This is a genomic window from Dysosmobacter sp. HCP28S3_G4 (assembly GCF_052065175.1).
Taxonomy (GTDB): domain Bacteria; phylum Bacillota; class Clostridia; order Oscillospirales; family Oscillospiraceae; genus Oscillibacter.
The window spans coordinates 1-57671 of record NZ_JBQHUP010000008.1 but is presented as its reverse complement, the minus strand read 5'-3'; the positions used below and the strand labels follow the sequence as shown (position 1 = coordinate 57671).

Here is a 57671-nt window from a genome sequence, read left to right as displayed (position 1 = left end):
CCGGAAGAACGGGCCGGAGAGGGGCTGCATCCCCTCCTCCGCCGGATCCAGACGGAGAATGTCGTATTCCGCCGGCAGCGCCTTTAAAAAGGCGTCCCCCAGGCGGGCGGTCCGGGATTCATCGCCCCGGATGCAGCAGTCGATATACAGCACTTGCTTCTTCATGTCAGATCCTCCCGGCTGAGACGGTACAGGGCCTCCAGAGCCACGGCGATCTCCCGCCGCTCCCCCTCCGCCGTCCGGTCCGCGCCGCCGGCGTAGTCGCCGATGGCGCCGGCGGTATCCTGGCCCCACAGGACCACGTTGTTCAGAATGGAGGCGGTGCGGACGCCCCGGAGACGTCCGATGGTGAACAGGGCCGCCGTCTCCATGTCGGCGCCCAGGGCGCCGCAGCGGGACCAGTGGGCGGACTCCGCCTCGTTGGTGTCGATATAAAAGCTCTCATGGCTGTGGACGATGCCCACATGGTGGGGCCAGCCGTTGTCCCTGGCGGCGGCGATACAGTGGGACAGCAGCGCCGTGTCCGGCACCGCCGGATAGCGCACGTCCACGTAGGCCTTGGAGGCGCCGTCGTCCCGGATGGCGCCGCAGGCGAAGATCAGGTCCCCCAGGCCGATGCCCGTTTGCAGGGCGCCGCAGGAGCCGATGCGGATCATGGCGGTAACGCCGATGGCCCGCAGCTCCTCAATGGCGATGCCGGCGGAGCTGCCACCGATGCCCGTGGACAGCGCGGCCACCGGCAGGCCCCGGTAGGTGCCCCGGAGACTGCGGAACTCCCGGTTATAGGCCAGCTCCTCTACGTTTTCCAGCTGCTCCGCGATGCGGTCCAGACGGGCGGGGTCGCCGGGGAGGATGGCACAGCGGGCGTTCAGGGATTCATCCAGCTGAATGTGCGGCTGAAGCATACGCGCTCCCTCCTTTGTTATTTGCGGTTCAGGACTTCGGCCTGAAGGCCGGCCAGAACGTCCAGCGTCTTTTCATGGAGGTCCGGGTCAAAGCTGGCGGTGAGGTTGGCGTCCACCACGATCTGGGCATTGGGATAGTGGCTCTGGAGCACCACGGCGTTGCTGACCACGCAGATGTTGCTGACAAGGCCGCACAGTTCGATGCGGTCCGCCTCTTTCGGCAGCAGGGCCAGGATGGCGGGGTCCGCCACGTCCATGCCGAAGGTCAGCTTGTCGATGCCCACGGCTTCCACTTCCTCCAGGGCCTTGGCGGTCTCACCGTAGTTCTGCCAGCCGCCGCTGCCCTTGACGCAGTGGATGGCGGGAAGATGACGGCCCTCCCGGGTGTTCAGATAGTCGGGGAAATGGGTGTCCCGGGTGAACCAGACCCGGCCCTTGCCGTATTCCCGGACCCGGGCGGCGATGGCGGCGTCCAGCTTTTCGGCGCCGGGGAAGCCCAGGGCGCCGTCCACAAAGTCCTTCTGATAATCAATGACAAACAGACAGTCCATAGCAGCGATCTCCTTATTTCTATAGTGTAACAGCAATGGCGGGGTACAAAGAGAATTGACAAGAGTATACCATCCGGCGGGGAAAAGCACAAGGAAGGTCCGCCGGATTCAGCGGCAGGCCTCCAGACGGGCCAGCAGGTCCGCCTTGTCTGCCTCCGGCAGGAAGGCCGCCCGGACGGCGTTCTCATTCATGCGGATCAGGTCGTCCCGGACAAAGCCCATGTCCCGGAGACAGTGGTCGTACTCGTCGTCCAGGGAGACGCCGGCCAGCACCATGTTGTCGGTGTTGATGGTGACGCTGATGCCCATGTCCAGCAGCTTTTTGGCGGGGTGCGCCCCGTAGGAGGGTTGGGTCCGGCACTGAATGTTGCTGGTGGGGCAGATCTCCAGGGTGACGCCCTCCTGAACGGCCCGGCGGCAAAGGTCCGGATCGTCGAAGATGTGGTGGCCGTGGCCGATGCGCCGGGCGCCGAAGTCCATGGCGTCCCGCACGGTGTCAGGCCCCTGACTGTCTCCGGCGTGGCAGGTGAAGGGCACGCCCAGCTCCGCGGCCCGATGGAATAGCGGGGCGAAGTTTTTCAGGGGCACCACGCCCTCGCCGCCCGCCAGATCCAGGCCCACGACGCCCTTTCCCAGACATTCCCGGCAGACCTCCACGGTCTCGGCGTTGGCGTCCCAGTTGGCGGTCTCCGGTCCCACGCACATCATGCAGGTGAGGATGCCCACGCGGATGCCGGGGCACCGCTCCAGACCCTGACGGCGGCCCTCCAGCACGGCCTCCACGGCCTGACGCTGGGTCAGGCCCTGCCGGGTGTGGAGCTGGGGGGCGAAGCGGATCTCCGCATAGGCCAGGCCCTGTCCGGAGAGCGTCTCAATGAGCTCCCGGGTGATGCGGATGATGCTGTCCCGGCCCTGCATGATCTGAAGGGGCAGATCAAAGAGCTTCAGGTATTCGTTGACGCTGCCGCAGTTCGCGGCGGTGCGGATGAAGTTCCGGTAGCCCTCCACGGAGCCGCCGGGCACCGGGACGCCCCGGGCGGAGGCCAGTTCCCAGGCGGTTTCCGGCAGGATGGAGCCGTCCAGGTGGAGGTGCAGATCAACTTTCGGGAAGGGATAGCGTTCCATGAAAAATCCTCCTGAATGTATAGAATCAATGGGATAAATGGCCAAAACACCGGTTTGTTCTCTTTCAGAATATTCCTGAAACCGGAGGGAGTCAAGAGCGAAAACCGGCGCGGAGGGTCCCGGTGAGAGGGAGGGCTGTCAGAGTCCTAGCATCTTTGTAGAGAAAACCTGAATAATTTTGTGAAAAACAGATAAACATTTTGCGGCAAATTGACAAGACAATGGAAAAAGGATACAATAATTACAGTCTGGGGGTCTGTCTTCCTGCGTCTCTGCAATGAATCAGGGCTCCGGACGATATCATTTCGGGAGGTTTTACCTGTGAAGAAGTTAATTGCACTTGCCCTTGCAGTGGTAATGACAATGTCCCTGGCGGCCTGCGGTTCCAGCGGCGGTTCCTCCGCGCCCGCGGCTTCCGGCGGCTCCGGCTCCTCTGCCCCCGCCGCCAGCTCCGGTGAGGCCGGAAAGGTCTACAATGTCTGCAATCTGGTCAACGGCAACCTGGGCGACAAGTCCTTCTTTGACTCCGCCGAGGCCGGTCTGGAGCAGCTGAAGGCCGATGGCCGCATCGAGCTGACCACCATCGAGATGGGCGGCACCGATGAGGATCAGCCCAAGTGGCTGGAGACGCTGTACGAGGTCTCCGAGTCCGGTGAGTACGACCTGATCGTCTGCGGTACATATCAGATGCCCGACTACCTGAAGGAAGTCGCCACTCAGTACCCCGACCAGAAGTATCTGATCTATGATGACAACACCTACGTGGGCAACAACGACAACGTGGTCAACATGACCTTCAAGCAGAACGACCTGGGCTATATCATGGGCGTTTATGCCGCCTGCATGACCACCGACACCAGCATCGAGAACATGAACGCGGACGCCGTTCTGGGCTTCGTCGGCGGCGTTGACAGCCCCGTTATCAACGACTTCCTGTACGGCTTCATCCTGGGCGCCCAGAGCATCAATCCCGATGTGAAGATCGACACCCGCTACACCAATGACTATGTGGATACCGCCATCGCCAAGGAGTACGGCCTGTCCATGATCAACGACAACAAGTGCGACATCATCTGGGGCGTGGCGGGCAACGCCGGCAACGGCGCCGCCGAGGCCGCTCTGGAGACCGGCAAGGGCTGGTTCCTGGGCGTTGACTCCGACCAGGAGCTGACCTTCTCCGCCGATCTGGCTGCCATCACCCTGACCTCCGGCCTGAAGAACATCGGCAACGCTCTGATCTGGTTCTTCGACCAGTGGGACGAGGGCAATGAGTTCTGGGGCCAGGAGATCAACCTGGGCATCGCCGAGGGCGGCGTCGGCATCGTCACCGACAAGAACTATGACAAGTACGCCTCCGATGACACCAAGGCCGCCGTGGAGACTGCCCAGCAGGCCATCCTGGATGGTACCGTCACCGTCCCCTCTGCCATCGGTGATACCTCCGGCACCGTGGAGGCTCTGCGGGAGTCTGTCCGTCCGTAAAACTGGATCTGAAACTGAACTCATTACGAGTTTCCTGTAAAGAGGGGGCTGTATTCAGCCCCCTCTTTACTCCATGTGAAAACAAGGAGCTGTCCGGCAGCTCCGGTTCCATAAATCATGAGACGGGAGGGAGCCCCATATGGCAGAGGAATATGTGGTCCAGATGAAGGGGATCACAAAAGTCTACCCCAACGGCATCGCCGCCAACCAGGACGTGGACCTGTCCGTCCGCAAGGGCGAGATCCACGCGCTGATGGGCGAGAACGGCGCCGGAAAATCCACCCTGATGAAAATGCTGTTCGGCCTGGAGCAGCCCACCTCCGGCGAGATCTGGGTCAACGGCGAGAAGGTGAATCTGACCTCACCCACCGTGGCCATCTCCAAGGGGATCGGCATGGTGCATCAGCACTTCATGCTGGTGCCCAGCCTCACCGTGGCGGAGAACATGGTGCTGGGCATGGTGCCCAGAAAGTCGGGCGTGTTCATCGACCGGAAGAAGGCCGTGGAGCTGACGGAGGAGTACTCCAAGCGGTTCAACCTCCACGTGGACCCCAACGCCAAGGTCATGGATATCCCTGTGGGCATGAAGCAGAAGGTGGAGATCCTGAAGGCCCTGGTCCGGGGCGCCAGAATTCTGATCCTGGACGAGCCCACCGCCGTGCTGACCACCCAGGAGACCAGCGAGCTGTTCAAGGAGCTGCTGCACCTGAAGGAGGACGGCTACACCATCATCTTCATCTCCCACAAGCTCAACGAGATCATGGAGATCACGGACCGCATGACCATCCTCCGGGGCGGTAAGTCCATGGGCGTCTACGAGACCAAGGACGAGAACCCGGAGAAGATCTCCCGCCTGATGGTGGGCCGTGACGTGGTGCTGAAGGTGGAGAAGGAGAAGGCCCGGCCCGGCGGCGAGGTGCTGCGGATCCGGGATCTGGAGTTCGTCAACGAGTGGGGCAAGAAAATGCTGGACAAGGTGTCCCTCTCCGTCCGCAAGGGCGAGATCCTGGGCATCGCCGGCGTGGAGGGCAACGGCCAGAAGGAACTGGTGGACATGCTGTTCCATCTGAACACCCCCAACGCCGGCACCGTGGAGGTCAACGGCGAGAGCATCCTGGGCCTCAGCCAGCGGAAGATCCGGGAGAAGGGCGTGTCCCTGGTGCCGGAGGACCGGATGCTGTACGGCATCGCCGGCGCGGCCTCCATCGAGGAGAACCTGATCTCCGACCGCTGCGGCGCGAAGCGGCTGAACAAGGGTCCCTTGTTTGATATGAAGGCCATCCACGCCGAGGCAGACCAGCTCATTGAAGACTACACCGTCCTCTGCAAATCCGGCGCCCAGAAGGTGGAGAACCTCTCCGGCGGCAACATCCAGAAGGTGGTGGTGGCCCGGGAATTCTCCAACAGCCCCTGCCTCATCATTGCCGACCAGCCCACCCGCGGCATCGACGTGGGAGCTACGGAGTTCATCCGCCGGAAGCTGGTGGAGCTGTCCCGCTCCGGTATTGCAGTGCTGCTGGTTTCTGCCGACCTCAACGAGGTCATGGAGCTGTCCGACAGCCTGATCGTGATGTACGCCGGACGGATCGCCGCCTACTTCGAGGACACCTCGGACCTGAATGACGAGATCATGGGTGAGTACATGCTGGGTCTGAAACAGCAGACGCCCGAACAGATCAGGAGGGTTTGCCATGAGTAAAAAGAGAAGTCTGATCTTCAGCATCGTCCGGGGTCTGGCGGCCATCTTCATCGCGCTGGCCGTGGCCACCCTGCTGATCTTCATCTGTTCCGACGGCAGTCTGGCGGAAAAGGGCAGCCAGACCCTGGGCGCCCTGCGGCAGCTGCTGATCGGCCCCGCCATCAAGAACAAGGGCGGCATCAGCACCAAGAACCTGTGCGATGTGCTGGCGGCCATGATCCCCATCATCTTCACGGGCCTGGCCACCTGCGTCATGTTCTCCGCCAATCAGTTCAACCTGGGCGCTGAGGGCGGCATCATGCTGGGCGCCTTCATCACCGCCCTGGTGGCCATCTACGCCCCCCTTCCCGCCGGTGTGCTGCCCATCGCGGCGGTGCTGATCGGCGCGGCGGCGGTAGGCGTCATGATGCTGATCCCCGGCCTGCTGAAGGTGAAACTGGGCGTCAGCGAGATGGTGTGCTCCCTGATGATGAACTACGTGGTGATGTACCTGATCAAGTACACGCTGAACAGCTTCCTGGCGGACAAGAGCAAGGGCCAGATCATGACCCACGACTTCCAGCCCCAGTCCGCCATTCCCCAGCTGATCAACAACGGCTCCAAGCTGTCCTGGGGCTTCATCGTGGCCATTGTGCTGGTGGTGCTGGTGGCTCTGTTCATGTACCGCACCCGCTGGGGCTACGCCATCCGGATGATCGGCATCAATCAGGACTTCGCCATGTACTCCGGCATGAAGGTGGGCACGGTCATCGTCCTGTCCCAGGTGCTGGGAGGCATTCTGGCCGGTATGGGCGGCGGCATCGAGATGCTGGGCCGCTACACCAACTACTCCTGGATGGCCCTTCCCGGCTACGGTTGGACCGGCATTACCGTGGCCATCCTGGCGGGCAACAACCCCGCGTTCGTCCCCTTCGCTGCGTTCTTCATGGCCTATCTCAACAAGGGCTGCAGCCTGATGTCCACCTATTCCGGCGTTCCCTCCCAGCTCATCGACATCCTCCAGGCGGTGATCTTCCTGTTCTTCGCGGCGGAGCAGTTCCTGTCCGGCTACCGCCAGAAGCTGGTGGTCAAGAGTACCCAGGAGGAACTGAAGCTGAAAGAGGCAGCCGCCGGTTCGGAAGGGAGCGTGAAGTAATATGTTCTTCAACACGGATTTCTTCTTCTCCATCCTCCGGATCACCGCGCCCATCCTGTTTGCCACCCTGGGCGCCGTGGTGGGCGAGAAAGCGGGCGTGTCCAACATCGGCCTGGAGGGCATTATGATGATCTCCGCCCTGTTCGGCTCCCTGTGCGCCTACTGGACCGGCTCCTGGGCGGCGGGATTGCTGCTGGCCCTGCTGGTGGGCATCATCATGGGCCTGCTGATGGGCTTCTTCGCCTTCAACCTGAAGACGGATATCATCCTCACCGGCGTGGCCGTCAACATGATCGGCTCCGGCGGCACGCTGTTCCTGGTGAAGGTCATCACCCAGATGACCGAGGGCAAGGCCCTGGCTTCCACCACCTCCCTCATCACCAAGGACCTGCAGATCCCCTCCTGGAACATCCCCATCATCAAGGACATCCCCGTCATCGGCGACGTCCTGTCGGGGCACTGCATCCTGACATATCTGGCCTTCCTCCTGGTGTTCCTCACCTGGGTCCTGCTGTACAAGACACCCCTGGGCCTGAACATCCGCTCTGTAGGTGAGAATCCCAACGCCGCGTCCTCCGTGGGCGTCAGCGTCATGAAGATCAAGTATATCGCCATCGGCTTCTCCGGAGCCATGGCCGGCTTCGGCGGCGCGTTCATGTCCATGTACTACGCCATGGGCTGGTCCCAGGACATGGTGTCCGGCCGCGGCTTCATCGCCCTGGCGGCACAGGCCATGGGCGCCGGAGAGCCGCTGGGCTCCATGCTGGCGGCCCTGGTGTTCGGCTTCGCCCAGGCGCTGGGCATCAAGATCTCCTCTAGGGGCATTGACTCCAACCTGGTGTCCCCCATCCCCTACGTGGTGACCATCCTGGGTCTGGTGGTCTTCGCCGTGGCGGCACGGATGAAGGTCAAGCGCCAGCACTCCGCGGCCGCCCTGCGGGAGGCCTCCAAGTAAGTGTCTCCTACCCATTTGCCGCCCGCTCCGGGCGGCAAATGTTTTGCCAGTGTTCCTGCCCTGACTCTCTTTGAAAGGAAGATCGCGTGTGAGCGAAGAAAAGAAGATCCCCATTCTGCTGGACGGCGACCCCGGTCATGACGACGCCATCGCCTGGATGCTGGCCAAGGCCAGCCCGGCGCTGGACATCCGGTGCGTCACCTCCTGCGCGGGGAATCAGACCATTGAAAAGACCACGTACAACGCCCAACGGGTGTGCACCCTGCTGGGCATCACCGCCCCCATTGCCATGGGACGGCCCCGTCCCCTGCTGGCAGACCCCATCACCGCCGGAAACGTCCACGGCCAGACGGGCCTGGACGGTCCCAGGCTGCCGGAGCCGGGCATGGAGCTGTCTCCCCTGGGCGCCGTGGAGCTAATGGCCCGGACGGTGCGGGAGAGCGAGTCGCCGGTGACCATCGTGTCCACCGGCCCCCAGACCAACGTGGCGGCGCTGCTGCTGGCCCATCCGGAGCTGAAGAGCAAAATCGGCCGCATCTCCCTCATGGGCGGCGGCATCGCCTACGGCAACTGGACGCCGGCGGCGGAGTTCAACATTCTGGTGGACCCGGAGGCGGCCCGGACGGTCTTCTCCTCCGGCATCCCCGTGCAGATGGCGGGCCTGGACGTGACGGAGCGGGCCCTGATCTTCCCGGAGGACTTCCAGCGCATCCGGGCGGTGGGCAATCAGGTGGCCCGGGTGGTGGCGGACTGGCTGGAGTTCTTCTACCAGTTCCACCGCTCCATCGGCTACGCCGGAGCGCCGCTCCACGATCCCTGCGCCGTGGCGTCCCTGCTGCATCCGGAGCTGTTCACCATGCAGGACCTGTATGTGGAGGTGGAGACCGAGGGCGAATACTGCCGGGGCGCCACCGTGGGCGACCTGCGGGGCAAGACCGGCCATGCCCCCAACGCCCGGTGCCTGATGGATGTGGACCGGCAGGGGTTCGTGGATCTGCTGGTGGAGGCGGTCCGGACCTATGACGGATGGGAGGTGCGTGTATGAACAGGATCCCCGTATGGTTTGACACGGACATGGGCGTGGATGACGCCGCGGCTCTGCTGGTGCTGAATCGTCTGGAGACGGTGGAGGTGGTGGGGATCTCCGCCGTGGCGGGAAACGTGGAGCTGTTCCACACCTACGACAACGTCCGGAAGGTCTGCCGTCTTATCGGAAGCGCCGCGCCGGTTTTCAGGGGCGCGGACAGACCGCTGTTCAAGGAACTGGAGATCGCGGCCTATGTCCACGGCGCGGACGGCCTGGGCGGCGCGGTGCTGCCGCCCTCTGACGCACCGGAGCAGCCGCTGGCCGCGTGGGACGCCCTGTATCAGGCCGCCCGGGCGGCGGAGGGCAGGCTGGAGATCGTGGCCGTGGGGCCGCTGACCAATCTGGCCATCGCTTTTGGAAAATATCCGAAGCTGAAGGACCTGGTGAAGCGCATCCTCATCATGGGCGGCGCTGCCCAGGGGGGAAATGTGACGCCGTCGGCGGAGTTCAACATCTATGTGGATCCCCACGCAGCCCAGATGGTGTTCAAGTCCGGCGTCCCCGTGGTGATGTGCGGCCTGGACGTGACGGAAAAAGCGTATCTCACCCGGGCGGAAGTGGAGGAGACCGGCGGACGCGACACGCCGGTGTGCCGCTTCTTCCGGGACAGCACCCGGGAGCTGGTGAAATACCATGAGGACTGGGGCAATCCTGGACTGGTGCTCCACGACGTGTGTCCGGTGCTGTTTCTGGAGCATCCGGAGATATTCCGGGGACAGGAGGCTGGGGTTTATGTGGAGACCCGGGGCACCATCACCACCGGCAAGACGGTGACGGATCTGTGGAGCGACAAGGAGTTCCCGGAGAAGAACGCCTTCGTGGTGCTGGACGTGGACCGTCCGGCCTTCGTCCGGCTGGTGCGGGACGCCATTCTGGCGTATTGAGCAAAATTGAGCGAGCAGGCCCGGAAGAGGATTTCTCCCGGGCCTGCTGCTGTTTCGGACAGAAAAAACTTTTCGGAAGAGAAAAAGTATGATATACTTTTTACGACAAATTCCGCAGGATTCAACCGCTGAATGAGGGAGTGGATATATGCCGATGGAACAGCGCCTGGAACAGGCTCAGAAATTGATTTTGACCCAGACCGTGCAGCAGTCTCTGCATTGTTTGCAGATGTCCTCCCAGGAACTGAGCGGCTATCTGCAGGAGGAAGCCCTTTCCAATCCCCTGCTGGAGGTAGAGGATATGCCCCTGGGGGTGCCCTATCCGGCGGACCGGGATCAGGGACAGGAGAATCTGCCCATCGAGGTACGGGAGCGCATTGCCTGGGAGGGCGGAAAAAATCGGGAGGACGACGGAGATTTCACCAGACTGTACAGCCGGGGCCAGTCCTTCCAGGAGTATCTGGAGGAGCAGCTGGGCCAGATGAAGGGCCTCAGCGGCGATCAGCTGGCCCTGTGCCGCTATCTGGTGGGCTGCCTGAACTCTGCGGGATATCTGGACTGCTCCCTTTCCGAGCTGGCGGAAGAGCTGGGACGTCCGCTGTTCGACCTGGAGCAGGCCCTGTTTGCCGTTCAGCTGCTGGACCCGCCCGGCGTGGGGGCCCGGAGCCTGTCGGAGTGCCTGCTGCTGCAGCTGGCCCAGGGACCGGCCTTCAACGAGGTGAACATCCGTCTGGTGCAGTCGGGCCTGCCGCTGCTGGCGGATCAGAACTACACCGCTCTGGCGGAACTGCTGGAGGTGAAGCCGTCGGAGGCGAAGCGCGCGGCGGAGGTGATCCGGGAGCTGAATCCCATTCCTTCCCGGGGATTCGATACGGGGACCCAATCCGCCTACATCGTTCCGGAGGCGTCCATCCGCTGCGAGGACGGCAGAGTGGTGGTGGAGATGAACGAGCATGCCATTCCCCATGTGGCGCTGAACGAGGAGTACTGCGCCATGATGAACCGGCGGGACTGCCCGGACGCCCAACCCTATCTGAAGGAAAAGCTCACAGAGGCCAAGGGGCTGATGGGCATGGTCAGGGACCGGGCGGAGACCATCTCCCGGCTGCTGACCGCGGTGGTGCAGTACCAGCGGGACTATTTCCTGGAGGGCGCGGCGCTGCGGCCCATGACCATGAGCCAGATGGCGGAGGAGCTGGACCTCAGTACCTCCACGGTCAGCCGGGCGGTACGGGATAAGTACATCCAGTTCCAGGGAAAACCCCTGGCCCTGCGGAGCCTGTTCACCACGGCGCTGCGCACCGCCCAGGGCGAGAACGTCTCCGTGGAGACGGCCCGGCAGCAGTTGCGGCGGTTCGTGGAGGTGGAGGACCCGGCCCATCCCCTGTCGGATGAGGCGCTGCGGACAGCCCTCTCCGGCGTTGGCATTGAGATCTCCCGGCGGACCGTGGCCAAGTACCGGGGTGAGCTGAATATCCCAGCGGCCTCCGCCAGAAAAAAGAGAGCTTGAGAGATGAACAGCGGTCCCCTGTCACAGACAGGGGGCCGCTCAGCTTGTCGAAAATCCTCTGTTTGAAGGAAAGAAGTTCTTTTTTGCAGGGGGAGTACGAGGGGGCGGGAGCCCCTTCGTATTGAATCAAATGTCTGCAAAAAGCCTGCGTTAGCAGGCGTTTGCGCCGCACAGCGGCAGATTTTCGGACCGCATAGCGGTCCGAAAATCGAGACATTAGTCAGGCTGTCGGAAAAGTCTATGGACTTTTTCGACAGCCTGAGCGGTCCCCTGTCACAGACAGGGGACCGCTGATTTTATCCCAGAAATTCCCGGATGACCTCTAGAAAGGCGCCACCGTATTTGTCCGCCTTGTAGTCGCCGATGCCGCTGACGTTCATCAGCTCCTGACGGCTCCGGGGCAGAAGCGCCGCCATCTCCCGCAATGTCTTGTCGCTGAAGATGACGAAGGCCGGAACGCCCTGCTGGCGGGCCAGCGCCGCCCGGACGGCTTTCAGCCGCTCCAGCAGGCCCATCTGGTCCGCGTCCAGCTTCACGAAGGCGGCCTTTGGCTTCTCCGGCGTCCGGGCCGGGGCCTTCTGGGCCACCTTCATCCGCACCGTCCCCTCCCCCTCCAGGAGATCCTTTGCTTTGGCGGTGAGCTTCAGAATGGGATACTGCCCCTCCGTTACCGCTAGAATATCCTCGTCGATGAGAAAGCGGATGCGCTCCTGAAGCTCCCGCTGGGTCAGTCCCGACAGGACGCCGTAGGTGGGCTCCCGGTCCAGGCGGTAGCGCTGCACACGCTGGTCCTCGCTGCCGCTGAGAACGGCGGCGATGAGACTGATGCCGAAGTGCTGTCCGGTGTCCGCGACGCAGCGCAGGATGGTCCGGGCCTGGGGGCTGATGTCCTGCTCCTCGAAGTTGTGGAGACAGTTGTAGCAGTTGCCGCAGTAGCCCGGGGCGTGTTCGCCGAAGTATTGGAGGATGAACTGCCGCAGGCAGTTTCGGGTGCGGGAGTAAAAGGTCATCTGCTTCAGCCGCTCCATATCCCGTTCCCGCAGCGCCGCCGCGGTCTCCGGGTCCACGCCCTCCGCCGGTTCGCTGTGCTCAATGAGGAACTGGTTTGTGTGGACGTCCTGGCGGCTGTACAGCAGGATGCAGGACGCGGGAGCGCCGTCCCGGCCCGCCCGGCCGGCCTCCTGATAATAGCTCTCCAGGTCCTTGGGCATGTTGTAGTGGATGACGTACCGCACGTCGGACTTGTCGATGCCCATGCCGAAGGCGTTGGTGGCCACCATCACCTGGGCGCGGCCGAAGAGGAAGTCCTCCTGGTTCCGCCGCCGCTCCTCCGCCTCCAGTCCGGCGTGGTAGCGGGTGACGGCCAGGCCCTCCTCCCGGAGGAAATCGCAGACCTCCTCCACGTTCTTCCGGGTGGAGCAGTAGACGATGCCGCACTCCCCCCGATGCTCCCGCACCGCCTGGAGCAGGGCGGGACGCTTCATCTCCGGCTGGCGGACCTCGAAGTACAGATTCTCCCGGTCGAAGCCCGTCACCTGGACGAAGGGGTCCCGGAGCTTCAGCAGGCGCTGGATGTCCTCCCGGACCCTGGGGGTGGCGGTGGCGGTAAAGGCCCCCACCACGGGGCGCCGGGGCAGACTGTCCAGAAAGGCGGGAATGTCCAGATAGGCGGGGCGGAAGTCCTGGCCCCACTGGGAGATGCAGTGGGCCTCGTCCACCGCCACCATGGAGATGGTCAGGGAACGGGCCAGCTCCTGAAAGGCCGGGGAGGCCAGCCGCTCCGGCGCGATGTAGATGATCCGGTACCACCCGTCCCTGGCCCGGCTCAGGGCCAGCTGATACTGGCGGTAGGTCAGGGAGCTGTTGAGAAAGGCGGCGGGGACGCCGGACTGCACCAACGCTGTCACCTGATCCCGCATCAGGGACACCAGCGGGGACACCACCAGCGTGATCCCCGGCAGCAGCAGCGCCGGGACCTGATAGCAGATGGACTTCCCGCCGCCGGTGGGCATGATGTTCAGCACGTCCCGGCCCTCCAGCAGGGTGTTCACCACGGCCTCCTGGCCGGGGCGGAAGGCGTCGTAGCCGAAATAGGTTTTCAGACACTCGGATTTTGTCATGGCGGACCTCGGAAAAAGAAAGCCGTGGGAGACACGGCTTTCCGGATCACCGCTCCAGCAGGAAGCGGGCAATGCTCTGCATGGCGGCGCTGGATTTTTTGGTGGGGAACATCTGGAACACGTGCCACATCCCCTCACTGACCTCCAGACGGCAGGGGACCTCCTGCCGCGTCATGGCCTTGTAGAGGGACTCGGCGTCGGAGTACAGGATCTCATGGTCGCCCGCCTGAATGAGGGTGGGCGGGAAGTGGCTGAGATCGGCGAACAGGGGCGACAGGTCCGGCGAGCGCAGATCATGGGCGCCGGCGTAGGCCGCCCGCACCGCCGCGATATACTCCGGCGTCAGCATGGGGTCCAGCTCCGCCCGCTCCCGGTAGGACGCACCGGACATGGTCATGTCCGTCCAGGGGGACATCAGCACCAGAGCGGAGGGCAGGCGGCGTCCGGCGGTCTTCAGCCGGTGGCACAGCACCAGCGCCAGATTGCCTCCGGCGGAATCTCCCGCCAGAACGATATCCCGGGCGCCGTAGCCATGGAGCATCAGGTGGTCCCAGGCCTGCAGGGCGTCCTCTACCGCCGCCGGATAGGGAAATTCCGGGGCCAGACGGTACTCAAAGCTCAGCACGTCGTAGCCGGTGACGTGGGCCAGCTTGGAGGACAGCACCCGGGAGTAGCCCAGATTGCCGCTGGTATAGCCGCCGCCGTGACAGTATAAGATGGCATGGCGGCCGCCGTGGGGCGTCTTCAACCGGGTCCAGGCGGCGGGTATCCCGGAGAGGGAGAACTCCTCCCAGTCCATGCCGGCCATGGGCGCGGTGAGACGGCCCAGAAGCTCCTGGTTCCGCCGCTGGCGCTCCAGCTCCTCCGGGTCCATGGTATCCGGCGAACCGGCGCTGTGGAGGGCCTTCAGCGCCCGCATCAGCGGGTCCAGCCGGGGACTCTCCGACTCCAGCTTCTTTTTTCGTGTTATCCGCAGCTTGTCCATGGGACCTCCTGTCAGCATCGGTGTGAGATGGTGGGTATTATGATAACACAGATCCGGGAAAAAGAAAAGAAATGCCTGCGTTCCGTCCGGCATGCCTTGCGGCGGACGGGCCGGTATCCTATAATGGGTACAGAATATAGACATAGGGGGTAGCATATGAAGAAATGCATCGCACTGGCCGCGGCCCTGCTCTGTCTCCTGACGCTGGCGGGGTGCGGCAACGCCCCCGTTCCGGAGAAGAGCGGGACCGGCGCCATCCCCTTCCGCGGCGATCAGCTGTACGCCGCGGCGTATCTGGGGTATGAAGAGATGGACGATCTCTCCTTTTACGTGGAGACCTATCTGGACGGAGAAGATCCGCCCATCCACTATCTCTCCCAGGGCGACTACTATCTCATTATCCCCAGATATGAGAATATGACCCTGCGCCTGTACCAGAGCGACATGGAGACCATGGACACCGTGCTGCGCTATGAGGACGCGGCCTGCCGCCCCTTCATCGTCCAGTGCAACGTCAGCGACATTTTCGCGGACGCGGTGATCTGCCTGACCTACGAGACGGAGACGGCGGAGTTTTCGCCTTACATCTCTTTGCAGGACGGCAGCGTCCAGATGGGTGACCGGGGACTGGACATTACAAAATAGACGCGGCGGATCCCGTTTCCTTTACGACGGCTTTCCTTGTCATCCCCCATTCGCCTGTGGTAAAATGATACCATGGCCAGGATGTCCCGCTTTCGCGGCGGGACTTTAAAGACGGGAAGCGAGGGGGGACGGACATGGCAAAAGCGGGAAGCCGCTGGTACAGACTGGATAACGCGGGGATCCTCTACTCCGCCTTGCAGAGGGAGGAGTACTCGGCCATCTACCGTTTTTCCGCCCTGATGGCGGAGCCTGTCCGCCCGGCGGCGCTGCAAAGTGCCATTGAACGGGTGATGCCCCGGTTCCCCGGCTTTGCGGTCCGCATCCGGCGTGGGGCGTTCTGGTACTATCTGGAGCCCAACACCGCGCCGGGGCCGTTTCTGAAAGAGGATGTCTCCGACCCCTGCCAGCCCATCCGGTTTCGGGAGGACAACGGCTGGCTGGTGCGGTTTTACTACTATCGCAGCCGCATCTCCATCGAAGTGTTCCACGCCCTGTCCGACGGCGCGGGGGCCATGGTGTTCTTCCGGACGCTGCTGGCGGAATACCTCCGGCAGCTGGGGGTGGATGTCCCGCCGGGAGAGGGTGTGCTGGATGTGACGGAGCCGCCCCGCCCGCAGGAACTGGAGGACGCCTATGCCCGGTACGCCGGGAAACACGCCCTGGGTCTGCGGCGGCTGCCCAAAGCCTATCAGAACACCGGCACACCGGAGCCGTTTTACACTTTTCACGTCACCATGGGCTTCGTGCCCCTGGACAGGCTGAAGGAGCAGGCCCGGCGGTACGGCGCATCCATCACGGAATATCTGGCCGCCGTGCTGATCCAGGTGATCCTGGAGCGGCAGCACCGGGAGCGGCCCCACCGGGAAAAGCCGGTGGCGCTGGCGGTGCCCATCAATCTCCGGGCCTATTTCCCCTCGGAGACGCTGCGGAACTTCATCACCACGGTGCGGCCCTATGTGGACCCGGCCATGGGGGACTACACCTTTCCGGAGATTGTCTCCCAGGTCCGGCACTTCATGAAACTGCACGTCAACCGCCAGGAATTGCAGGCCGCCTTCACCGGAAACGTCCGGTTCACCCGGAAGCTGGCGCTCCAGCTCATTCCGGTGTTCCTGAAGAATCCGGTGATGGCGCTGAACTACCGCCTGCTGGGTGTGCGGCCCTATTCCTGTACCTACACGAATCCCGGCGTGTTCACCGTGCCCGCCGCCATGGAGCCTCACATCGAAGGCATGGAGGTGATCCTGGGCCAGGCCACGGTACCCCGGTGCCACTGCGCCTCCATCAGCTATGGGGACACCATGGAGATCACCTTCGCCGGGACCCAGGCGGAGACCGACACGGAGCGGGAGTTCTTCCGCTTTCTGGTACGGGAGGGAATCCCCGTGCGGGTGGAGAGCAACCGCTGATCATCAGCGAGCAAAGGAGCGTTTTATGTCCTACTGTGTGAACTGCGGCGTGGAGCTGGACCCCGGCACGGCGGTCTGTCCCCTGTGCGGGACGCCGGCGTGGAAGCCGGACCCGGCATCGCCGTCCTACTTCCCCACCAAGCCGGCGGAGGTCCGTCCGGCGTCCAAGCGGGAGGCCGTGATCCTGCTGACCGCCATGCTGGCCTCGGTGTCCGTGTGCTGCGGGCTGCTGAATCTGCTGCTGCCCACCCGGCGGCCCTGGTCGCTGTACGTCATCGGCGCGGCGGTGATGCTGTGGATCTGGTTCGTACTGCCCATGCTGGCCCGGCGGCTGCCCATCTTTTTCAAGCTGACCTTCGACGTGGCGGCCATCGGCGTCTACGTCTGGCTCATCTCCATCGACCTGAACGGCGGCGTCTGGTTCCGGGGGCTGGCTCTGCCTATCCTGGGCTGGGCCTGCGGAGTGGTGTTTGTGCTGAGCTTTCTCCTCCGGGGCGGACGGCGGTCCATTTTGTCGTCCATGGCGCTGTGCATCGGCGCGGCGGGCCTGCTGACATTGGGCGTGGAATTCGCCGTGGACCGCTATCTCCGGGGCGTGTGGGAGCCGGGATGGTCGCTGGCGGTGCTGGTGGTCTGCGTGGGCCTCATCATCCCCCTGCGGATCGTCCGGCGGGTGCCCGCCCTCCGGGAGGAGGCCCGGCGGCGGTTCAATCTGTGAGCATATGATACTAGAATCCATTAAAAATAAGACATTTGTCTTATTTTTATAGCGCCAACGGCGCGTTGGATTCTTATGAGACGGTGCCGTCAACAGGTCCCTTATTGTACCTTATCTATGAGACGCGCCGACGCGCGGAGCGCGGCGGCTCCCATTAAAATATCCTATTTTAATGGGAGAATAGTATGAGAAGACGCACCGGCTGCTTCGTGCAGCCGGTGCGTTTTTGCAGAGATCATGCGGTGTTCACGGCTCCAGCCCGTACTCCCGGCGGAATTCCTCCAGCTCCTCCGCGTCCCGGTCGTCCAGAGCGTGGGTGCCGCCCCGGTTCTCCATGTGATGGGTCAGCTCATGGGCCAGAGTGGTGCGCAGCTCCTCCAGCCAGGTGTCCCGGTCCCAGTCCTCCTTCTCCGCCAGGGCGGCAAAGGAGCCGTAGTAGAGATTGACGTAGTTCCCCAGCAGGTCGTCGCAGTACTCCCCCAGAAAATACATCTCCCCCTCGGGAAATTCCGGGTCCGGCACCGCCTCCTCCAGCAGATTGATCCCTCCGTTGAGCCCGTTGAACAGCACTTCCGGAAAGCCCTCCGCCATTTCGTCCAGGATGTCGTTGACCTCGTCGATAGAAAGGATCATATGAAAGCCTCCTGTTCTGTCCCTGATCGGGATCTCCTCACTTTGCCTGCCGCATGGACAGGCTGATGCGCTTTTTCTTCTCGTCCACGTCCAGCACCACGACCTTCACGATGTCTCCCACGGACACCACCTCGGAGGGATGTCGGATGAACCTGTCCGCCACCTGGGAGATGTGGACCAGACCGTCCTGATGGACGCCGATGTCCACGAACACGCCGAAGTCGATGACATTCCGCACGGTGCCCGTCAGCACCATGCCGGGCTTTAGGTCCTTCATCTCCAGCACGTCCGTCCGGAGGATGGGCTTGGGCAGGTCGTCCCGGACGTCCCGTCCCGGCTTCAGCAGCTCCGCCGCGATGTCCCGCAGGGTGGGCTCACCCACGCCGCAGGCCTCCGCGGCCCGGTCCCAGCCCATGGCCTTTACCTTCTGCGGCAGGTCGGCAATGGCGCCCGCCGCCACGTCCGCCAGAGAGTGGCCGGTGAGGGCCAGCAGCTTTTCCGCCGCGGCATAGCTCTCGGGATGGACGGCGGTGTTGTCCAGCACAGACTTGCTCTCCGGAACCCGCAGGAAGCCGGCGCACTGCTCAAAGGCCTTGGGACCCAGCTTGGGTACTTTTAAAATCTGCTTCCGGCTGGTGAAGGCGCCGTTTTCCTCCCGGTATTTCACCACGTTTTTGGCCGTGGTGCCGTTCAAGCCCGCCACGTAGGTCAGCAGAGACGGCGACGCCGTGTTCACATCCACGCCCACGGCGTTGACACAGTCCTCCACCACGCCGCCGAGGGCCTCGTCCAGCCGCTTGGGGGGCATGTCGTGCTGATACTGGCCCACGCCGATGGCCTTTGGCTCGATCTTCACCAGCTCCGCCAGCGGATCCTGGAGCCGCCGGGCGATGGACACGGCAGAGCGCAGGTTCACGTCGTACTGGGGAAATTCCTCCGCCGCCAGCTTCGATGCGGAGTACACCGACGCCCCGGCCTCGGAGACGATCATATAGCTGACGGCGATGCCCTGGGCGCCCAGCTGATGGATCAGCTCCACGGCCATTTGTTCCGTCTCCCGGCTGGCAGTGCCGTTGCCGATGGCAATGTGTTCCACGCCGTGCTTTTTGATGAGCTTCGCCAGGGCGGCGATGGCCTCGTTTTTCTGCCGCTCGCCGTAGGTGGGATAGACCACGGCGGTATCCAGCACCTTGCCGGTGCCGTCCACTACCGCCACCTTGCAGCCCATGCGGTAGCCGGGGTCCAGGCCCATGGTGACCTTTCCCTTCACCGGCGGCTGCATCAGCAGGGGACGGAGGTTCAGGGCGAACTGGCCGATGGCACCCTCGTTGGCGGTATCCGTCAGGGTGTTCCGCACCTCCCGCTCCAGAGAGGGGAACAGCAGGCGGTCGTAGGCGTCCTCCGCCGCGGCCTTGACGAACTCCATGGCCCGGCTGCCGGGCAGCACCACCGCCCGCCGGACGGTCCGCAGGGCCAGCTCCCGGTCGATGACGACGGAGACCTTCAGCTTCTCCTCCTTCTCACCCCGGTTGATGGCCAGAACCTGATGGCCCTGGAGCTTCCGCACGGGCTGGGTGAAGTCGTAGTACAGCCGGTACACGGTGTCCTCGTCGGTGGCGGCCTCGGAGCGGAGGTCCGCGTGGTCCATCAGCAGCTCCCGGAGCTTTTTCCGCAGCTCCGCGTCGTCGCTGATCCGCTCGGCGATGATGTCCGACGCCCCAGCCAGGGCGTCCTCCGCCGTCTCCATGCCCTTCTCCGGATCAATATACTTCCCTGCCTCCTCCAGGGGCTCCGGGCAGTCGGGCCCTTGGGCAAACAGAATGTCCGCCAGCGGCTCCAGGCCCTTCTCCTTTGCGATGGTGGCCCGGGTCCGGCGCTTTTGTTTGTAGGGGCGGTACAGGTCCTCCACCTCCGCCAGGGTCTGGGCACCGTCGATGGCGGCGGACAGCTCCGGCGTCAACTTGCCCTGTTCCTCGATGGATTTTTTCACAGCCTCCCGCCGGTCACAGAGGCCCCGGAGGTGCTGGAGCCGCTCCTCCAGCGTCCGGAGGGCGGTGTCGTCCATGGCACCGTGCAGCTCCTTGCGGTAGCGGGCGATAAAGGGGATGGTGTTTCCCTCGTCCAGCAGCCGCACCACGTTCTCCACGTGCTGGGGCTGCTTGTTCAGTTCCTGTGCCAGTTGTGCAATGATCGGGTCCATAGGAGTTCCTTTCTCCGGAAGCGGGGATGATTGACTGGGATAAAAGCAGCTCCCGGTGTCAGTATTGTGACATCGGGAGCGCGGAAATGTCAAGCTGAAACTGAACGAATATCTCTTTTCGCAAAACAGAAGACGGAGCGGTCGGAGAGGACGCTCTGATCCGAAAGATAAAGAGGAGGGGGCAGCGCCCCCTCCTCTCAGCTTGTCGAAAAACCCTGCCTGAAGGAAAAGAGTCTTTTTTTGCAGGGGGAGTACGAGGGGGCGGGAGCCCCCTCGTATTGGATCGAATGCCTGCAAAAAGCCTGTGCCAGCAGGCGTTTGCGCCGCGCAGCGGCAGCTTTTCGGCCCGATGCGCGGGCAGAAAAGCGAGGCATTATGAAGGCTGTTGAAAAAGTCCAATGGACTTTTTCGACAGCCTGAGAGGAGGGGGCAGCGCCCCCTCCTCTGCTGATGCTGTCAGCGGTTCTCCGTCAGTCCGCGGATCACTTGCCGGAGGATTCCCACTCCGCCTCTTTCTGGGCCCGCAGTTCCGCCATGTGGGCGGCGGCCTCCTCGGCGGCGTAGTCGTCGCGGCCCTTGGGGATCAGGACGTTCAGCACGATGGCCAGCAGGGCGGCGGGCACGATGCCGCTGCCGCCGAACACCAGATTCACATTGGCGCCCAGGCCGGCGATGGCCCCGGGGGTGGCGCCCAGGCCGTAGCCCACGCCCAGGGCCACGGAGACGATGGTGATGACCCGGCTGGTGACGCCGTGCTTGGTGATGAGCTGGATGCCGGAGATGGCGATGGAGGAGAACATCATCACGGCGGCACCGCCCAGGACGGGCTGGGGCATAATGGACACCACAGCGGCCAGCTTGGGGCTGAGGCCGCACAGCACCAGGAAGATGGCGCCCATGGCCAGGGCGAAGCGGTTGACCACCTTGGTCATGGCCACCAGGCCCACGTTCTGGGAGAAGGAGGTGTTGGGCAGGACGCCGAACAGGGCCGCGAAGGAGGAGCCCAGGCCGTCGCAGGTGACGGCGCCGGACAGCTCCTTGTCCGTGGCCTCACGGCCCATGCCGCCCTCGATGCAGCCGGCGGTGTCGCCCACCGTCTCCACAGCGGTGACGATGAACATGATGCAGATGGGGATGATGGCCGCCATGTCAAACACTGGCTTCACCGGCAGCAGGGCCGGAATGGAGAACCAGGCGGAGTCAGCGATCTTGGACCAGTTCAGCACCCAGGCCTTGGTGTACTCCACGCCCTCGGCGTTGATGGCGGTGTGGGGCAGGGCGGCGCCCAGAATGGCGCACAGGATGTAGCCGAAGATGATGCCGAACAGAATGGAGGACGTGGAGGTGATGCCCTTGGTGAAGTGCTTCAGCACCACGATGACCACCAGCACGGCGGCGGCAATGGCCAGGTTTTCCAGAGAGCCGAAGTCCTTGGCGCCGGAGCCGCCGGCGAAGGAGTTGACGCCCACGGAGATCAGGCTCAGGCCGATGGCCAGCACCACGGTGCCGGTGACCACCGGGGGGAAGAGCTTCCGCAGGGGCTTGATGAAGAAGCCCAGCACCGTCTCAAACAGGCCGCCAACGATGGATGCGCCCAGCACGGCACCGTAGGCGATGACGCCGCCGCCCATGGTGGTGGCCACGCTCTTCATAACGCCCAGGAAGCCGGAACTGGTGCCCATGATGATGGGGACCTTGCCGCCGATGGGGCCGATGGCGTACAACTGCACCAGGGTCACCAGACCCGCCACCAGCATGGCGTTCTGGAGCAGCGTCACATACAGTGCCGGTTCATCGGCGATGATGCCGCAGGCACCGCAAATGATGATCAGCGGCGTCAGATTGCCCACAAACATGGCCAGCACGTGCTGGATGCCCAGGGGGATGGCGTACTTCAGGGGAATGCGGCCCTCAAACTCGTAAGGGCTGGAATAGGTGCGCGTTTCCTTGGATTTCATAAGTCTCCCTCTTTCCTCTGCGTATTACAGCACCGGGCACACCACCCGGAACGGTCACTTGTGATACAGTGCCTTGGTCTCATACCTGGGTTCACAGGTGACGTTGACGCCCAGCCGCTTCAGCAGCTTGCGGTCCACCTCGGAGAGCATGACGGTGAAGTGGGCGTCCGCGCCCCGGAGATGGGGCAGCTGCTCCTGGGCCCGTTCCGCCAGGGGATTGGTCAGGGCGGAGACTGCCAGGGCCATCAGCACCTCGTCGGTGTGGAGCCGGGGGTTCTTGTGGCCCAGGTACTGGGTCTTCAGCCGGCACACCGGCTCCAGCGCCTGGGCGGAGATCAGCTCAAACTGGTCGCCGATGCCGCCCAGGGCCTTCAGGGCGTTCAGCAGCAGGGCGGACGCCGCGCCCAGCGTGTCGGAGGTCTTGCCGGTGATGAGACGGCCGTCCGGCAGGACCATGGCGCCGGCGGGGCCGCCGGTGGCCTCCGCCTTTTGGAGGGACGCCGCCACCGCCGGGCAGATGTCCGGCGTGACGCCGGCCTGACGCATCACCAGCTCCAGCTTCCGCACCGTCTCGTCGGTGCACTTGCCGGTGAGCCGGTCGCCGCAGGCGGTGTAGTACCGCCGCAGGATCTCCTGCCGGGAGGCGGCGCGGCAGACCTCGTCGTCCACGATGCAGTTGCCGGCCATGTTGACGCCCATGTCCGTGGGGGAGCGGTAGGGGGACTTCCCCTGGATCTTCTCAAAGATGGCGTTGAGCACCGGGAAGATCTCCACGTCCCGGTTGTAGTTCACGGCGGTCTTGCCGTAGGCCTCCAGGTGGAAGGGGTCGATCATGTTCACGTCGTTCAGATCCGCCGTGGCGGCCTCGTAGGCCAGATTCACCGGGTGCTTCAGGGGCAGGTTCCAGATGGGGAAGGTCTCGAACTTGGCGTATCCGGCGGTGACGCCCCGCTTGTGCTCATGGTAGAGCTGGGACAGGCAGGTGGCCATCTTGCCGCTGCCGGGGCCGGGGGCTGTCACCACCACCAGGGAGTGGGAGGTCTCGATATAGTCGTTTTTCCCCAGGCCGTCGTCGCTGACGATATGGGCCACGTTGGAGGGATATCCCGCGATGGGATAGTGGTGATAGCAGCGGATGCCTAGGGACGTCAGCCGCTGATGGAAGGCGTCCGCGGCGGCCTGTCCGGTGTACCGGGTCAGCACCACGCTGCCCACATACAGCCCCAGGCTCCGGAACACATCAATGAGTCGCAGCACGTCCTCGTCGTAGGGGATGCCCAGGTCGCCCCGGACCTTGTTCTTCTCGATGTCCCCGGCGTTGATGGCGATGACGATCTCCACGTCCTCCTTCAGCTTCAGCAGCATCCGCATCTTGCTGTCCGGCTCGAAGCCCGGCAGCACCCGGGAGGCGTGATAGTCGTCAAACAGCTTGCCGCCGAACTCCAGATACAGCTTGCCGCCGAACTGGCCGATGCGCTGCCGGATCTGCTCCGACTGCATGGTGAGATATTTCTGATTGTCAAATCCAATACTGCCCATATATTTTGCCCCTCTGTCTATTTTATCAGTTCTCTCGGTTTTACCGTTCCGGGAAAAGTATACCATGCCCCGCCGATTTTGGAAAGCCGTTCCCGGTATTTTCAAAAGAGACAATTTGCAGAAGACTATTAGAAAAAATTATCATGAATATTATAATTTTGTGCTTTACTTATGGAAAAAGCCCCGATATAATATTTAAGGTTTGGTGCCTGACGGCATCGGGCCCTGAAACTGGAATCATATAAAACCGGGAGGTTTTTCATTATGTCTAACTGCGCGATCGTTGGTATCAACTGGGGCGACGAGGGAAAGGGCCGCATGGTGGACCTGCTGACCCAGGACTACGATGTGGTCATCCGCTATCAGGGCGGCGGCAACGCCGGCCATACGGTGGTGAATGAATTCGGCAAGTTCGCCCTGCATCTGCTGCCCTCCGGCATCTTCCGTCCGGGTGTGGTGAACATCCTGGGCAACGGCGTGGCGCTGGACCCGGAAAATCTGTGGGTCGAAGTGGAGGACATCCGCTCCAAGGGCGTGGCCATCACGCCGGACAACCTGAAGATCAGCGACCGGGCCTCTCTGCTGCTGCCCTGGCACCGGGAACTGGACGGCCTGGAGGAGGCCCGTCTGGCGGACAAGAAGTACGGCTCCACCAAGCAGGGCATCGCGCCCTTCTATTCCGACAAGTTCCAGAAGAAGACCATCCAGGCCGGTGAGCTGCTGTATCCCGAGCATCTGAAGGAGCATCTGGCGGACATTCTGGAGTGGAAGAACCTGACCCTCCAGAAGGTCTACGGCGCCAAGGGCTACACCATGGACGAGATGCTGGCCTGGTTCGAGAACTACGGCGAGAAGATCAAACCCTTCGTGTGCAACACCACCGCCTATCTGCGGGACGCTCAGCGCGAGGGAAAGCGCCTGCTGTTCGAGGCCCAGCTGGGCTCCCTGCGGGACCTGGACTACGGCATCTATCCCTACACCACCTCCTCCAATCCCATCGCCTCCTACGCGCCTGTGGGCTCCGGTCTGCCCGCCGCGAAGCTGGACAAGATCGTGGGCGTGGTGAAGGCCTACTCCTCCTGCGTGGGCGAGGGCCCCTTCACCTGCGAGTGGTTCGGCGAGGAGGCGGAGAAGCTCCGGGAGGCCGGCGGCGAGTACGGCGCCAAGACCGGACGTCCCCGCCGCGTGGGTCCCATCGACCTGGTGGCCACCCGCTACGGCGTGGAGTGCCAGGGCGCCACGGACATCGCCCTCACCAAGCTGGACGTGCTGAGCTACATGGACGAGATCCCCATCTGCGCCCACTACGAGCTGAACGGCCAGCGTACCGACGAGTTCCCCTTCCCCGCCGTGCTGGCCGACGCCAAGCCGGTGGTGGAGACCGTCCCCGGCTGGAAGTGCGACATCTCCGGCGTCCGGAAGTGGGAGGACCTGCCCAAGGAGGCCCAGGACTATGTGCTGCTGGTGGAGAAGGCCATCGGCTGCCCCATCACCTACGTGTCCGTGGGTCCCGAGCGGGATTCCATCATTCTGCGCTGACCTGAATTTTTCGGCTCTCCCGCGTCATCACGGGAGAGCCGCTTTCCCGTTCGACCCTGTTGACTGCTGCTGACGAGCTGCTTTTTGTCGTTATGGAATATTTGACCGGTCTCACCATGGGCCTTGCGTATGTGGCCCCCATCGGGCTGCAGAACCTGTTTGTCATCAACACCGCCCTGACCGCACCCCGGCGGCGGGCTGTCACCACGGCACTGGCGGTGATCTTCTTTGATGTCTCCCTGGCCCTTGCATGCTTTTTCGGCGCGGGCTTTCTGATGGACCGCCTGCCCTGGCTGCGGCTGCTGCTTCTGGGCGCGGGCAGTCTGGTGGTGCTGCACATCGGCATCGGCCTGCTGCGGTCCAGGGAGGAGGCGCTGGCCGCCGGAAAGACGGAGGGTTCCTTCCTGCGGGCGGTGGGCACCGCTTGCGTGGTCACATGGTTCAATCCCCAGGCCGTTCTGGACGGAACGCTGATGCTGGGGGCCTTCCACGCCTCCCTCAGCGCCGCCGGAGGGCTCCGCTTCATCTGCGGCGTGGCGTCCGCCTCCTGCCTGTGGTTTTTGGGCGTCACGCTGGGCATCTCCCTGTTCTCCGCACGGTTTACCCCCAGGATCCTGCTGTGGATCAACCGGATCTGCGGCTGTGTGGTGATCTTTTACGGATTGAAGCTGCTGGGGAGTTTTTTCACCACCGTTTTCTGAACGTCATTTCCGGACCTCTCCGCGGCGGTCCCGCCGGGGGAGACCCTTAATTTTCTCTTTTGGAGGTTTTCCTATGTCCAAAGACCGTTACGAATCCCCCCTGGCGTCCCGATACGCCTCTGATTTCATGCTGCACCTGTTCTCCGCCGACATGCGCATCCAGACCTGGCGGCGGCTGTGGGTGGCCCTGGCCCGGGCGGAGCACAATCTGGGCCTCCCCGTCTCCCAGGAGCAGGTGGACGAGCTGGCCGCCCATATCACCGACATCGACTATGACATGGCCGCCGCCCGGGAAAAGGAGGTCCGCCACGACGTCATGGCCCACGTCTACACCTACGGCAAGGCCGCTCCCTCCGCCGCCGGCATCATCCACTTGGGCGCCACTTCCTGCTACGTCACCGACAACGCGGACCTGGTGATCTACCGGGAGGGCCTGCGGTATCTCCGGGGCGAGCTGCTGGCGGTGCTGGCCAACCTCTCCAAGTTCGCGGAGCAGTACAAGGCCATGCCCACCCTGGGCTACACCCACTATCAGCCCGCCCAGCTGGTGACGGTGGGCAAGCGGGCCACCCTCTGGATGCAGGACTTCCTGTCCGATCTGGAGGAGCTGGACTTCGTGCTGGAGAACATGAAGTTCCTGGGCTGCCGGGGCACCACCGGCACCGAGGCCAGCTTCGTGGACCTGTTCGAGGGCGACGGTGAGAAGATCGACGAGATGAACCGCCAGATCGCCGCCGAGTTCGGCTTCGACAAGTGCTTCCCCGTCTGCGGCCAGACCTATCCCCGGAAGGCGGACAGCCGCATCCTGAACGTTCTCAGCTCCATCGCCCAGAGCTGCTACCGCATGGCCAACGACATCCGTCTGCTGCAGCATGACCGGCAGGTGGAGGAGCCCTTCGAGAAGAACCAGATCGGCTCCAGCGCCATGGCCTACAAGCGGAACCCCATGCGGTCCGAGCGTATCTGCTCTCTCAGCCGCTATCTCATGGCCGACGCCATGAACGCCCCCATGACCGCCTCCGTCCAGTGGATGGAGCGGACCCTGGACGACTCCGCCAACCGCCGCATCTCCATGCCGGAGGGCTTCCTCTGCGCCGACGCCATCCTGCGGCTGGCCCAGAACGTCACCGACGGCCTCCATGTGAACGAGAAAGTGGTGGAGGCCACTTGCCGGGAGTACCTGCCCTTCATCGCCACCGAGAACCTGATGATGGAGGGCGTCAAACGGGGCGGCAACCGCCAGGAGCTGCATGAGATCATCCGCACCTGCTCCATGGCTGCCACGGCCAAAATGAAGGAGGGCGAGAAGTGCGACCTGCTCCACCGTCTGGCGGCGGAGTCTGCCTTCGGCATGACCGAGGCGGAGATGGAGGCCGTGCTGGACCCGAAGCTGTACATCGGCCGGTGCCCCGCCCAGGTGGACGCGTTCCTGGCTCAGGTGCGGCCCCTGCTGGAGGGCGCCTCCGACGAAAAGCCGGAGATCAACCTGTAACTTGCAGAAAAGCCACGGAACGGCGACAGTTGTCGCTGTTCCGTGGCTTTCTTTCGTGGATTTGCCCATGACATACGGAAAAATTGCAAGGTAATTCCTCTGGATTTTGGCGAATTTGACGTTGACAGGGACGCCCCTTCGGTGATAAACTGCTAACATCAATCAAGAATTGATGCCAAAACCCAACATCGACAACGGCGTTGATGGAGAAAAGTACCGCAGAAGTTCCGTTTCAGTGAGCGGGAGACAGTGGAAACCCCGTACCAGAGTCTGCGCGAAGAACACTCCGTAGCTGCAATCCGAAAGCGGGAGACCGCCAGTAGGTGCGACGAGTTGTGATCGTTACATCACACGGGCTTGTTGGAGCCTTGAAGGTGACCGGTCCCCATTGGGGAAGGTAAATTAGGTGGCACCGCGGATAGCAGCTATTCGTCCTAAAATTCAGGATGTAGCTGCGTTTTTTATACCCATTCCGGCAGACCGAGCCGGGAGGGGAAAAAATCCGGAGGTGCTTTATTTATGTGCGCGATCATGGGATTTTCCACGAAGGACCTGAGCAAAGAAGAGATCCAGAAGTATTTCGACCGTACCGTATCCCGGGGACCTGACATGTCCCGGATCATCGAGACCAAGTCCGGCTACCTGTGCTTCCACCGGCTGGCCATTATGGGCCTTACCGAGGCCGGCATGCAGCCCTTTGAGTTGGACGGCGACTATGTGGTCTGCAACGGCGAGATCTACGGCTTCCGCCCCATCAAGCGCCAGCTGGCGGAAAAAGGCTACCAGTTCAAGAGTGGCAGCGACTGCGAGATCCTGCTCCCCATGTTCCATGAGTACGGCCTGAGCATGTTCTCCCGTCTGGACGCCGAGTTCGCCCTGGTGATCTACGACTCCATGACCGACTCCCTCATCGCCGCCCGGGACCCCATCGGCATCCGTCCCCTGTTCTACGGCTACGACAAAAACGGGAACATCATCTTCGCTAGCGAGGCCAAGAACCTGGTCGGCCTCTGCGCCGAGGTCTGCCCCTTCCCGCCGGGCCACTATTACGCCTACGGCAAGTTCGTCCGCTATGCGGACCTGACCACCGTCAAGTCCTACAGCAAGGACGATCTGGAGACCGCCTGCAAGAAGATCCGCGACAAGCTTATCGCCGGTGTGGATAAGCGTCTGGACGCCGACGCCCCTCTGGGCTTCCTGCTGTCCGGCGGCCTGGACTCCTCCCTGGTGTGCGCCATCTCCTCCCTGATCCTGGGGAAGAAGATCCGCACCTTCGCCATCGGCATGGATAAGGACGCCATCGACCTGAAGTACGCCAAGGAGGTGGCCGACTACATCGGCGCCGACCACACCGAGGTCTTCATGACCCGGGAGGACGTGATCCGCTCCCTGCCGGAGGTCATCGCCATGCTGGGCACCTGGGACATCACCACCATCCGCGCCAGCATGGGCATGTACCTGTGCTGCAAGGCCATCCACGAGCAGACAGATGTCCGGGTTCTGATGACCGGCGAGATCTCTGATGAGCTGTTCGGCTATAAATACACCGACTTCGCTCCCTCCCCCGAGGCCTTCCAGCAGGAGGCCAAGAAGCGGGTGGATGAGCTTCACATGTACGACGTACTCCGGGCGGACCGCTGCATCTCCGTCAACTCCATCGAGGGCCGGGTGCCCTTCGGCGATCTGGACTTCGTGAAGTACGTCATGAGCATCGATCCCAAGCTGAAGGTCAACACCTACGACATGGGCAAGTACCTGCTGCGCCATGCCTTTGAAAAGGACCACCTGCTGCCGGAGGATATCCTGTGGCGCCAGAAGGCCGCCTTCTCCGACGCCGTGGGCCACTCCATGGTGGACGATCTGAAGGCCTACGCCGAGGAGAAGTACACCGACGAGGAGTTTGAGACCCTTCGCCGCAAGTACGATTACTGCCAGCCCTTCACCAAGGAAAGCCTGCTGTACCGGGAGATCTTCGAGCAGTACTACCCCGGCCAGGCCCGCATGATCAAGGATTTCTGGATGCCAAACAAGGAGTGGGAGGGCTGCAATGTCAACGATCCCTCCGCCCGGGTGCTGTCCAACTACGGTGCCAGCGGCAAGTGATGCCGGATTTTTGGCGGTTTTTAGGATATCTGCCGATTTTGCCTGGAAAAACATTCTGCGTTTAGAAGTATTACCAATTGCTTTTTCTGTGTGTTTTCCATTAAGATATCACCAACCAGAACGATAACAGGAGGATGAAAGCTATGAGCACGACTGAAAAGAAACTTCCCGAGCTGTTCGGCAGCATGGTCTTTAATGAGGATACTATGCAGCAGCGGCTGTCTCCCGCGTCCTATAAGGCGTGGAAGAAGTGCATTACGGACGGCACCTCTCTGGACCTGTCCATCGCCAATGAGATCGCGGAAGCCATGAAGCAGTGGGCCTGCGAGAAGGGTGCGACGCACTTCACCCACTGGTTCCAGCCCATGACCGGCGTCACCGCCGAGAAGCACGACAGCTTCATCACTCCCGTGGGCGGCGGCAAGGTGATCCTGGAGTTCTCCGGCAAGGAGCTGGTCCGCGGCGAGCCCGACGCCTCCTCCTTCCCCTCCGGCGGCCTGCGCGCCACCTTCGAGGCCCGCGGCTACACCGCCTGGGACCCCACCGCCTTCGCCTTCATCAAGGACGACACCCTGTGCATTCCCACCATTTTCTGCTCTTACTCCGGCGAGGCGCTGGATAAGAAGACCCCCCTGCTGCGCTCCATGGACGAGGTCAGCCGTCAGGCCATCCGCATTCTGCGGCTGTTCGGCGACACGGAGTCCAAGCGGGTCGTGGCCCAGGTGGGTCCCGAGCAGGAGTACTTCCTGATCGATAAGGCCGACTATGTGAAGCGCAAGGACCTGCGCTTCACCGGCCGCACCCTGTTCGGTGCCAAGCCCCCCAAGGGCCAGGAGCTGGAGGATCACTACTTCGGCGCCATCCGTCCCCGTGTCACGGCCTACATGAAGGATCTGGACACGGAGCTGTGGAAGGTGGGCGTTCTCTCCAAGACCAAGCACAACGAGGTTGCCCCCTGCCAGCATGAGATGGCCCCCATCTACTCCGACGCCAACAGCGCCTGCGATCAGAACCAGCTGGCCATGGAGCTGATGAAGAAGGTGGCCGAGAAGCACGGCCTGGTCTGCCTGCTCCATGAGAAGCCCTTCGCCGGCGTCAACGGCTCCGGCAAGCACGATAACTGGTCCCTGTCCACCGATACCGGCAAGAACCTGTTTAAGCCCGGCTCCACTCCCAGCCAGAACGCCCAGTTCCTGCTGTTCCTGGCCGCCTTCATCAAGGGCGTGGATGAGTATCAGGACTTCCTGCGGGCCACCGTGGCCTTCGCGGGCAACGATCACCGCCTGGGCGCTCAGGAGGCACCTCCCGCCATTATCTCCATCTTCCTGGGCGATGACCTGAACGCCGTGGTGGAGTCCATCATCAAGGGCACCGAGTACAAGGATGCCGGTAAGCGCACCCTGGAGATCGGCGTGGACGTTCTGCCTGCCATTCCCCAGGACAACACCGACCGGAACCGCACCTCCCCCATGGCCTTCACCGGCAACAAGTTTGAGTTCCGCGCTCTGGGCTCCTCCCAGTCCATTTCCGGTCCCAATATCGCCCTGAACACCATCATGGCCGAGGAACTGGAGCAGTTCGCGGACATTCTGGAGAAGTCCTCCGACTTCCAGGGCGATCTGGCCAAGCTCATCAAGAAGACCTTCACCGAGCATCAGCGCATCATCTTCAACGGCAACGGCTATGATGACGCGTGGGTGGTGGAGGCCGAGAAGCGCGGCCTGTGCAACCTGAAGTCCACCGCCGACGCCCTGCCCGCCTACATCGCCTCCAAGAATGTGGATCTGTTCGTCAAGCACGGCATCTACACCAAGGGCGAAGTCCAGGCCCGCTATGAGATCCATGTGGAGAACTACACCTCTGTGATCCGCATCGAGGCCAACACCATGGTGGATATGATCAAGCACGACATTCTGCCCGCCGTCTCCGGCTACGCCACCGATCTGTGCGAGCGTGCCGACTGCAAGGAGGCCGCCGGTGTTGCCTGCCGCTATGAGAAGAGCGTGGCCGCCGAGGTCGCCAAGCTCACCGATGAGCTGATGGACGCCTGCATGCAGCTGGAGGCTGATGTGGCCAAGATCCCCGCCGCTGCCGAGGAGGCCATGCAGTACAGCCATTCTGTGGTGGTGCCTGACATGAACGCCGCCCGCGCCATTGCCGATTCCCTGGAGACCATGACCGCCAAGGAGTATTGGCCTTTCCCCGTGTACAGCGACATTCTGTTCTACAACTGAGTTTACAAGTTTATTCTCCTCCTTTTTCCATTGCCAAGCCATTGTCAGAGGCCGTGTATCGTAGGATACACGGCCTTTGGCATTTGAAAGACCGGCCCTGAGAGCCGCAAAGAGGGCTTGCGTTTGGGCGGGATCGCCGTATACTGTTGACAGGAGCATCGGAAGACGGCACAGGGGGTGACGGAGTGGACAGGAACTGGCGGTTATCCTTTTCCCAGGTCATTCTGGAGCGGGGCGTGCGCTACTGCCGGCACGGGCTGGTGGAGCCGCTGAGACAGGAGGGCGGCCGGGTGCTGACATCAGTCCATGGCAGCCGGGTGTATCCGGTGGAGCTGGTGGTGAAGGACGGCGCCGTTACGGGGATGCAGTGCGGCTGCCCCCATGCGGCTGCCGGCCATGCCTGCAAGCACATGGCGGCGGCACTGTTCGCGCTGGAGGAGCGCGGCTGGCCGGCTCAAAGCGCAGAGGAACCGCCCCTGCCGGAGGACGGCGCCAAAGGAACCGCGACGGGAGACGGCAATCCTGATCAATGGCGGCGGTTTCTGGATCTGCGGGTCCTTCCCTTGGTAGAACAGGGGCTGCTGGATAAGGCGTTTCTGCTGACGGGGACTATCCTGCCGGACATTGCGGAACAGGCCGCGGCGTCTCCGAACAAGAGCTTCCGAGAGCTGGAACGGGAGTGCCTTTCCCTGCTGATGGAGATCGCCGGGAAGTCCGCTCCCCGGCAGCGCATGGAGATGTACCGCTGGCTGGAGGAGACCCGTTCCCGGCAGGAGGATGGCCCGGGCGCGGAACGGCTGCTGGAGGTGCAGCTGTCGGCGTTTCACGAGCCTGCCCTGCTGCGGAAAAATCTGGATCTGCTGGACAGGCTGTTGGCGCATACGCCGGAGCAGGACCGCCGCAGGATGGAGACATACGTGGTCCGCCGCCTGGGGATCATGAGAGAGCTGGATGCTCCGGCGGAGACGATGGCGGCGTTCCGGAGGCAATACCGGCACCTCCCTGCCGTCCGTGAAGCGGAAGTGCATGAACTACTGAGGCAGAAACAGTATGGCCCAGCCATTGATCTGCTGAAGGAGGGCAAGCGTCTGGACGGAGAAGATCCGGAATTCGCGGCAGACTGCAGCAGCCAGCTGATTCGGCTCTACCAGCGGCTGGGCCGGTGGAGAGAATGCCGGGAGGAGCTTTTGTTCCATGTCTTTGCGTTTCCCCAGGAGGAGCCTGCCCATCTTCAGGCGCTGAAAGCCCTGACGCCGGAGGATGAGTGGCCGCCGCTGCGAAAAGCGCTGCTGGCGTCGCCCACGGTGTCCGGACCGCAGAAAGCATTTCTGGCGGAGGGATCGGATGGACCGGAGCCGCGGAAGACGACCCGGTGATCATCGGCGGCAGACGGCCCATGGAAAGATCGGAGCCCGGAGGAACAGCCTCCGGGCTCCTGTATTTTGCGAAAAAACTCCTGCCGCAGGTTCTACCCTGCGGCAGGAATCCCCCGTTTTCTCTTTCTGTTGTTTTCTCTCTATCTTTGATCCACCGTCCGGTCAACGGCGACCCAGGGACGGATGATCACAGGGTCTGGATGCGGGTGTCGAACTTGGGGCAGTGGAGACGAACCGTCACGTTGTCGTCCACCACCTCGCAGATCTGGGCGTCGCAGGTGGCGCTCATCAGCCGGTAGGCGTCCGGGAAGCTGAGGTCCAGCTTCTTCATCAGGAACTCCACCACGTCCGCCGTGGCCACCTTGATGCTCTCGTTCAGCGTGGAGCGGGAGGCCAGGAAGTAGATGCCGTCAAAGGTCTCAATGACGGGGCGCTGGATGGGCCGGTCGTGGTAGACCGTCACCTTCAGGCACATGCGGCCGGCGATCTCAATGCCGGTGCCGGACAGCTCGCCGTCTCCCATACAGGCGTGCATATCGCCCACGGCGAGGCCCGCGCCCTCGATATTCACGGGGAAGTAGACCCGGGAGCCCACCTTCACCAGCTTCGTGTCCATGTTGGCGCCGTGGTCATCGGGGACGGCGCAGTGGATCTCGCCGGACTTGGGGGCCACGCCCATGACGCCGATCATGGGCGTCAGAGGGATCTTGATGGTGTCGGAGAAATGGGCGAAGCCGTCGTGGACGGGGATGATCTTGGTGTCCGGCTCGGTGATGCGGTCACCCAGCACGCCCAGGCCCACGGAGGTCACCATCACGCCCTGGGGCGCCAGATCGATGGCCAGGACCTCCACGCACAGCGTGTCGCCGGGATGGGCGCCCTCCACGTCGATGGGGCCCACGGCGCAGTCCATGATGCCGATGTCGATGTCGGGGCGCTTCACGGAGGCGTCGGTGATCTGACCGGAGTAGCAGTCGTCCGCTTCCACCCAGAAGACCTCACCGTCCTGCACGGTGTAATTCGCCTTGTTTGTAGTGTTGAAATGGAAAATGACTTTGTCTTTCGGAATCACACGCATGACGTCTTACCAGCCTTTCTCCGGATCACCAACCGGCGGGCAGAATGCCGGCCATGGAGCAGATGAAGTAGATGGCGGCCAGGGAGAACACCACGATGATGATGCCCTGGATCAGGGGATTGGCATACCAGCCGCACTTCCACTCGGGCTCGATGTCGCCCTCCTTCCGGGCCTTGTTGACCATCAGCACGGGGATGATCGACATGATCACGCCGCCGAAGGTGCCGGCCCAGCCGATGGCGTCCACGAAGCTGACGAAGCCGCCGTAGGCCAGAATGAAGGGAGGCAGAACGGTGCAGATGATGGCGATGAGACGGGTCTTGGTGTCATGCTCATTCTTCAACTTGAACATGTCCACGATGTTGGTGAGCATGGAGCCGCCCACGGCCCAGTAGGAGGTCATCATGGCGCACAGAGCGAAGATGTTGGCGGTGTAGAGCGCCCAGGTGCCCAGCGCCTGGCCCCAGGCCAGCGTGGCGACCTCGGTGACATCATCCGCGCCGGTGAGGCTCAGCACGGCCAGAGGCACGACGGCCAGCAGAATGCCGGTGACGAACATACCGGCGACGATGGCGACGGGCAGCTTCTTGGGGATGTGGCGCATGCCGCGGGCCAGCTCAGGCACCGCATACTGCGCGATGTAGCAGAAGATGGCGCTGCTCAGCAGGGGCACCGCGTAGGTCCAGTCGGAGTAGATGGCGCGGGAGACGTCGGCCTTGCCGGACAGGAAGGACGCCAGCACGATGACAGCCAGCAGCACCACCATGCCGGTGGACATGAACTTCTCCCAGAGGCCAGTGGCCTTCAGTCCCAGCCAGACCACCAGAACGCAGGGAACGGTGAACAGCAGGCTGCCGGCCCAGTTGGGCAGGCCCAGCAGGGTGCAGAGAATGTTGCCGGAGCCGGTGGTGTAGGCTACCATGCAGCCGATGGAGTTGGCGCACACAGAGATGAAGATCAGCACCGAGCCCAGCTTGCCCACGTATTTCTGCGCCAGGCCGGGCAGCTGCAGGGGCTTCTTGGTACGGAGCGCGGTCTCGGCCACATACAGCATGGAGAACGTGGTGAACACACCCGCCACGATCAGCCACAGAACCAGGATGGGCCAGCCGGCCTTGCGGGAAGAATACGCAAGACCCAGAATGCCGGAGCCGATGTTGGCGCCAACGATGATGGCCGCCGCCTCGTACAGGGTCAGCTTTGTTACCTTAAGAGCGCCTTCCTCGACCTGTACATTTTTTTCTTCCATATCCTCTTCCTCCTCGTTGTGATTTCACCCTTCGCAAAGGATGTACCTGTATTATAACACGGACAGGACAACGAAAGGACAACAAATCGAAAATGCAAATTCGGGGGATTTTTTCCTGAAAATTCTTCCAGCGCCAAGCCAATTTTGCAGAATTTATCAGAGCAGCTTGCAGGAAAGCGCCGCAGCCGTCAGCTCGGCCCAGCTGTACTGGGCCATGAATTCCCCAGTGAAGGCGGACATGGCCCGGGTGTCTCCCTTCAGGAGACGGTAATAGTCGCAGTCCAGCTTCTCTGCATCCACGCTGAGGCAGTTGCGGCCCTTCAGGATCACATCCTCGCAGCCTGCCGCCCGCAGCGTCTTCATCAGGTCGGACTTGAAGGTCTCCATTTGGTTTTTCAGGGCGCTGCCGTATTCCCGGTCCTCGAAGATGATGGCGGCAATCTCCTTGATGGAGCAGGTGGCGCCGCTGCGGTAGACCAGATAGGCAAACAGCTCCTTGGACTTTGCCCGGGAGAATTTCAGCGGTTTTCCGTGGAAAAACACCTCAAAATTGCCGAAGCAGTTCACCACCAGGGAATCGCTCCGGGCCGCCGTCCGGACGGTGCCCTGGATGATGTCCAGCTCCTCCCGCACCGACTCGGCGGTGACGGGCTTCATCAGATAGCCCCTGGCGTGGAGGGAGTAGGACTCCAGAGCGTACTGTGGGTAGGCAGTGACAAAGACGATCTCCAGCTGGGGAAGGACCTTGCGCAGCTCCGTGGCCAGCTGCAGGCCGGTCCAGCCCCGCATCTGGATGTCCAGAAACGCCACGTCCGGACGGATGGCCTTCTTCCGCACGGCCTCCAGAGCCGCGGAGGGCGAGTTGTAGGGGCAGATGGTCTCGCCGGGAGCTGCCTCCTCCAGGGCGTTGGTCAGGTCGGCCAGAGCCAGGACCTCGTCATCGACTGCCAGAAAGCAATGTTTCATACAGAGTTCCTCCTTGTTTGGGGATGGAGAGTACCGCCACCGTGCCGGCGCCGGGGGTGGACTGGATGTCCAGCGTCCCGCCGCACATGGAGGCCAGCCGCTCCCGCACGTTGATGATGCCCACATGCTCCTGATTGGACGGCATGGGGGAACTGGTATCAAAGCCCACGCCGTCGTCTGTCACGGTGATGAGATAGTATTTGGCGCTCTCGGCTGTGGAGATGGTCACGGTCCCGCCGCTCTCCCGCTGCATGACCCCGTGGCGCACCGCGTTTTCCACAATGGGTTCCAGCGTCAGGGACGGGACGGAAAACTGGGTGACCGGCGTCTCATAAATGACCTGCAGTTCGTCTCCGTAGCGCATTTTCTCCAGTCGGAGATAGTGCTGGGTGTGCTCCAGCTCCCGGGAAAAGGGAATGCAATGCTCGTTTTCCAGGCAGTTGAGGTTGGCCCGGAGATAGCTGGTGAAGTCCAGCAGCGCCTCCTCCGCCTTTTTCGGATCGATGCGGCACAGGGCCCGGATGCCGGTGAGCACATTGTAGAGGAAGTGGGGCCGAATCTGACTGAGCATAATGGCAATCCGCTGCCGCACCAGGGCCTCCTCCTGCTGTTTTTCATACTCCATCTGGACGCTGACATACAGGCTTAGCAGGGACAGCGCCGCCACCGTGTAGGCCAGCGTCATCTTCACCAGCACGATATCCACCGCGATGGCGGCCAGCACCACCAGCTCGTAGAAGAGGAACGACACGGCCTTGCGGTTGGTGAGCATCCGGCGGAAATAGAAGATGATGCCCAGCGTCACTACCACAGGCACGGACAGAAAGAATAAGAAGACCCAGGGGTGGTCCCAGAGGTGCCATGGCTGGGTCCTGCTCCTGGCAGTGATCTGGGAGATGATGACCAGAAACAGGCCGTCCGCGCAGAGGCCGCCCACCAGCCAGGCGAACCGCTTCAGCTCCCGCTTGTCCTCGTTGACATAACTCAGAAGATAGATGGTATACACCACCATCAGGGGAAAGCCCATGGCGTCCCGCAGGAAGGCGCCCAGCCACTGGGCGAAGCCCGCCCAGGGCGCAGTCTCCATGCCGATGCCCCAGGCGAACACGTCGCCCAGCATTCCGATGGTGACGATGACCAGCATCCAGAGAAACAGCCGCACGAACAGGCGCTTCAGCCGTCCGCTGCGCACGATGCTGATATAGGTGGAGGTGGTCAGCAGGGAGAACATCAGCTCCAGCATCACCGAGGATACGGTGTAATAGCTGTATTCTCCCCCCTGCCCTACGGCCCAGAGGGTGCGGAACAGCAGAACCACCGCCAGACCGATCACGCCGTAGGCCGCTGTGTAGATCACAACTTTTTTCTGTTTCACGCTGCCGCCCCTTTCTGCTCCGTTGTCCGGTTTCCCACAGAGAAGTGGGAAACCGTCTGCCGCATGAGACCAGTTTAGAGTATTTATGCGAAAGAATCAACCGTCAGCTGCACGGAGAACGCCAGGGACGGACCGTAGATATCAAAAAACCAGCGCGGGCCGGTGTCCGGAGACACGACCCGCGCTGGCCGTTTCAATTGCAGGAATACAGGCGCTCAGTATTTCTCAATGTCGATCTCCTGAGCGTGGCCATGGATGTCCTGGGACAGGAAGATATTTGCGATCTTCTCAAACTCGCCCAGCCGTGCGCTGCAGAAGTAGGAGGCGGTGCCCGCCGCGGTCTTCTCAGCTAGATCGCCGGTCCTGGTCAACTCCGCCAGCAGCGCTCTGGCAGACTCTCCGCCGGAGTCCACCAGGGAGACGTCGGGACCCATGTAGGCCTGCACCACTTCCCGGATCAGCGGATAGTGGGTGCAGCCCAGGATCACGGTGTCCACGCCCTCGGCCTTGATGGGGGCCATATACTCCGCCACGGCGGCCTCGATCTCGGCGTCGCCCGGGCTGATGTGGCCGCTCTCGATGAGGGGGACCAGCTTGGGGCAGCCCTTGGCGAAGATGCGGACTTCCGGGCACATGCGGAGCAGTGCCTGGTCATAGGCCCCGCTGAGGACCGTGGCCTGGGTGGCGATGATGCCGATGCGCTTGTTTTTGGTGGCCTGGAGAGCCGCCGCGGCCGCCGGCTCGATGGTGCCCAGAATGGGGATGCCCGGATTCTCCTGGCGCAGCGTATCGATGGAGTTGGCGGTGATGGTGTTGCAGGCGATGAGGATGGCCTTCAGGTCATAGGTCCGCAGGAACCGCACATCCTGGCAGGACAGCTGGGTGATGTCCTCCTTGGTGCGGGAACCATAGGGGACCCGGGCAGTGTCGCCGAAGTAGACGACGCTCTCGCTGGGGGCAGCGGCCTGGAGTGCCCGGACGCCGGTCAGGCCGCCGACGCCGGAATCAAAAATGCCAATGGGACGGTTATCCATGGTATTTCATGCTCCTTTCAAAATAATGTGTTATATAAATCATACGTATGCACACAAAAAGCGGCCGCAAAACGGTGAACGCCCCTGGGGCCATCCAGTAAAACAAACCGCCGTGCAGAAGGGACCCCGCCGGGGAGACGGCGGGAGCCGGATCACAGCCAACTCTCTTATAGCACATTTCAGTGGTCCTGTCAATCTGGCGCGGCCCTGGGGCATCTTGTGAAACGGAGCCGCGGATGGTATGATAAATAAAAGACCATCCGCTCTCTGACGGCGGACAGCGGGATGCCGGATCCCGTCTGCCAAAGTGGTCTGACAGACGGGATCCGGCATTGAATTGGGAAAAGAGGGAGCATAAAAAACCGGCGGCCCGGTGAGGGCGCGGTGCCCGGGAGATCAGGCCGCCCCAGCCTGACCCAGCAGCGGGACGGCATCCTCCAGATTTGCCACATTGTAGAGGACCAACCCCACGGCGTTGTTGTCCGACGAGACGCCGGGCTGATCCGCAGGATGAGAGGAGCGCCAGCGCAGCTGACGGCCCACGTCCTCCAGGGCCCTGGAGCCCAGCACCAGGCAGTCGTTGGGGGCTTCATCCTGCACCAGACGGAACGCATCCACGCAGTCCAGGCGCATGGAGAAAATGGTCTTGCTCCGCTGCATCAGAATGACCCGCTGGTCCGTGATCCAATAGCGGGTTCCCAGAATATTGTAGCGGTCCACCAGGGGCGAGAGGATCAGCAGCAGGGAAATGCCGATCACCACCGTCAGGAATCCGGGGCTGACGGGGTCGTTGTTCATCATATAGACGATGATCAGGGCAGACGCCAGCACGGCAACGGAGATCCATTTGATCAGGATCTTTCTCCCGTTGCCCGCGTGCCGGTCCAGCAGCGCGAAGGGGGCGGGACTGCCGCTCCAGAGCACCTGCTCGCCGTCGTTCAAAATTTCTCTCAGCTTCTCATCCATGGTCTGTACCTCCTTATTATGGAAAAACAGATAGAGGGACTTCCGTTTCCTGCCATATTTATCATACCGGTTTTTGTGTTTAACCGGTGACAAGAGCGGCCGAAAAGGCGTTCAGAGGCTGTAAAAAATACCCCGTCCGCCGTCGGTTCCTTAGCACGTTCTTAACGGAAAATCTGATATACTGAAATAGAACTGAACAGCAGAATACAGCGGAGAAAAGAGGGAGAGCATCCGGTGAAAAAAGGAAAAATGGAGCGGCTGTTTCACTTCTCGTGGCGGGATTTTCTGATCCTGGTGGCCATCATGTTCTGCGCCACCAGCCTCTGCTGGTTCATGCGGATCCTGGACAGCAGCGGCGAGTTTGCCACCCTGATCTATGTCATGGCCGTGCTGCTGGTCTCCCGTCTGACCAACGGCTTTCTGTACGGCCTGATCGCCTCCATCCTGGGGGTCATCGCCGTCAACTTCTTGTTTACTTACCCCTACCGGGAGTTCAACTTCACCATCGCGGGCTATCCCCTGACGTTCCTCACCATGCTGATGGTGTCCATCATGACCTGCACCCTCACTGCCCAGCTCAAGCAGCAGGAGAAGCTGCGGCTGGAGAACGAGCGGGAGAAGATGCGCGCCAACCTGCTGCGCTCCGTCTCCCACGATATCCGCACGCCCCTGACCTCCATTGTGGGCTCCACGGCCACTATCCTGGAGAACCCAAACCTCTCCCAGAAGGAACAGCGGACCCTGCTGGAAGACGCCCGGGACGAGGCCCAGTGGCTGATCCGCGTGGTGGAGAACCTGCTGAGCATCACCCGTATCAGCGGCCGAGAGCAGGCCCACATCACAAAAGAGCCGGAGGCGGCGGAGGAGATCCTGGGAGAGGCAGTGCGGAAATTCCGCAAGCGGTTCCCGGAGGTGACGGTGACGGTGGTGGCGCCGGACACGCTGCTGATGGTGCCCATGGACCCCATTCTCATTGAGCAGGTCCTGGCGAATCTGCTGGAGAACGCGGTGATCCACGGCCAGAACACCTCCCGCATCCAGGTCTCCGTCTGCCGGGAGGGCGGCTGGGCCCGGTTCGACGTACGGGACAACGGCTGCGGGATCCCCCGCGGCAAGCTGAATTCCCTGTTCACCGGGGTCCTGCAGGAGAGTGAGGAGACCTCGGGAGATAAAAAACGCAACATGGGTCTGGGACTGGCGGTGTGCACCTCCATCGTCAGCGCCCACGGTGGGACAATGGAAGCCGACAATATGCCGGAGGGCGGCGCGGATCTGATCTTCCGGCTGCCCCTTGATGAGGAGGAAGACGCATGACGATACGGGATAAGATCTTAGTGGTAGAGGATGAGCAGAGCATTGCCCGCTTCATTTCCGCCATCCTCAACGCAAACGGCTACGAGACGCTCATGGCTCAGACCGGCAGCGAGGCGCTGTCCATCATCTCGTCCACCTGTCCGGATCTGGTGATCCTGGATCTGGGCCTGCCGGACATGGACGGCACCGAGATCCTGCGGGACCTGCGGAGCTGGTCCAGCCTGCCGGTGGTGGTGGTCTCCGCCCGCTCCCATGAAAAGGACAAGGTGGAGGCCCTGGACATGGGCGCCGACGACTATCTGACCAAGCCCTTCGGCACCGACGAGCTGCTGGCCCGTGTGCGGGCGGCCATCCGCCACACCCGCACCGCCTCCGGAAACGACGAGGTGGCCCGTCAGGGCACCTACACCGTGGGAGACATGGTCATCGACTACAACAAGCACCAGGTGCTGATCAACGGCGAGAACGCCAAGCTGACCCTCAGCGAGTTCCGCATCGTGGCGCTGCTGGGGAAATTCGCCGGCAAGGTGCTGACCTACGACTACATCATCCGGGAGCTATGGGGGCCCCGGGCGGGAAACGACAACCAGATCCTCCGGGTGAACATGGCCAACATCCGGCGGAAGATCGAGAAGAACCCGGCGGAGCCCCAGTACATCTTCACGGAAGTGGGCGTCGGCTACCGCATGGCCGAGGGTGAATAATATCCATACATAGAAAAAGACCCCTGAGATCTGCCAGATCCCAGGGGTCTTCCCTGTTCCGTTCAGTCCAGCACCTGGACGGCGGCGCCCAGCACACCGTCGCCGATGTAGACGCTGAGGGTGCCGTCGATCTCGCCCTCCCAGATGTGGTCGCAGTTGGGCAGGGCCTCCGTCAGCTTCTGCCGCACGGCCGCCATGCCCTCCGGGTCTCCGCCGTTGGCCACGGCCAGATTGTAGCGCCGGTGATCGCCGCAGGCCTTCACTGCCAGCTCCACCAGCTTGTCCTTCACCTGGTTCCGGCCCCGGACTTTGGCCACGGACTGGAGCTGTCCGTCCTCCGCGAAGGTCAGCAGCGGCTTGATCTGCAGCAGCGTTCCGGCGGTGGCGGTGACCTTTCCGATGCGGCCGCCCTTCTGGAGGTATTCCAGCGTGTCCACGGAGAAGAACGCATGGGCGCCCCGGAGCAGCTGCGGGACCCGGCGCTCCGTCAGCTCCTCCCAGCCCATGCAGCCCCGGATGTCCTCCGCCAGCTGGAGCAGGGTCATCCCCATGCCCAGCGAGCCGCTGAGGGAGTCATAGACCCGCACCGGAAGCACGCCGCTGCACTCCTCCGCAATGAGCCGCACCAGATTGTAGGTGCCGGAGAGGCCGCTGGACAGCATGACGGCGATGACACCGTCGTAGCCGGCGGCCGCGATCTGCCGCAGGACTTTTTCAAAGTCCTCCCCGGCGGGGAGAGAGGTCTGGGGGATCTCCCCGGCGTGGAGACGGGCATAGATGCCGTCGTTCCGGATGTCCACACCGTCGGCATACTCGCCGTCGGCACAGCGGATGCGGAGCGGTACCACGTAGATGTGATTTTCGGCGATCAGCTCCGGGGACAGATCCGCACAGGAGTCCGTCAGCAGAGCGATTTTTTTCGGAGTCATGGCAACATCTCCATATAAATTATATTGATCATATTGATCCTATGATATCGGAAACAGCGCGAAAACGCAAGAGACAGCCTTCATTCTTCCCCAATATCCCATAGAATTTGCCAACTGTCTTCCGGAAAACAGAAAACAGCCCTACAGCGGAAAACCATAGGGCTGTTTGACGGCTCAGAGAAGGATGGCCTCCGTCAGAAAGACGGTGAGACAGCACAGCGCGGAGATCAGGAACATGCTGGTGCCCCGCCATGCCAGAATGACGCCCACCAGCAGGGCCAGCATGCCCGCCAGGGGCACCTGCGTCGCCTCCACGATGGCGGGGAAGGTCATGACGGCCAGGGTGACATAGGGGACGTAATAGAGGAAGGACCGCACCGTGCGGTTGGTGATCTCCTTCCGGATCAGCGTCAGGGGCAGCACCCGGACGGCGAAGGTGCACAGCGCCATGACGGCGATATAGATGTAGACGTTATTTCTCATCCTGTTCCTCCTTCACCGGGAAAAGCACCGCCGCGGCACCGGCGATGATCAGCGTCAGCAGGATCGTCCGGGAGCCGGAGGAGATATCGGACACCAGCGGCAGCTTCCCGGCGGCATAGCTGGCAGCAAAGGAGATTGCCACCACGCCGGCCACCACCCGGTTCTTCCGGGCCGGCGGGATGATGATGGCCAGGAACATCCCGTACAGCGCCACGCTGAGGGCGCTGACCACACTGGCGGGGGGGGGGCGGGCCCCCCGCCCGCCCAGGGCCGTTCCGGTGGCCCAGCAGGGAATGGACGGCACCATGGCGCCGTAGGTGTACCACGGGTCCAGCTTGCCCGGACGGGCCACGGAGATGCCAAACAGCTCGTCCGTCAGGTCAAAGCCCAGGATCAGCCGGTGGACCAGAGGCGTGGAGGGGTCCAGCTTCTGTCCCAGGGCACAGCTCATCAGCAGATACCGGGCGTTGGCCACCACGGTCATGGCCGCCACCTCCCACAGGGCGGCGTGGGCCGCAAAGAGGGTGAAGCCCACATACTCTCCGGCGGAGGCGTTGTTCAGCAGGCTGGCCAACATGGCCTGCCAGGCGGTGAGGCCCGCCCCCCGGGCGGCGATGCCCAGGGAGAACGCCACCGCGAAATAGCCCAGCGCGATGGGCAGGCCGTGGACCATGCCCAGCCGGAAGGATACGCCGTGCTCTGCGGCCCATCCGCTGCCGCGGGACTTCGCCGGGGCGGAGACGCTCCGCCGGCGCTCCGATTCCATCATCATCAGTTCCTCCAGAATATGCGTCCGGACCGGGCGGAACGGCCTTCCGACCCGGTTGACCACGCAAAATGTCCTTGCAAACAGCCTCTATTGTAACGCTTTCCTTGCCATTCGTAAAATGAGGAATTATAATTAAAACATAAGGAAAACTGATGGATGGTGGATATGATGACGCGATACGATGTGTTCTGCAAGGTGGTGGAGACCGGCAGCTTCACCCTGACGGCGGAGAAGCTGGGCTACTCCCAGAGCGCGGTGAGCCAGATGATCCGGGCGCTGGAGCAGGAGTTGGGCACCACCCTGTTCAGCCGGGGAAAGACCGGTGTGACGCTGACGGCCAACGGGAGGCAGTATCTCCCCTATGTCCGGGCCATCTGCGGCGCGGAGAGCGCCCTTGCGAAAAAGCGGCAGGAGATGCTGGGGCTGGAGAACAGCGACATCCGCATCGGGACGTTCACCAGCGTCAGCCGGAACCTGCTCCCCCGGCTGATGCAGCGGTTCAAGGCCCGGTATCCCGGGGTCCACTTCACCTTGCAGCAGGGGGATTACACGGGTATTGCCCAGTGGATCCAGGAGGGCAGCGTGGATTTCGGATTTGTCAATCCCAAGGCGGTGAAGGGGCTGGACATCCGGCCACTGTACCGGGACCGGATGGTGGCCGTGCTGCCGCCGGGACATCCGCTGGCGGACCATAAACAGGTATCGCTGTGGGAGCTGGCCCGGGAGCCCTTCATTTTGCTGGATGAAGGAGATTACAGCGTGCCCCTGACCGCCTTCGCGGCCCTGCACCTGCACCCTGCCATTGAATATAAGGTGGTGGACGACTATTCCATCCTGGCCATGGTTCGCCAGGGCCTGGGGGTCTCCGCCCTGTACCGCATGGTGCTTCCGGAATATCAGCAGGACGTGGTGACGCTGCCCATCGCGGAGGAACTGGAGCGCACCGTGGCGGTGGCCTGGCGGGACTGGGAGACCCTGCCGTTGGCCGCCCGCTCCTTTATGAACTTTATCCGTGACGAGTCGCCGGAACTGCTGAAGACCATCCCCGGAGTGCGTCAGGCGGAGGACGGCGGGCACCGCTGAAACCGCGCTCCTGTCCGCCGGAGGACCGGGAGCCGGAGATCCGAAAATCAGACGCCGCTTTGCGCACTTTGCTCACGGCCTTCCGGCGGCGAGCAACGCACGCAAAACGGCGTCTGGGATCGCTGAGAGGGGATCTCTGCGCGTTAAGCGCACCGGCAGACAAACGCTTGTCCGAAGCGGAGACTGCGCAGGAACCTTGCCATGGGGAGATGCGCTGCGGAGGAATTGGAGGAATGCGCGGCGGTATCCAGGACGTGCTTTCCCTAACAGCGCCGGATCAGAGTGGAAAGGGATCGGGCGCCTCCTGACACGCCTGCTCGGCGGAGATGTCCATGGAGCTCAGGTAGAGATCCTCCGCTTCCCGCTGGACGGCGATGAGCTGGTCACGGAGGTCCATGAGGGATTGCTCCACATTGGTGATGGCATTGAATAGTAATACGTATTCCTTGGATAAATTCTGCATTTTAGGGCTCCTTTCTGCATTTGTATGCATTATGTTGCTGCGAGGATGTTCTTATCATAATCTTTACAAAACAAAAATGCTGTCAGTTTGCGTCGAAAGGAACTGGGGATTGGAAAATTTGCCCAAGTTGCTTCAGAATGCTGAAAAGCCTGCTGATTTCCGAGAAATTATTGTACAATAACACGAAGGTCCCCCTGATACGCCTTTGGCATCAGGGGGACCTTTCTATTTTCGCTGCGCGGGGAATACGGGCCCTTGCGGGGCCGGTTTACTGCGCCTCGCCCGCGATGGCGGGCTGCGCCGGCGTGTTCCCGTTCTTGTTCTTCTTCTTTCTGCCGCCATGGGCGATGTTGTCGATGACGGAGTAGAACACCGGCGTGAACACCAGGGTCACGATGGTGGAGATGACCATGCCGGAGATCATGACGATGCCCATGTCGGACATCATCTCATTGGTGCCGCCGATACCCAGCGCCATGGGGACCATGGCCAGGACGGTGGTCAGAGTGGTCATCATAATGGGCCGGACACGCAGCGGGCAGGCGCGGAGGATGGCCTCCACACGGTCCTCGCCCATACCGCGGCGGATCTTGATGTACTCCACCAGGATGATGGAGCTGTTGACCACGGTGCCGGCCAGCATGATGATGGACACCAGGGAGATCATGGAGATATCCCGGCCGGTGATGGGCAGGGCGAACAGCGCGCCGGTAAAGGCCACGGGCAGGATCATCATGACCATGACAGGCATGGCGAAGGACTCAAACTGGACGGCCAGCACGAAGTACACCAGCAGCAGGGCCACAATCAGGGCGAGTCCCAGGTCGCCGAAGCTCTCCATCATGTCCTCGTAGGAGCCGGCGGTCTCTGCTGTGTAGCCCTCGGGCAGGGGATAATTGTCCAGAATGGCGTTGATCTGCTGGGTGATGGCGGTGGTGTCGCCGCTGATTGTATTGCCGGTCACCGTCACCTGACGGCTCTGGTTGTACCGGGCGATGCTCTGGGGCGCCTGCTCCACCACCACGTTGGCCACGGCGGACAGGGGCACCGTTCCGCCGTAGTTGGAGGCGATGGGCATGGACTTCAGGGCGTCCAGGCTGGCGGAGGCGGCGCCGTTGCCCTTGACCATGACGGTGTAGTCCTGGTTGTCGATGGTGACGGTAGTGGCCTCGGTGCCGGTGAGCTCGGCGCGGACGGCGGCGCCCAAGGCGGCGGCGGTGAGACCGTACTGGGAGGCGGCCTCGCGGTTCAGGTAGACCTTCACCTGGGGCACCTTTTCAGACAGGGAATTGTCCACGTCCACCGCGTCGGGCAGAGCGGCGATCTGGGCGGTGAGGTCGTTGGCGATGAGAGCCAGCGTGTCGAAGTCGTCGCCGGTGATCTCTACGTTGATGTCGTCGCCGCTGCCCATGGAGACGGTGGAGCTGGCGCTCACCGTGATCTCGCAGCCGGCGATGTCCTGCACGGCCTCCCGCAGGGCGTCCTCGATCTCGAAGGCGCTGCGGTCACGGTCTTCCTTATCCACCAGGTTGATGCCCATGGTCACGTCTCCGCCCATCATGGAGGAGCCGCCGCTGGTGACAATGTAGTACATCTCATCCAGCTCCGGGACCTCCCGCTCCACAATGGCGGCCACACGGTCGGCGATGGCGGAGGATTCGTCCAGGGAGGAACCGGTGGGCATGCTGATGCTGACGGAGACGCTGCCCTGATCCATGTCGGGGATCATGACCATCTTGGTGTTGGACAGGGTCAGAACGAATACCAGCACCAGGGCGATGGAGAGCAGCATACCCATCTTCAGATGGGTGACGAAGTAGCGCAGCAGACCCAGATAGAGCTTGTTGATCCGCTGGACCCAGCGGCTGAGGCGGGCGGTCAGGGCGTTGGGCTTTTTCTTTGCCTGCTTGGCCTCCAGCCGCAGCTGATGCTTGCGGACCTTCTCCTCATCCAGCGTGAAGTAGCACAGCAGGGGCACCAGGGTCAGGGAGATGACCAGAGACGCGGCGATCAGAGAGGCGATGGTCAGGCAGAAGTCCCGGAACATATCGCCGGCCATGCCTTGCACCAGACCCAGGGGGACGAACACGGCCTCAGTGGTCAGGGTGGAGGCGATGACGGAGGAGGTGACCTCCTTGGTGCCTTCCACGCAGGCGCTCATCCGGTCGTGGCCGTCGGCGGAGAAGCGGTTGATGTTCTCCAAAACAACGATGGAGTTATCCACGATCATACCGACGCCCATGGCGATACCGCCCAGGGACATCATGTTCAGCGTCAGATCCAGCACGTTCATCATGATGAAGACGGTGAGGATACAGACAGGCATGGAGATGCAGATGGTCAGCGTGGAGCCGCCCCGGCGCAGGAACAGGAACACCACGATGGCGGCCAGGATCACGCCCTGGATGATATTCTGGAGGGCGTTATTGACGGATTCGCTGATGTAGTCGCTGGCGATATAGGGGATGGTGTAGTTGATGCTGGGGTTGTCTTCCTTGACTTCCTTCATGCGGGCTTCCACTTCCAACGCCACGTCCATTTCGTTGGCGCCGGACTGCTTGGAGACCTGCAGCATGACGCAGGAGATGCCGTTGGTCTTGGCCACGGCCTGGGGGTCCTGCTGCTCCATGAAGACGTCGGCCACCTCCGACAGGCGGATGGAGCCGCCGGTGGGCAGAGAGATCAGCGTGTTGGCCACGTCGTCCACGGACTGGAACTTGGCGTCGGTAGACACGGAGAGGGTCTTGTTGCCGTTGTCCAGATCGCCGCCGGGATACAGCAGGTTCTGGCCTGCCAGGAACTGGGAGATATAGGAGTTGGAGAGACCGAAGCCGGCGGCCTTGGCCGGGTCGATCTGCACGGCGATCTGCTGCTCCAGGCCGCCGTTGACCTCCACCTGAGCAACGCCGTCAATGCGCTCCAGGGCGGGAGAGACGATATCCTCCGCGATATTTTCCAGCTGGGACAGGTCCTCGCCTGCCAGCGTGATCATGGCGGTGGGCATCATCTCGCTCATGTTCATGTTGACGATGATGGGATCGGAGGCGTCATCAGGCAGGGAGACCATGTCGAACTTCTCCCGCAGCTTGGTGGCCGCGATGTCGGTGTCCGTGCCGTCCACATAGGTGATCATGATGACGCTGACGTTTTCGGAGGAGGTGGACTGGATCTCATCCACGCCGGAGACGGACATGATGGCCGCCTCCAGAGGATCTGTCACCAGTTCCTCAATGTCGCTGGGGTTGGCGCCCACGTAGGTGGTCATGACCACGGCCATGGGCATCTCCATGTCGGGCATCAGCGCCATCTGGAGCTGGGTGCCGAACAGGATGCCGAAAATGACAATCATGATGGTGGCCAGCAGCGTGGCCACCTTATGCTGGATACATCCCTTTGCAATATTCATGGGGCTTAGTCCTCCCCGGAGACCACGCGCACGGCATCTCCATCACTCAGATAGGTCTGGCCCACCACCACCAGCTGCTGGCCGACCTCCAGACCGGAGGTGATCTCCGTGACGCCGGTGCCGGTGAGTCCGGTAGTCACTTCCACATATTTGGCAGTGTCGCCGTTTTCCACAATGTAGACATACTGGGAATTGCCGCTGGTCATGATGGTCTCCGTGGGGATGACGATGGTGTTCTTGGAGGTATCCGTGTGGAAGGTCACGTCGGCGAACATGCCGGACAGCAGGCCGCTGACGTCGGAGGGCACCGCCAGGGTGACGGTGTACAGCTTGGTCTGCTGGCTGGCAGCCTGCTCCACGGAGCGGATGGTGCCGGTGAAGGTCTGGCCGATGGAGCTGACGGTGACGTCCGCCTCATCGCCGATGTTCAGCTTGGGGATCAGGGTCTCGGACACGGACACCCGGACCTTCATCTGATCCGCGCCGTCGATGACGGCCACGGGCATGGTGTTGGAGATGAAGCTGTTCTCCACGGCGTTCATGTTCACCAGATTGCCGGTGATGGGGGCGATGACGTTGCCGCTGCCGTCCACGTTCTCCAGAACGGTGGAGAGCTGCTCAATGTTGGAGCGGTAGCTCTGCATACCGGCCTCCAGCTGGGCCAGGGTGGCGTTCCGGGTGGCGATGGCGGAGTCCAGCTGGAGCTGGGCCTGGTCGATCTCGATCTGGGAGGCGGCACCGATCTCATAGAGCTGCTTCAGGTCCGCCAGATTCTTCTGATAGAGGCTGATCTGCTGGGCGAACACCTCGGACTGATCCCGGTAGCTCTGGGCCGCGGAGTTATAGCTGATGGTGGCGGCTTCGTAGGAAGCCTGGGTGCTGGCCAGATCCAGGGTGCAGATGACGTCGCCGGCGTTCACCCGGTCACCCGCCTCGAAGTAGGTCTTGGTGCATTTGACGCTGGCGGCGATGAAAATGGAGCGCTCATCATCGGACGCCACCTGTCCGGAGACGGAGTTGTCTGTGGAGATGTCGGAGAGCTGGATCTCCTCCACCTGAACGGCTACGCCCTGGGAAGTCCCCTCCGAACTGGAAGACGAGGAGGCTTCGGATTTGCTGCCGCAGCCAGTCAGGGTCAGAGCCATGGCCGCGGCCATGGAAAGTGCCAGAAGCTTTGTTTTATATGTATTGTTCATAAACCAGTATCCCTCCATATCAGTTCAGCACGCCGAAGTCCACAGCCCAGTGGTAGGTGCGGTATGCCGTGAACAGGTTGTGCTTTGCGGTGATGACGTCCGTTTTGGCGGACTCCAGGGCGTCCTGGGCGTCCAAATAGGCATTCTTGGAGATCTTGCCCTGCGTGTATTTCAGCTCCGTGGCCTGGAAAGTATCCTGCTGCAGGGACAGCGCGGACTCCTTGGCGGCCACGATCTGCTGATAATCCGCCACGGAGTTGAACATGGTCCGGAACTTCAACTCGAAATTCTGCACGGTGTTCTCATAGGTCAGCTGCGTGGCCTCCCACTGGCGCTCCAGAATGACCCGCTTGTAGAAGCCGGGAACGTACTTGACGACCTCTTTGTTGAAGTCCTTTCTGGCGTCATCCAGGGTCTTCTTGGCGTCATAGAGCTCATAGCTCTTTTCCTTGGCGGTGGCCAGGTCCTTTTCGTAATCCATGGCGGACACCTGCTCCGCCGTCACGTCCGGCGCCTCGGCCAGCACCAGCTTGCCGGTCTGCTGAGCGCCGACCATCAGCTCCATCTGGGCGGTATAGTTGTTCAGATTCATATCCAGCGTGGCGATGCCGCTCTTCAGGGCGTCCAAACCCGCGGTGACCTGATGGAGCTGCAGCGCGGAGATCTGACCCAGATTGTAGCGGGTCTGCATCTCCTGGACAGTACGGTTGGTGGCGGCCAGTTTCCGCTCCAGAATGTCGCGGTTGTTCTGCATCTCCAGCAGCGCGATGTACAGGGACTCCGCACCGGCGATGACCTGATTTTGAGTGTCCTGCAGCTGACGGATGGCGTCAGCGGAATCCTGCTGGATATCGCCGTCCTTCAGGTCGTCAAAGGTCTCCCGCAGGGAGGAATACATCTGATCCATGGCGGCATAGGAGTAGGAGTCGCCCTGTCCGTAGGCCATCAGGAACTGCTGACCCTTGGCGATCTGGTTCAGGGAGTCCCGCAGATCGTCCTTCATCTGCTCATAGTCATTGGCGTCGATGGAGTCGATGGTGGCCTGGAGCATCCGGACGGTGAGATTGTTCTCCCGGACCCGCTGCTCCAGATTTTCAAAGGACAGGGTCCCCAGTTCCTCGGGGGTCGTATCCACTTCCGCCTCCGAGGCCTTGTCGGCCGCCAGAGACGTGGGCACCATGATCCCGCAGCACAGGACCAGGCTCAGCAGCAATGCGATGATTCGTTTCATTCGTCTTTCCTCCTGTTATATTCCTACGATTACATTCAGTTACATTCAGCCGAGGTCCGGCGCGGGGGCCGGCGGCAGGCCGGTCACAACTCCCTCATTATAAAGCTGTACCACCCGCTTGGTCAGCCGCAGAAACTCTCTGGCGTCGTTCTCTCCCATGGCATCCATCAGCCGGATGACGTCCTGAAGCGTAGCGTTCAGGTGCTCGCGCACCCTGGCCGAACCAGCCTCGGTGACATTGACCCGCACCCTGCGCCGGTCCCCCGGCACCGGCTGGCGGAGAACAAACCCCTTTTTCTCCAGACTGTTCAGAGCATTGGTGACCCGTGCGCTGGTGATGCCGAAAAACCGGCCCAGTTCCGTGGGCGCGGCGCCTTTTTGAACTTCCAGATAGACCAGCATTCCCATTTCTCCGCCGGAGAGCCCCCGAAGGTCCCGAATCGGTCCGCGGACCAGCTGGCTTAGTGACTCCAGCATCTCCCTGGCCATGCTTTGAGTGTCCATCCACTCCCTCCTTGGTTTTTGAAAACTAACTAACACTATTAGTTGTAAACAGTGGTAGCGTTTATTGTACTCAAAATCCCGACGATGTCAATAGGGAACGGGAACGTCAAAAAAATTTAACAGTTTCTTCGCAATTTGACCAAGACTGCCTGTGGAGATACCGCCGGAAAGACGCCGCGGAGAGGGACCGCCTCTCCCCTCTCCGGCAGAGACGGACCGGTCCGGTGTTTTGTTACAATCGTGTTACATCGGACCGGAACCTCTTGCAAATCAAATTTTGATTTGGTATCATGCGACTTGAACAAAGGACGAGGTATCCCCATCGGCTCCCGGAGCAGATACGGGACCGGCATGCCACGGTATGTGCGCCGGGTTAAGATGAGATGGCTCCTCCAATGTTCAACTCAATGCCGGGAAAACTGAAAAGTAACGCAGAGGGGCAAAATCCTTTCTTGGTGAGGAGTATGTCTGTTCAGAAGTTGCGGATCACGAATTCCGGTAAATTTTAAAAGGAGGAAACCCCATGAAGAAATTCCTGTCTCTGGCTCTGGCTCTGGTTATGGCCCTCTCTCTGGTCACCATCAGCGCCGGCGCCAAGGAGTTCAAGGATGACAGCTCCATCACTTATGATGAAGCCGTTGCCGTGATCTCCGAAATCGGCGTTGTCGACGGCTATACCGACGGCAACTTCAATCCCCAGAACGTCCTGACCCGCGGCGCTGCCGCCAAGATCATCTGCAACCTGATCCTTGGCCCCACCACCGCCTCCGCTCTCCCCGCTGACACCGCTCCCTTCAAGGATGTGCCCGCCAACCACGAGTTCGCCGGCTACATCGCTTACTGCGCTCAGCAGGGCATCATCAACGGCTACTCCGACGGTTCCTTCCGTCCCGCCGGCACCTTGGACGGCTACTCCTTCATGAAGATGCTGCTGGGCGCCCTGGGCTATGATGGTTCCATCGAGGGCTTCACCGGCGGCAACTGGAGCACCAACGTCGCCAAGCTGGCTCTGGGCATCGGCCTGGACGACGGCAACGACGAGTTCGTCGGCAGCAAGGCCGTCACCCGTGAAGAGGCCTGCCTGTATGCCTTCAACGCTCTGCAGGCTGACATGGTCGACTATGACTCCAAGACTTCCGTCAGCGTCGGCGGCGCTGAGGTCGTGATCACCGGCTCCAAGGCTGAGGTTCAGCCTCAGGGCGTCTACAAGGACACCATGGATGACGAGGGTCTGCAGTTCGCTGAGAAGTACTTCGACAATCTGAAGAAGGACGACACCAGCGATGACTTCGGCCGTCCCGCCACCACCTGGAAGCTGAAGAACGAAGAGATCGGCACCTTCGCCAACACCGGCGATCTGGTCGCTACCTTCACCGCCAAGGTCACCAAGGCCAAGGTCTACAGCGCCGTCGGCAAGACCGTCAGCGACGACCTGAAGGATGGCGCTGCCACCCTGCACTTCTGGATGGACGGCGTTGGCACCACCGTTGCCAAGGCTGACGTTGTCAACTACATGGACAAGAGCAACACCGGCCGTATCGGTTCCACCGGCGCTTCCAACAACGCCAACGGCACCCTGACCGAGGTCTATGTTGATGACGACAGCAACACCACCATCGTCATGATCAACACCTACGTGTTCCAGGCCACCGAGGACTACAGCACCAGCAAGGAGCAGGTCAAGATCGCCGACATCGACAACGGTTCTGGCATCAAGCTGAGCACCTACACCCTGGACATCGACGACAGCGATGATTTCGACATCACCGGTGTCAAGGAGGATGACTACATCCTGGTGAACGTTGCCAACGGCGAGCCCAAGATCGCTGTTGTTGCTGAGCAGGTCACCGGCAGTGTTGATTCCTACGTCGTGGGCGACGCCGCCACCGTTGACGGCACCGACTACAGCTACTCCGCTACCGCCAGCGCTGACACCAAGGCCGAGATCAAGAGCGTCGACAGCGACGTCGTCCTGGTTCTGGATGCCTATGGTTATGTGATCGCTGTTGACGAGGCCACCGGCACCGCCAACTATGTGTTCATCACCGCCGCTGACACCACCTCTTCTCTGAGCAGCACCGTTAAGGCCAACGCCTACTTCATGGATGGCACCTCTGGTGAGATCACCCTGAAGAAGGTCGCCGGCAGCACCAAGACCTCCGACCTGAAGGCCGCTGAGGGCTGGTACACCTACAGCAAGGACAGCGCTGACAAGTACACCCTGACCTCTGCCGCCACCAGCAAGTATGCTGCTGACTATGATCTGGCTCTGACCGGCTCCGCCGATCTGACCACCAACGGCAAGACCTCCCTGTACAAGGTCGGCAGCACCACTGTCCGCGCCAACGCTGACACTGTGTTCGTTGTCGAGGATGAGGACGGCGATATCGACGTCTACACCGGCATCAAGAACGTTCCCGACATCACCATGACCGCCACCGCTTCCGACCCCGCTGCTATGGGCTATGTCTACAAGAAGGACACCGGCTATGCCACCTATGTGTTCATCGGCCTGGACGGCACTGACTCCAAGGTTGACGATGCTTCCTCTGACGACAGCTACATCTTCGTCATTGGCTTCGACAAGACCCTGAAGGACAGCGAGGACACCTACTATCGTTATAAGGCCATCGTTGACGGCGCTGAGACCAAGATCCTGACCGACGACGACACCTACAACGATGCCACCCTGTACGGCGAGATCAAGACCAGCGCTTCCACCGGCCGTATCACCGATATGACCGAGGTCGTCACTGGCGATCCCAGCGATAAGTGCTATGTCGAGACCCTGTCCGGCAGCGTTGCTTACTCCGCTGGCGTTCTGAGCATCGGCTCCAAGGATTACTCCGTGGATTCCGACACCCAGATCGTTCTGATCATCGACTACAAGTACAGCACTGATGCCAACAAGGAGACCCTGCAGTCCGTCATGAGCGACGAGGATGCCGATTACGAGATCGACAACTGCAGCGCCAGCTCCCTGAAGAGCATCCTGGCCGGCTACTCTGTCACTGGTGAGTTCTACGCCATCACCGATGACGACTACACCGACAGCGACACTCTGGACTTCCTGTTTGTCCACGTGACCGGCGCCGTTGAGCTCTAATCTCAACATCTGTATCGATCGCACAGCTGTGTGAAAGATAGCGAAGCCCCCGCTCCGAAAGGAGCGGGGGCCTTGTTATTTTCCCACATTTTTGGAAGCGCCCCGGAGCCCTGCGGGCATCCGGGATCTCCCCGCTTTCAACGGCAGCGCACCATCTGCACGGAGAAAAACCAATGCTGCCACTCTCCCGGCGCAGAAAATGTCTTTGCCGGCAGACTGTCCGCTGAACACGCACGATTTTACCCGCTCAAGGCCGTCTTTGCGGCCAACAGAGGTGTGGAGAATCTCACGCATGAAAGTATGCAAAGCTGGGGAGACTTTACAGAATGGATTTTTTGTAAAAATTAATTGCTTAATTTTAATCCGCAAATTGCAATAACAAGTTGGACACCCCGTGGTAAAAACCTTGGTCACGGATGGAGCCGTAGGATCTATCCGTGAGCGATGTTGCCGCAGCCGTCAGGCTGCGTAGACAGCATCCAGAAAAGCCTCAAAGAGTTCCTCCGGGGTGCAGTATCCGAGTTTCTTCCGTGGGCGTCCATTCAGCTCGTCAGCAGCGGCGAGGATATCCTCGTCAGTGAATGCCTCGATAGAAGCTCCCTTTGGGACAAAGGCCCGGAACAGGCCATTGTGTCGTTCGTTCTGAGGACGCTCCCAGAAGGTTTTTACCACGGGGTGTCCAACTTGTTATTGCAATTTGCGTTTTAGATTTTCAGTTATATTTTACCAAACAGGTGTTGGGAAGGAGCTGGAGTTATGTCGCGCAAAACCATTATCCCCAATCTGGCCTATGACGATCAGCGCCATCTGTACTACGCCGTTTTCAGCGAGGGGTCCGACGAAAACGGCCGTCGCCGCCGCCACGTTCGTACCTACCGCACTTTCGGTGAGGCGGAAGCCGCCCTGCGGAAGGGCAAAGCCGTCCGGCGGACGGTGACACTGCCCCATGAAGCGGCTCTGCCGGACAAAGACTGTACGCTGGGGCAGTGGCTGTCCTGGTGGCTGGAGGAGGACGTGGCCGTGGACCGGGCCGCCAGCACCATTTACGCCTACCGCAACATGGCCAGATGTCACATTCTCCCCGCTCTGGGGACGATCCAGCTGCGGCGGCTGACGCCTATGCGGCTCCAGACCTATCTGTACGACCAGCTGGACGAGGGACTGTCCCCCAACACCGTGACAAAGCACTACGTTTTGTTGTTCACGGCCCTGCGGAAGGCCACCACACTGGAACTGCTGGACGCCAACCCCATGGAGCGGGTGACGCCGCCGAAGAAGGAGGCAGCCAAATACGTGTTTTACTCTCCGGAGCAGCTGCGACGGCTGTTTTCCATCGTGGAGGGCACTATGATGGAGCTGGCGGTAAAGCTGGCGGCCTATCTGGGCCTGCGGCGCAGCGAGATCTGCGGCCTGCGGTGGAATTGCGTGGATCTGACCCGCGGGGTCATTATCATCCGGGAGGTGCGCACGGAGATCGGCGGGCGGGAGGTCATCAAGGCGCCGAAGACCTCCTCGTCGGTGCGGCGCCTGGGCATCAGCGGGCTTCAGGACCTGCAGGCGGTGCTGCGTAGGGCGTGGGAGCACCGCAGGAGCAACGATCCCCAGGAGTACGTGCTGCTGCGGGCCGACGGCAAGCCGCCCATGCCGGACTCTTTGACTAATATGCTCCAGGCCATCGTGGAGGAGAACCATCTGCCCAAGATCACCATGCACGGCCTGCGGCACTCCTTTGCCTCCGTGGCCAACAGCCAGGGGGTCCCCATGCACGACATCTCCCGCACCCTGGGGCACAGCTCCATCGCCGTCACCAGCGGCATTTACACCCATCTGTTCGACGAGACCCAGACGGCGGCCCCCCGATTCGTGGCCGAGGCCATCGAGCCTACGCCGGAGGAGCAGAAAAAAAGCGGAAGTAAAAAGTTTTCCGCCCTTTGCCCGTATTCGTGCAAAAGGGTTTCCAGCGGCCAGCCAGGTTGTTGGGACCTGCGCGGCCCGGGAAAGGAGAAGACTTTTTGAAACAGACAGCCAATTATCAGCTGAATCAGTGGGAGAAAACCGACCGCATCCTCATGTCCGATTTCAACGCGGACAACCAGAAGCTGGACGCCGCCATCAAGGACGCCAGCCCTTACCGGGCGGTGGTGGACGTCACCACCACTGCGGAGGCGTCCGTCGTGGAGGTGGACGTGTCCGGCATCGACTTCACCGGCTATTTCAAGCTGGAGGTCTTTATGGACGCGCCGGGGGCCGGCAGCGGTATGGGCCTGCGGTTCAATGACGAGACGAACTACATCGGCATGGTGACCAGCGGCGACAGCACCGTCACCTTCGGCTCCACCTATTCGGTGTACTTTGACGATCCCTCCTACGGTATGGCCTGGCTCTATATGCCGGCGGCGGATGCCCATGTGGCCTCCATGAGCCTGCATTTCGTGCAGAGCAGCCATTTCGGCTACGGCCATCAGTTCGTCAGCCAGACGCTGGCCTGGGGAGATGTGACCACACTGAAATTCTGCTGCGCGGAGGGGACTTTCCCCGCGGGCAGCCATTTTGCGATCTATGGGGTGAGAAAATGACGATCCAAGTTCTGCTTTGCGGCCTGGACGGCACGCAGACGCTGGAGACCCGAGAGGTACCGGAGGACTATTTCTCTCCGGAACAGCCGCAGGAAGACGCGGAATAACAGGGAAGGCCCCCGCTCCGAAAGGAGCGGGGGCCTTCAGGCTGTCGAGAAACCCGGTTGCGCAATTAGGCGGCAACCGGGTTTTCAGCACATATTCGGGAAAATAGAATCGAAAATAGGAAATGGGCAGAGTCATTCCATTTCCAC

General features: G+C 61.9%; 46 protein-coding genes, 1 pseudogene and 1 other annotated feature (1 of these 48 running past the window's edge). Of the genes and pseudogenes, 22 read left to right on the top strand and 25 right to left on the bottom strand.

The window, feature by feature from the left end:
- The 4 genes from ACTNBU_RS03540 to add all read right to left on the bottom strand — a co-directional run.
- Positions 1-165: the 5' end (the start) of an FMN-dependent NADH-azoreductase gene (locus tag ACTNBU_RS03540; RefSeq protein ID WP_441030792.1), read on the bottom strand. 426 nt of this gene lie to the left of the window's left edge; the window shows 165 of its 591 coding nt (coding positions 1-165); it begins with the start codon at positions 163-165; its stop codon lies off the left edge, out of view.
- Positions 162-905: a nucleoside phosphorylase gene (locus ACTNBU_RS03535; protein ID WP_441030790.1), complete on the bottom strand. Its 744-nt coding sequence runs from the start codon at positions 903-905 to the stop codon at positions 162-164. The genes ACTNBU_RS03540 and ACTNBU_RS03535 overlap by 4 nt, the downstream gene beginning before the upstream one ends.
- Before the next feature lie 17 nt (positions 906-922).
- On the bottom strand, positions 923-1456 hold the full coding sequence (locus ACTNBU_RS03530) for a cysteine hydrolase family protein (protein WP_441030788.1): 534 nt from the start codon (positions 1454-1456) through the stop codon (positions 923-925).
- 108 nt (positions 1457-1564) lie between these two features.
- The gene (gene add, locus ACTNBU_RS03525) at positions 1565-2581 is read right to left on the bottom strand and encodes an adenosine deaminase (protein ID WP_441030786.1); all 1017 of its coding nucleotides are present in this window, start codon (positions 2579-2581) and stop codon (positions 1565-1567) included.
- 321 nt (positions 2582-2902) lie between these two features.
- On the opposite strand from add, the gene ACTNBU_RS03520 reads away from it, so the two are divergent.
- The 7 genes from ACTNBU_RS03520 to rpoN all read left to right on the top strand — a co-directional run bounded on the left by ACTNBU_RS03520 (position 2903) and on the right by rpoN (position 11333).
- Complete coding sequence (locus ACTNBU_RS03520; protein ID WP_441030784.1) at positions 2903-4063, top strand: BMP family lipoprotein; 1161 nt, start codon at positions 2903-2905, stop codon at positions 4061-4063.
- 139 nt (positions 4064-4202) lie between these two features.
- Positions 4203-5762, top strand: coding sequence for an ABC transporter ATP-binding protein (locus ACTNBU_RS03515; RefSeq protein WP_441030782.1), 1560 nt, complete (start codon positions 4203-4205; stop codon positions 5760-5762).
- On the top strand, positions 5755-6897 hold the full coding sequence (locus tag ACTNBU_RS03510) for an ABC transporter permease (protein WP_441030780.1): 1143 nt from the start codon (positions 5755-5757) through the stop codon (positions 6895-6897). Before ACTNBU_RS03515 ends, ACTNBU_RS03510 begins: the two co-directional genes overlap by 8 nt.
- 1 nt (position 6898) lies before the next feature.
- Positions 6899-7852 carry an ABC transporter permease gene (locus tag ACTNBU_RS03505; protein WP_441030778.1) on the top strand — a complete coding sequence of 318 codons (954 nt, stop codon included), beginning with the start codon at positions 6899-6901 and terminating at the stop codon, positions 7850-7852.
- 88 nt (positions 7853-7940) lie between these two features.
- On the top strand, positions 7941-8897 hold the full coding sequence (locus tag ACTNBU_RS03500; RefSeq protein WP_441030776.1) for a nucleoside hydrolase: 957 nt from the start codon (positions 7941-7943) through the stop codon (positions 8895-8897).
- Entirely contained in the window at positions 8894-9823 is a 930-nt protein-coding gene (locus tag ACTNBU_RS03495; RefSeq protein ID WP_441030774.1) for a nucleoside hydrolase, read from the top strand. Before ACTNBU_RS03500 ends, ACTNBU_RS03495 begins: the two co-directional genes overlap by 4 nt.
- A gap of 148 nt (positions 9824-9971) precedes the next feature.
- Positions 9972-11333: an RNA polymerase factor sigma-54 gene (gene rpoN, locus ACTNBU_RS03490; protein ID WP_441030772.1), complete on the top strand. Its 1362-nt coding sequence runs from the start codon at positions 9972-9974 to the stop codon at positions 11331-11333.
- Positions 11334-11629: 296 nt separating this feature from the next.
- Here the strand turns inward: rpoN and recQ are convergent, their stop codons facing one another.
- Together recQ and ACTNBU_RS03480 are read right to left on the bottom strand one after the other, a co-directional pair.
- A complete protein-coding gene (gene recQ / locus ACTNBU_RS03485) occupies positions 11630-13453 on the bottom strand; it encodes a DNA helicase RecQ (RefSeq protein ID WP_441030770.1) in 1824 nt (607 codons plus the stop codon).
- Between the two features lie 46 nt (positions 13454-13499).
- Entirely contained in the window at positions 13500-14438 is a 939-nt protein-coding gene (locus tag ACTNBU_RS03480; RefSeq protein WP_441030768.1) for an alpha/beta hydrolase, read from the bottom strand.
- Between the two features lie 156 nt (positions 14439-14594).
- Here ACTNBU_RS03480 and ACTNBU_RS03475 point away from each other — a divergent pair, with 156 nt between their 5' ends.
- The 3 genes from ACTNBU_RS03475 to ACTNBU_RS03465 all read left to right on the top strand — a co-directional run bounded on the left by ACTNBU_RS03475 (position 14595) and on the right by ACTNBU_RS03465 (position 17210).
- Positions 14595-15083 carry a hypothetical protein gene (locus ACTNBU_RS03475; RefSeq protein ID WP_441030766.1) on the top strand — a complete coding sequence of 163 codons (489 nt, stop codon included), beginning with the start codon at positions 14595-14597 and terminating at the stop codon, positions 15081-15083.
- A 134-nt stretch (positions 15084-15217) separates the two neighbouring features.
- Positions 15218-16492 carry a hypothetical protein gene (locus tag ACTNBU_RS03470; protein WP_441030764.1) on the top strand — a complete coding sequence of 425 codons (1275 nt, stop codon included), beginning with the start codon at positions 15218-15220 and terminating at the stop codon, positions 16490-16492.
- A gap of 25 nt (positions 16493-16517) precedes the next feature.
- Entirely contained in the window at positions 16518-17210 is a 693-nt protein-coding gene (locus tag ACTNBU_RS03465) for a DUF6320 domain-containing protein (protein ID WP_441030763.1), read from the top strand.
- A 246-nt stretch (positions 17211-17456) separates the two neighbouring features.
- On the opposite strand, the gene ACTNBU_RS03460 is transcribed toward ACTNBU_RS03465, so the two are convergent.
- The 4 genes from ACTNBU_RS03460 to ACTNBU_RS03445 form a co-directional block, all read right to left on the bottom strand.
- Positions 17457-17843 (bottom strand): metallopeptidase family protein, encoded by a 387-nt coding sequence (locus tag ACTNBU_RS03460; protein ID WP_441030761.1) that lies wholly within the window; start codon positions 17841-17843, stop codon positions 17457-17459.
- Positions 17844-17880: 37 nt separating this feature from the next.
- Positions 17881-20043, bottom strand: coding sequence for a Tex family protein (locus ACTNBU_RS03455; RefSeq protein WP_441030759.1), 2163 nt, complete (start codon positions 20041-20043; stop codon positions 17881-17883).
- Between the two features lie 482 nt (positions 20044-20525).
- Positions 20526-22001 (bottom strand): uracil-xanthine permease family protein, encoded by a 1476-nt coding sequence (locus ACTNBU_RS03450; RefSeq protein WP_441030757.1) that lies wholly within the window; start codon positions 21999-22001, stop codon positions 20526-20528.
- Between the two features lie 54 nt (positions 22002-22055).
- A complete protein-coding gene (locus tag ACTNBU_RS03445; protein ID WP_441030755.1) occupies positions 22056-23540 on the bottom strand; it encodes a DUF1846 domain-containing protein in 1485 nt (494 codons plus the stop codon).
- A 264-nt stretch (positions 23541-23804) separates the two neighbouring features.
- Between ACTNBU_RS03445 and ACTNBU_RS03440 the strand changes: the two genes are divergently transcribed.
- The 6 genes from ACTNBU_RS03440 (at position 23805) to ACTNBU_RS03415 (ending at position 32985) form a co-directional block, all read left to right on the top strand.
- A complete protein-coding gene (locus ACTNBU_RS03440) occupies positions 23805-25079 on the top strand; it encodes an adenylosuccinate synthase (protein WP_441030753.1) in 1275 nt (424 codons plus the stop codon).
- Positions 25080-25171: 92 nt separating this feature from the next.
- Complete coding sequence (locus tag ACTNBU_RS03435) at positions 25172-25780, top strand: LysE/ArgO family amino acid transporter (protein WP_441030751.1); 609 nt, start codon at positions 25172-25174, stop codon at positions 25778-25780.
- Between the two features lie 73 nt (positions 25781-25853).
- Positions 25854-27272, top strand: a complete 1419-nt coding sequence (purB, locus tag ACTNBU_RS03430; RefSeq protein ID WP_441030750.1) for an adenylosuccinate lyase — start codon at positions 25854-25856, stop codon at positions 27270-27272.
- A gap of 191 nt (positions 27273-27463) precedes the next feature.
- Positions 27464-27712: a binding site (T-box leader), on the top strand.
- A 79-nt stretch (positions 27713-27791) separates the two neighbouring features.
- Positions 27792-29375 (top strand): asparagine synthase B, encoded by a 1584-nt coding sequence (gene asnB / locus ACTNBU_RS03425; RefSeq protein WP_441030748.1) that lies wholly within the window; start codon positions 27792-27794, stop codon positions 29373-29375.
- Between the two features lie 143 nt (positions 29376-29518).
- Complete coding sequence (locus ACTNBU_RS03420) at positions 29519-31609, top strand: glutamine synthetase III family protein (protein ID WP_441030746.1); 2091 nt, start codon at positions 29519-29521, stop codon at positions 31607-31609.
- 185 nt (positions 31610-31794) lie between these two features.
- Positions 31795-32985, top strand: coding sequence for an SWIM zinc finger family protein (locus tag ACTNBU_RS03415; RefSeq protein ID WP_441030744.1), 1191 nt, complete (start codon positions 31795-31797; stop codon positions 32983-32985).
- 187 nt (positions 32986-33172) lie between these two features.
- On the opposite strand, the gene ACTNBU_RS03410 is transcribed toward ACTNBU_RS03415, so the two are convergent.
- The 6 genes from ACTNBU_RS03410 to ACTNBU_RS03385 all read right to left on the bottom strand — a co-directional run bounded on the left by ACTNBU_RS03410 (position 33173) and on the right by ACTNBU_RS03385 (position 39653).
- The gene (locus ACTNBU_RS03410) at positions 33173-33997 is read right to left on the bottom strand and encodes an acetamidase/formamidase family protein (RefSeq protein WP_441030742.1); all 825 of its coding nucleotides are present in this window, start codon (positions 33995-33997) and stop codon (positions 33173-33175) included.
- 91 nt (positions 33998-34088) lie between these two features.
- Positions 34089-35312, bottom strand: coding sequence for an aromatic amino acid transport family protein (locus tag ACTNBU_RS03405; protein ID WP_441030740.1), 1224 nt, complete (start codon positions 35310-35312; stop codon positions 34089-34091).
- Positions 35313-35468: 156 nt separating this feature from the next.
- Positions 35469-36278, bottom strand: coding sequence for a LytR/AlgR family response regulator transcription factor (locus tag ACTNBU_RS03400; protein ID WP_441030738.1), 810 nt, complete (start codon positions 36276-36278; stop codon positions 35469-35471).
- Positions 36250-37653 carry a sensor histidine kinase gene (locus ACTNBU_RS03395; RefSeq protein ID WP_441030736.1) on the bottom strand — a complete coding sequence of 468 codons (1404 nt, stop codon included), beginning with the start codon at positions 37651-37653 and terminating at the stop codon, positions 36250-36252. Before ACTNBU_RS03395 ends, ACTNBU_RS03400 begins: the two co-directional genes overlap by 29 nt.
- A gap of 215 nt (positions 37654-37868) precedes the next feature.
- Complete coding sequence (gene murI, locus ACTNBU_RS03390; protein WP_441030734.1) at positions 37869-38687, bottom strand: glutamate racemase; 819 nt, start codon at positions 38685-38687, stop codon at positions 37869-37871.
- Positions 38688-39083: 396 nt separating this feature from the next.
- On the bottom strand, positions 39084-39653 hold the full coding sequence (locus tag ACTNBU_RS03385) for a hypothetical protein (RefSeq protein WP_441030732.1): 570 nt from the start codon (positions 39651-39653) through the stop codon (positions 39084-39086).
- A gap of 234 nt (positions 39654-39887) precedes the next feature.
- On the opposite strand from ACTNBU_RS03385, the gene ACTNBU_RS03380 reads away from it, so the two are divergent.
- Entirely contained in the window at positions 39888-40967 is a 1080-nt protein-coding gene (locus ACTNBU_RS03380) for a sensor histidine kinase (protein ID WP_441030730.1), read from the top strand.
- On the top strand, positions 40964-41671 hold the full coding sequence (locus ACTNBU_RS03375; protein ID WP_441030728.1) for a response regulator: 708 nt from the start codon (positions 40964-40966) through the stop codon (positions 41669-41671). The genes ACTNBU_RS03380 and ACTNBU_RS03375 overlap by 4 nt, the downstream gene beginning before the upstream one ends.
- 62 nt (positions 41672-41733) lie before the next feature.
- On the opposite strand, the gene ACTNBU_RS03370 is transcribed toward ACTNBU_RS03375, so the two are convergent.
- The 3 genes from ACTNBU_RS03370 to ACTNBU_RS03360 form a co-directional block, all read right to left on the bottom strand.
- Positions 41734-42600 carry a DegV family protein gene (locus ACTNBU_RS03370; protein ID WP_441030726.1) on the bottom strand — a complete coding sequence of 289 codons (867 nt, stop codon included), beginning with the start codon at positions 42598-42600 and terminating at the stop codon, positions 41734-41736.
- 174 nt (positions 42601-42774) lie between these two features.
- Positions 42775-43083 (bottom strand): AzlD domain-containing protein, encoded by a 309-nt coding sequence (locus tag ACTNBU_RS03365; RefSeq protein WP_441030725.1) that lies wholly within the window; start codon positions 43081-43083, stop codon positions 42775-42777.
- Entirely contained in the window at positions 43073-43855 is a 783-nt protein-coding gene (locus tag ACTNBU_RS03360) for an AzlC family ABC transporter permease (protein ID WP_441030723.1), read from the bottom strand. The genes ACTNBU_RS03365 and ACTNBU_RS03360 overlap by 11 nt, the downstream gene beginning before the upstream one ends.
- Positions 43856-44008: 153 nt before the next feature.
- On the opposite strand from ACTNBU_RS03360, the gene ACTNBU_RS03355 reads away from it, so the two are divergent.
- Positions 44009-44935, top strand: a complete 927-nt coding sequence (locus tag ACTNBU_RS03355; protein ID WP_441030722.1) for a LysR family transcriptional regulator — start codon at positions 44009-44011, stop codon at positions 44933-44935.
- A 277-nt stretch (positions 44936-45212) separates the two neighbouring features.
- Here ACTNBU_RS03355 and ACTNBU_RS03350 read toward each other — a convergent pair whose 3' ends face one another.
- From ACTNBU_RS03350 to ACTNBU_RS03330, 5 genes are all read right to left on the bottom strand, one after another.
- Positions 45213-45398, bottom strand: a complete 186-nt coding sequence (locus ACTNBU_RS03350) for a hypothetical protein (RefSeq protein WP_441030720.1) — start codon at positions 45396-45398, stop codon at positions 45213-45215.
- A gap of 268 nt (positions 45399-45666) precedes the next feature.
- Positions 45667-48804: an efflux RND transporter permease subunit gene (locus ACTNBU_RS03345; RefSeq protein WP_441030718.1), complete on the bottom strand. Its 3138-nt coding sequence runs from the start codon at positions 48802-48804 to the stop codon at positions 45667-45669.
- 5 nt (positions 48805-48809) lie between these two features.
- Entirely contained in the window at positions 48810-50000 is a 1191-nt protein-coding gene (locus ACTNBU_RS03340) for an efflux RND transporter periplasmic adaptor subunit (RefSeq protein WP_441030716.1), read from the bottom strand.
- Positions 50001-50019: 19 nt separating this feature from the next.
- Entirely contained in the window at positions 50020-51231 is a 1212-nt protein-coding gene (locus ACTNBU_RS03335) for a TolC family protein (protein WP_441030714.1), read from the bottom strand.
- Between the two features lie 45 nt (positions 51232-51276).
- Positions 51277-51735, bottom strand: coding sequence for a MarR family winged helix-turn-helix transcriptional regulator (locus tag ACTNBU_RS03330; protein ID WP_441030712.1), 459 nt, complete (start codon positions 51733-51735; stop codon positions 51277-51279).
- A 523-nt stretch (positions 51736-52258) separates the two neighbouring features.
- On the opposite strand from ACTNBU_RS03330, the gene ACTNBU_RS03325 reads away from it, so the two are divergent.
- Positions 52259-54841, top strand: coding sequence for an S-layer homology domain-containing protein (locus ACTNBU_RS03325; protein WP_441030710.1), 2583 nt, complete (start codon positions 52259-52261; stop codon positions 54839-54841).
- A 459-nt stretch (positions 54842-55300) separates the two neighbouring features.
- On the opposite strand, the pseudogene ACTNBU_RS03320 reads toward ACTNBU_RS03325, so the two are convergent.
- Positions 55301-55519, bottom strand: a pseudogene (locus ACTNBU_RS03320) (transposase); the annotation flags it as partial.
- A gap of 78 nt (positions 55520-55597) precedes the next feature.
- On the opposite strand from ACTNBU_RS03320, the gene ACTNBU_RS03315 reads away from it, so the two are divergent.
- Together ACTNBU_RS03315 and ACTNBU_RS03310 are read left to right on the top strand one after the other, a co-directional pair.
- The gene (locus ACTNBU_RS03315) at positions 55598-56857 is read left to right on the top strand and encodes a tyrosine-type recombinase/integrase (protein ID WP_441030708.1); all 1260 of its coding nucleotides are present in this window, start codon (positions 55598-55600) and stop codon (positions 56855-56857) included.
- Positions 56854-57417, top strand: coding sequence for a hypothetical protein (locus ACTNBU_RS03310; RefSeq protein ID WP_441030706.1), 564 nt, complete (start codon positions 56854-56856; stop codon positions 57415-57417). The genes ACTNBU_RS03315 and ACTNBU_RS03310 overlap by 4 nt, the downstream gene beginning before the upstream one ends.
- The last annotated feature ends 254 nt before the right edge of the window (positions 57418-57671 follow it).

What these genes read in the sequence shown, in the direction of transcription:
- ACTNBU_RS03535 (WP_441030790.1), bottom strand. Translation starts at nt 905, where the DNA reads ATGCTTCAGCCGCACATTCAGCTGGATGAATCCCTGAACGCCCGCTGT.
- ACTNBU_RS03530 (WP_441030788.1), bottom strand. Translation starts at nt 1,456, where the DNA reads ATGGACTGTCTGTTTGTCATTGATTATCAGAAGGACTTTGTGGACGGC.
- add (WP_441030786.1), bottom strand. Translation starts at nt 2,581, where the DNA reads ATGGAACGCTATCCCTTCCCGAAAGTTGATCTGCACCTCCACCTGGAC.
- ACTNBU_RS03515 (WP_441030782.1), top strand. Translation starts at nt 4,203, where the DNA reads ATGGCAGAGGAATATGTGGTCCAGATGAAGGGGATCACAAAAGTCTAC.
- ACTNBU_RS03510 (WP_441030780.1), top strand. Translation starts at nt 5,755, where the DNA reads ATGAGTAAAAAGAGAAGTCTGATCTTCAGCATCGTCCGGGGTCTGGCG.
- ACTNBU_RS03505 (WP_441030778.1), top strand. Translation starts at nt 6,899, where the DNA reads ATGTTCTTCAACACGGATTTCTTCTTCTCCATCCTCCGGATCACCGCG.
- ACTNBU_RS03495 (WP_441030774.1), top strand. Translation starts at nt 8,894, where the DNA reads ATGAACAGGATCCCCGTATGGTTTGACACGGACATGGGCGTGGATGAC.
- rpoN (WP_441030772.1), top strand. Translation starts at nt 9,972, where the DNA reads ATGCCGATGGAACAGCGCCTGGAACAGGCTCAGAAATTGATTTTGACC.
- recQ (WP_441030770.1), bottom strand. Translation starts at nt 13,453, where the DNA reads ATGACAAAATCCGAGTGTCTGAAAACCTATTTCGGCTACGACGCCTTC.
- ACTNBU_RS03480 (WP_441030768.1), bottom strand. Translation starts at nt 14,438, where the DNA reads ATGGACAAGCTGCGGATAACACGAAAAAAGAAGCTGGAGTCGGAGAGT.
- ACTNBU_RS03475 (WP_441030766.1), top strand. Translation starts at nt 14,595, where the DNA reads ATGAAGAAATGCATCGCACTGGCCGCGGCCCTGCTCTGTCTCCTGACG.
- ACTNBU_RS03470 (WP_441030764.1), top strand. Translation starts at nt 15,218, where the DNA reads ATGGCAAAAGCGGGAAGCCGCTGGTACAGACTGGATAACGCGGGGATC.
- ACTNBU_RS03465 (WP_441030763.1), top strand. Translation starts at nt 16,518, where the DNA reads ATGTCCTACTGTGTGAACTGCGGCGTGGAGCTGGACCCCGGCACGGCG.
- ACTNBU_RS03460 (WP_441030761.1), bottom strand. Translation starts at nt 17,843, where the DNA reads ATGATCCTTTCTATCGACGAGGTCAACGACATCCTGGACGAAATGGCG.
- ACTNBU_RS03455 (WP_441030759.1), bottom strand. Translation starts at nt 20,043, where the DNA reads ATGGACCCGATCATTGCACAACTGGCACAGGAACTGAACAAGCAGCCC.
- ACTNBU_RS03450 (WP_441030757.1), bottom strand. Translation starts at nt 22,001, where the DNA reads ATGAAATCCAAGGAAACGCGCACCTATTCCAGCCCTTACGAGTTTGAG.
- ACTNBU_RS03445 (WP_441030755.1), bottom strand. Translation starts at nt 23,540, where the DNA reads ATGGGCAGTATTGGATTTGACAATCAGAAATATCTCACCATGCAGTCG.
- ACTNBU_RS03440 (WP_441030753.1), top strand. Translation starts at nt 23,805, where the DNA reads ATGTCTAACTGCGCGATCGTTGGTATCAACTGGGGCGACGAGGGAAAG.
- ACTNBU_RS03435 (WP_441030751.1), top strand. Translation starts at nt 25,172, where the DNA reads ATGGAATATTTGACCGGTCTCACCATGGGCCTTGCGTATGTGGCCCCC.
- purB (WP_441030750.1), top strand. Translation starts at nt 25,854, where the DNA reads ATGTCCAAAGACCGTTACGAATCCCCCCTGGCGTCCCGATACGCCTCT.
- asnB (WP_441030748.1), top strand. Translation starts at nt 27,792, where the DNA reads ATGTGCGCGATCATGGGATTTTCCACGAAGGACCTGAGCAAAGAAGAG.
- ACTNBU_RS03420 (WP_441030746.1), top strand. Translation starts at nt 29,519, where the DNA reads ATGAGCACGACTGAAAAGAAACTTCCCGAGCTGTTCGGCAGCATGGTC.
- ACTNBU_RS03405 (WP_441030740.1), bottom strand. Translation starts at nt 35,312, where the DNA reads ATGGAAGAAAAAAATGTACAGGTCGAGGAAGGCGCTCTTAAGGTAACA.
- ACTNBU_RS03400 (WP_441030738.1), bottom strand. Translation starts at nt 36,278, where the DNA reads ATGAAACATTGCTTTCTGGCAGTCGATGACGAGGTCCTGGCTCTGGCC.
- murI (WP_441030734.1), bottom strand. Translation starts at nt 38,687, where the DNA reads ATGGATAACCGTCCCATTGGCATTTTTGATTCCGGCGTCGGCGGCCTG.
- ACTNBU_RS03385 (WP_441030732.1), bottom strand. Translation starts at nt 39,653, where the DNA reads ATGGATGAGAAGCTGAGAGAAATTTTGAACGACGGCGAGCAGGTGCTC.
- ACTNBU_RS03375 (WP_441030728.1), top strand. Translation starts at nt 40,964, where the DNA reads ATGACGATACGGGATAAGATCTTAGTGGTAGAGGATGAGCAGAGCATT.
- ACTNBU_RS03370 (WP_441030726.1), bottom strand. Translation starts at nt 42,600, where the DNA reads ATGACTCCGAAAAAAATCGCTCTGCTGACGGACTCCTGTGCGGATCTG.
- ACTNBU_RS03365 (WP_441030725.1), bottom strand. Translation starts at nt 43,083, where the DNA reads ATGAGAAATAACGTCTACATCTATATCGCCGTCATGGCGCTGTGCACC.
- ACTNBU_RS03360 (WP_441030723.1), bottom strand. Translation starts at nt 43,855, where the DNA reads ATGATGATGGAATCGGAGCGCCGGCGGAGCGTCTCCGCCCCGGCGAAG.
- ACTNBU_RS03355 (WP_441030722.1), top strand. Translation starts at nt 44,009, where the DNA reads ATGGTGGATATGATGACGCGATACGATGTGTTCTGCAAGGTGGTGGAG.
- ACTNBU_RS03350 (WP_441030720.1), bottom strand. Translation starts at nt 45,398, where the DNA reads ATGCAGAATTTATCCAAGGAATACGTATTACTATTCAATGCCATCACC.
- ACTNBU_RS03345 (WP_441030718.1), bottom strand. Translation starts at nt 48,804, where the DNA reads ATGAATATTGCAAAGGGATGTATCCAGCATAAGGTGGCCACGCTGCTG.
- ACTNBU_RS03340 (WP_441030716.1), bottom strand. Translation starts at nt 50,000, where the DNA reads ATGAACAATACATATAAAACAAAGCTTCTGGCACTTTCCATGGCCGCG.
- ACTNBU_RS03335 (WP_441030714.1), bottom strand. Translation starts at nt 51,231, where the DNA reads ATGAAACGAATCATCGCATTGCTGCTGAGCCTGGTCCTGTGCTGCGGG.
- ACTNBU_RS03330 (WP_441030712.1), bottom strand. Translation starts at nt 51,735, where the DNA reads ATGGACACTCAAAGCATGGCCAGGGAGATGCTGGAGTCACTAAGCCAG.
- ACTNBU_RS03325 (WP_441030710.1), top strand. Translation starts at nt 52,259, where the DNA reads ATGAAGAAATTCCTGTCTCTGGCTCTGGCTCTGGTTATGGCCCTCTCT.
- ACTNBU_RS03315 (WP_441030708.1), top strand. Translation starts at nt 55,598, where the DNA reads ATGTCGCGCAAAACCATTATCCCCAATCTGGCCTATGACGATCAGCGC.